This is a genomic window from Gracilimonas amylolytica (assembly GCF_002911695.1).
GTDB lineage: Bacteria > Bacteroidota > Rhodothermia > Balneolales > Balneolaceae > Gracilimonas > Gracilimonas amylolytica.
In genome coordinates, this window is sequence record NZ_PQBS01000012.1 from 1 (window position 1) to 57,671 (window position 57,671).

The 57,671-nt window shown below is 43.2% G+C and carries 52 protein-coding genes and 1 other RNA gene (1 of these 53 running past the window's edge); 18 read left to right on the plus strand and 35 right to left on the minus strand.

The annotated features are described in order from the left end of the window. Positions 1-20: 20 nt before the first annotated feature. The 13 genes from C3B73_RS04295 to C3B73_RS04355 all read right to left on the minus strand — a co-directional run bounded on the left by C3B73_RS04295 (position 21) and on the right by C3B73_RS04355 (position 19,504). Entirely contained in the window at positions 21-674 is a 654-nt protein-coding gene (locus tag C3B73_RS04295) for an IS1595 family transposase (protein WP_103663931.1), read from the minus strand. A 38-nt stretch (positions 675-712) separates the two neighbouring features. Beyond that, positions 713-1,417: a hypothetical protein gene (locus tag C3B73_RS13965; protein WP_198597272.1), complete on the minus strand. Its 705-nt coding sequence runs from the start codon at positions 1,415-1,417 to the stop codon at positions 713-715. Beyond that, positions 1,411-3,867, minus strand: coding sequence for a WD40/YVTN/BNR-like repeat-containing protein (locus tag C3B73_RS04300; RefSeq protein ID WP_198597273.1), 2,457 nt, complete (start codon positions 3,865-3,867; stop codon positions 1,411-1,413). Before C3B73_RS04300 ends, C3B73_RS13965 begins: the two co-directional genes overlap by 7 nt. A 20-nt stretch (positions 3,868-3,887) precedes the next feature. Then, on the minus strand, positions 3,888-5,489 hold the full coding sequence (locus C3B73_RS04305; RefSeq protein ID WP_103664454.1) for an amidohydrolase family protein: 1,602 nt from the start codon (positions 5,487-5,489) through the stop codon (positions 3,888-3,890). An 83-nt stretch (positions 5,490-5,572) separates the two neighbouring features. Next, the gene (locus C3B73_RS04310; RefSeq protein WP_232802991.1) at positions 5,573-7,156 is read right to left on the minus strand and encodes an amidohydrolase family protein; all 1,584 of its coding nucleotides are present in this window, start codon (positions 7,154-7,156) and stop codon (positions 5,573-5,575) included. Between the two features lie 93 nt (positions 7,157-7,249). After that, positions 7,250-8,848, minus strand: coding sequence for an amidohydrolase family protein (locus C3B73_RS04315; RefSeq protein ID WP_232802993.1), 1,599 nt, complete (start codon positions 8,846-8,848; stop codon positions 7,250-7,252). A 30-nt stretch (positions 8,849-8,878) separates the two neighbouring features. After that, on the minus strand, positions 8,879-10,156 hold the full coding sequence (locus C3B73_RS04320; RefSeq protein ID WP_157939425.1) for a RagB/SusD family nutrient uptake outer membrane protein: 1,278 nt from the start codon (positions 10,154-10,156) through the stop codon (positions 8,879-8,881). A gap of 46 nt (positions 10,157-10,202) precedes the next feature. Beyond that, entirely contained in the window at positions 10,203-13,400 is a 3,198-nt protein-coding gene (locus tag C3B73_RS04325) for a SusC/RagA family TonB-linked outer membrane protein (RefSeq protein ID WP_103664411.1), read from the minus strand. A gap of 116 nt (positions 13,401-13,516) precedes the next feature. Then, complete coding sequence (locus C3B73_RS04330) at positions 13,517-15,025, minus strand: S10 family peptidase (protein WP_103664412.1); 1,509 nt, start codon at positions 15,023-15,025, stop codon at positions 13,517-13,519. Positions 15,026-15,088: 63 nt separating this feature from the next. Continuing rightward, positions 15,089-15,940 (minus strand): proline dehydrogenase family protein, encoded by an 852-nt coding sequence (locus C3B73_RS04335; protein WP_103664413.1) that lies wholly within the window; start codon positions 15,938-15,940, stop codon positions 15,089-15,091. A gap of 451 nt (positions 15,941-16,391) precedes the next feature. Further along, a complete protein-coding gene (locus C3B73_RS04345; RefSeq protein WP_103664415.1) occupies positions 16,392-17,315 on the minus strand; it encodes an ATP-binding protein in 924 nt (307 codons plus the stop codon). Positions 17,316-17,693: 378 nt separating this feature from the next. Continuing rightward, positions 17,694-18,060: a transfer-messenger RNA gene (gene ssrA, locus C3B73_RS04350) on the minus strand. A 100-nt stretch (positions 18,061-18,160) separates the two neighbouring features. Then, positions 18,161-19,504 (minus strand): Y-family DNA polymerase, encoded by a 1,344-nt coding sequence (locus tag C3B73_RS04355; protein ID WP_103664416.1) that lies wholly within the window; start codon positions 19,502-19,504, stop codon positions 18,161-18,163. 71 nt (positions 19,505-19,575) lie between these two features. On the opposite strand from C3B73_RS04355, the gene C3B73_RS04360 reads away from it, so the two are divergent. After that, on the plus strand, positions 19,576-20,184 hold the full coding sequence (locus C3B73_RS04360; RefSeq protein ID WP_103664417.1) for a hypothetical protein: 609 nt from the start codon (positions 19,576-19,578) through the stop codon (positions 20,182-20,184). Positions 20,185-20,194: 10 nt separating this feature from the next. On the opposite strand, the gene C3B73_RS04365 is transcribed toward C3B73_RS04360, so the two are convergent. Then, positions 20,195-20,875, minus strand: coding sequence for an SOS response-associated peptidase (locus C3B73_RS04365; protein ID WP_103664418.1), 681 nt, complete (start codon positions 20,873-20,875; stop codon positions 20,195-20,197). Between the two features lie 136 nt (positions 20,876-21,011). Here C3B73_RS04365 and C3B73_RS04370 point away from each other — a divergent pair, with 136 nt between their 5' ends. The 3 genes from C3B73_RS04370 to C3B73_RS04380 are packed head-to-tail and all read left to right on the plus strand — an operon-like array spanning position 21,012 to position 24,858. Beyond that, the gene (locus C3B73_RS04370; RefSeq protein WP_103664419.1) at positions 21,012-23,279 is read left to right on the plus strand and encodes a TonB-dependent receptor; all 2,268 of its coding nucleotides are present in this window, start codon (positions 21,012-21,014) and stop codon (positions 23,277-23,279) included. A gap of 3 nt (positions 23,280-23,282) precedes the next feature. Further along, a complete protein-coding gene (locus tag C3B73_RS04375) occupies positions 23,283-24,188 on the plus strand; it encodes a DUF4249 family protein (protein WP_103664420.1) in 906 nt (301 codons plus the stop codon). Position 24,189: 1 nt separating this feature from the next. Then, entirely contained in the window at positions 24,190-24,858 is a 669-nt protein-coding gene (locus tag C3B73_RS04380) for a DUF4159 domain-containing protein (protein ID WP_103664421.1), read from the plus strand. Positions 24,859-25,028: 170 nt separating this feature from the next. On the opposite strand, the gene dnaG is transcribed toward C3B73_RS04380, so the two are convergent. Then, entirely contained in the window at positions 25,029-27,044 is a 2,016-nt protein-coding gene (dnaG, locus tag C3B73_RS04385) for a DNA primase (protein WP_103664422.1), read from the minus strand. A gap of 229 nt (positions 27,045-27,273) precedes the next feature. On the opposite strand from dnaG, the gene C3B73_RS04390 reads away from it, so the two are divergent. The 4 genes from C3B73_RS04390 to C3B73_RS04405 all read left to right on the plus strand — a co-directional run bounded on the left by C3B73_RS04390 (position 27,274) and on the right by C3B73_RS04405 (position 31,703). Next, a complete protein-coding gene (locus C3B73_RS04390) occupies positions 27,274-30,174 on the plus strand; it encodes a glycoside hydrolase family 3 N-terminal domain-containing protein (RefSeq protein ID WP_103664423.1) in 2,901 nt (966 codons plus the stop codon). A gap of 11 nt (positions 30,175-30,185) precedes the next feature. Continuing rightward, positions 30,186-30,884 (plus strand): cytidine deaminase, encoded by a 699-nt coding sequence (locus C3B73_RS04395; RefSeq protein ID WP_103664424.1) that lies wholly within the window; start codon positions 30,186-30,188, stop codon positions 30,882-30,884. A gap of 250 nt (positions 30,885-31,134) precedes the next feature. Continuing rightward, positions 31,135-31,311 (plus strand): histone H1, encoded by a 177-nt coding sequence (locus C3B73_RS04400; protein WP_103664425.1) that lies wholly within the window; start codon positions 31,135-31,137, stop codon positions 31,309-31,311. A gap of 92 nt (positions 31,312-31,403) precedes the next feature. Further along, complete coding sequence (locus C3B73_RS04405; protein WP_103664426.1) at positions 31,404-31,703, plus strand: hypothetical protein; 300 nt, start codon at positions 31,404-31,406, stop codon at positions 31,701-31,703. Here C3B73_RS04405 and C3B73_RS04410 read toward each other — a convergent pair whose 3' ends face one another. From C3B73_RS04410 to alaS, 6 genes are all read right to left on the minus strand, one after another. Further along, positions 31,704-32,231: a hypothetical protein gene (locus tag C3B73_RS04410; RefSeq protein WP_103664427.1), complete on the minus strand. Its 528-nt coding sequence runs from the start codon at positions 32,229-32,231 to the stop codon at positions 31,704-31,706. A 56-nt stretch (positions 32,232-32,287) separates the two neighbouring features. Beyond that, positions 32,288-32,749 (minus strand): nuclear transport factor 2 family protein, encoded by a 462-nt coding sequence (locus C3B73_RS04415; protein ID WP_103664428.1) that lies wholly within the window; start codon positions 32,747-32,749, stop codon positions 32,288-32,290. A 284-nt stretch (positions 32,750-33,033) separates the two neighbouring features. Beyond that, complete coding sequence (locus tag C3B73_RS04420) at positions 33,034-34,296, minus strand: pyruvate dehydrogenase complex dihydrolipoamide acetyltransferase (protein WP_103664429.1); 1,263 nt, start codon at positions 34,294-34,296, stop codon at positions 33,034-33,036. 133 nt (positions 34,297-34,429) lie between these two features. Next, complete coding sequence (locus C3B73_RS04425; RefSeq protein ID WP_103664430.1) at positions 34,430-35,413, minus strand: pyruvate dehydrogenase complex E1 component subunit beta; 984 nt, start codon at positions 35,411-35,413, stop codon at positions 34,430-34,432. Positions 35,414-35,437: 24 nt separating this feature from the next. Then, on the minus strand, positions 35,438-36,538 hold the full coding sequence (gene pdhA / locus C3B73_RS04430; RefSeq protein WP_103664431.1) for a pyruvate dehydrogenase (acetyl-transferring) E1 component subunit alpha: 1,101 nt from the start codon (positions 36,536-36,538) through the stop codon (positions 35,438-35,440). Between the two features lie 290 nt (positions 36,539-36,828). Further along, positions 36,829-39,498, minus strand: a complete 2,670-nt coding sequence (gene alaS, locus C3B73_RS04435; RefSeq protein WP_103664432.1) for an alanine--tRNA ligase — start codon at positions 39,496-39,498, stop codon at positions 36,829-36,831. A gap of 366 nt (positions 39,499-39,864) precedes the next feature. Between alaS and C3B73_RS04440 the strand changes: the two genes are divergently transcribed. From C3B73_RS04440 to C3B73_RS04470, 7 genes are all read left to right on the plus strand, one after another. Next, a complete protein-coding gene (locus C3B73_RS04440) occupies positions 39,865-40,470 on the plus strand; it encodes a hypothetical protein (RefSeq protein ID WP_103664433.1) in 606 nt (201 codons plus the stop codon). Positions 40,471-40,476: 6 nt separating this feature from the next. After that, positions 40,477-40,776, plus strand: coding sequence for a winged helix-turn-helix domain-containing protein (locus C3B73_RS04445; protein WP_103664434.1), 300 nt, complete (start codon positions 40,477-40,479; stop codon positions 40,774-40,776). An 11-nt stretch (positions 40,777-40,787) separates the two neighbouring features. Further along, positions 40,788-40,967, plus strand: a complete 180-nt coding sequence (locus tag C3B73_RS04450; RefSeq protein ID WP_103664435.1) for a hypothetical protein — start codon at positions 40,788-40,790, stop codon at positions 40,965-40,967. Positions 40,968-41,026: 59 nt separating this feature from the next. After that, on the plus strand, positions 41,027-41,587 hold the full coding sequence (locus C3B73_RS04455; RefSeq protein WP_103664436.1) for a hypothetical protein: 561 nt from the start codon (positions 41,027-41,029) through the stop codon (positions 41,585-41,587). Positions 41,588-41,715: 128 nt separating this feature from the next. Then, positions 41,716-42,213 (plus strand): CIA30 family protein, encoded by a 498-nt coding sequence (locus C3B73_RS04460; protein WP_103664437.1) that lies wholly within the window; start codon positions 41,716-41,718, stop codon positions 42,211-42,213. Continuing rightward, a complete protein-coding gene (locus C3B73_RS04465) occupies positions 42,210-43,265 on the plus strand; it encodes a flavin monoamine oxidase family protein (protein WP_103664438.1) in 1,056 nt (351 codons plus the stop codon). The genes C3B73_RS04460 and C3B73_RS04465 overlap by 4 nt, the downstream gene beginning before the upstream one ends. A 94-nt stretch (positions 43,266-43,359) precedes the next feature. Next, positions 43,360-43,932: a DUF502 domain-containing protein gene (locus tag C3B73_RS04470; RefSeq protein ID WP_103664439.1), complete on the plus strand. Its 573-nt coding sequence runs from the start codon at positions 43,360-43,362 to the stop codon at positions 43,930-43,932. Between the two features lie 4 nt (positions 43,933-43,936). Here C3B73_RS04470 and C3B73_RS04475 read toward each other — a convergent pair whose 3' ends face one another. The 5 genes from C3B73_RS04475 to C3B73_RS04495 form a co-directional block, all read right to left on the minus strand. Beyond that, positions 43,937-44,860 (minus strand): FAD-binding oxidoreductase, encoded by a 924-nt coding sequence (locus C3B73_RS04475; RefSeq protein ID WP_103664440.1) that lies wholly within the window; start codon positions 44,858-44,860, stop codon positions 43,937-43,939. 77 nt (positions 44,861-44,937) lie between these two features. Continuing rightward, positions 44,938-45,504, minus strand: coding sequence for an outer membrane protein (locus C3B73_RS04480; RefSeq protein WP_103664441.1), 567 nt, complete (start codon positions 45,502-45,504; stop codon positions 44,938-44,940). Between the two features lie 68 nt (positions 45,505-45,572). Further along, positions 45,573-46,262: a hypothetical protein gene (locus tag C3B73_RS04485; RefSeq protein ID WP_103664442.1), complete on the minus strand. Its 690-nt coding sequence runs from the start codon at positions 46,260-46,262 to the stop codon at positions 45,573-45,575. Between the two features lie 63 nt (positions 46,263-46,325). After that, on the minus strand, positions 46,326-46,694 hold the full coding sequence (locus C3B73_RS04490; protein WP_103664443.1) for a response regulator: 369 nt from the start codon (positions 46,692-46,694) through the stop codon (positions 46,326-46,328). A gap of 48 nt (positions 46,695-46,742) precedes the next feature. Next, positions 46,743-47,627 carry a hypothetical protein gene (locus tag C3B73_RS04495; RefSeq protein ID WP_157939426.1) on the minus strand — a complete coding sequence of 295 codons (885 nt, stop codon included), beginning with the start codon at positions 47,625-47,627 and terminating at the stop codon, positions 46,743-46,745. Positions 47,628-47,791: 164 nt separating this feature from the next. On the opposite strand from C3B73_RS04495, the gene C3B73_RS04500 reads away from it, so the two are divergent. Further along, entirely contained in the window at positions 47,792-48,907 is a 1,116-nt protein-coding gene (locus C3B73_RS04500; RefSeq protein ID WP_103664445.1) for an FAD-dependent oxidoreductase, read from the plus strand. Here C3B73_RS04500 and C3B73_RS04505 read toward each other — a convergent pair. The 3 genes from C3B73_RS04505 to C3B73_RS04515 all read right to left on the minus strand — a co-directional run bounded on the left by C3B73_RS04505 (position 48,897) and on the right by C3B73_RS04515 (position 50,489). Then, entirely contained in the window at positions 48,897-49,286 is a 390-nt protein-coding gene (locus C3B73_RS04505) for a MerC domain-containing protein (RefSeq protein ID WP_103664446.1), read from the minus strand. The two genes, C3B73_RS04500 and C3B73_RS04505, sit on opposite strands and share 11 nt — an antisense overlap. Positions 49,287-49,429: 143 nt before the next feature. Continuing rightward, on the minus strand, positions 49,430-49,684 hold the full coding sequence (locus C3B73_RS04510; protein WP_103664447.1) for a TIGR03643 family protein: 255 nt from the start codon (positions 49,682-49,684) through the stop codon (positions 49,430-49,432). Between the two features lie 109 nt (positions 49,685-49,793). Then, complete coding sequence (locus C3B73_RS04515) at positions 49,794-50,489, minus strand: Bax inhibitor-1/YccA family protein (protein ID WP_103664448.1); 696 nt, start codon at positions 50,487-50,489, stop codon at positions 49,794-49,796. A gap of 196 nt (positions 50,490-50,685) precedes the next feature. Between C3B73_RS04515 and C3B73_RS04520 the strand changes: the two genes are divergently transcribed. After that, positions 50,686-50,892, plus strand: coding sequence for a YgaP family membrane protein (locus C3B73_RS04520; RefSeq protein WP_103664449.1), 207 nt, complete (start codon positions 50,686-50,688; stop codon positions 50,890-50,892). An 86-nt stretch (positions 50,893-50,978) separates the two neighbouring features. Here the strand turns inward: C3B73_RS04520 and C3B73_RS04525 are convergent, their stop codons facing one another. The 6 genes from C3B73_RS04525 to C3B73_RS04545 form a co-directional block, all read right to left on the minus strand. Then, entirely contained in the window at positions 50,979-53,120 is a 2,142-nt protein-coding gene (locus C3B73_RS04525; RefSeq protein ID WP_232802995.1) for a DUF5916 domain-containing protein, read from the minus strand. Between the two features lie 23 nt (positions 53,121-53,143). Next, a complete protein-coding gene (locus C3B73_RS14065) occupies positions 53,144-53,692 on the minus strand; it encodes a carbohydrate binding family 9 domain-containing protein (protein WP_232802996.1) in 549 nt (182 codons plus the stop codon). Between the two features lie 122 nt (positions 53,693-53,814). Next, the gene (locus C3B73_RS04530) at positions 53,815-54,612 is read right to left on the minus strand and encodes a DUF4097 family beta strand repeat-containing protein (protein WP_232802997.1); all 798 of its coding nucleotides are present in this window, start codon (positions 54,610-54,612) and stop codon (positions 53,815-53,817) included. A gap of 26 nt (positions 54,613-54,638) precedes the next feature. Beyond that, complete coding sequence (locus C3B73_RS04535) at positions 54,639-55,520, minus strand: DUF4097 family beta strand repeat-containing protein (RefSeq protein WP_157939427.1); 882 nt, start codon at positions 55,518-55,520, stop codon at positions 54,639-54,641. 11 nt (positions 55,521-55,531) lie between these two features. Next, on the minus strand, positions 55,532-56,323 hold the full coding sequence (locus tag C3B73_RS04540; RefSeq protein ID WP_103664452.1) for a HEAT repeat domain-containing protein: 792 nt from the start codon (positions 56,321-56,323) through the stop codon (positions 55,532-55,534). Then, positions 56,316-56,906: an RNA polymerase sigma factor gene (locus tag C3B73_RS04545; protein ID WP_232802998.1), complete on the minus strand. Its 591-nt coding sequence runs from the start codon at positions 56,904-56,906 to the stop codon at positions 56,316-56,318. Before C3B73_RS04545 ends, C3B73_RS04540 begins: the two co-directional genes overlap by 8 nt. 190 nt (positions 56,907-57,096) lie before the next feature. Between C3B73_RS04545 and C3B73_RS04550 the strand changes: the two genes are divergently transcribed. Continuing rightward, positions 57,097-57,671: the beginning of a Tex family protein gene (locus C3B73_RS04550; RefSeq protein WP_103664453.1), read on the plus strand. Its footprint extends 1,606 nt past the window's final position; 575 of the gene's 2,181 nt are visible here — the first part of the coding sequence; its start codon is at positions 57,097-57,099; its stop codon lies off the right edge, out of view.

Genomic DNA, 57,671 nt, shown 5'->3' on the forward strand with positions numbered 1-57,671 from the left:
GGGGCTGAAGTAGCTAAGGGTTAATGTTTGGTTTGCTTATACCATGATTTTAATTGCTTTAAGAGCTCTGCATGATTGCCTCCGTTGAAGCGCCACTCACATTCCTTTAAAAACCAGTAAAAATTATCTGCTTTGATGCCGTTAAATTTGCGCATATGACGCTTGGCTTGATTCCAGAAATTCTCTATTCCATTTATGTGATTCAGTTGATCTGCAAAGAGTTCACTGTGGTTAATTCGCATGTGGTGGAACTCAGAGATATCCAGGGCATTGTAGGAGCGAAAAGTATCGGTATAAACAATACTATCCGGCTGCACATTCTGTTGAATAATTGGTAGCAAGGTTTCTGTTTTAGCATTCGGAATAATAGCCGTGTACACTTTACCTCCACGCTTAAGTAATCCAAATACAGCTACTTTGCCGGTAGATCCACGGCCACGCTTACCTTTACGCTTGCCTCCAAAATAGCTTTCATCGGCTTCCACTTCCCCAGATAATTCATAACTGGGTAGTTTACTTGCAATGAGTTGACGTAGTCTCATAAAAAACCGTATAGCGGTGTTAGCTTGAACACCAATCAATTCCGAGGCTGCACGGGCCGTAGTACCTGCTACAAAATGTTCTATCAGCCGGCTTTGTTGGTGTGGGGTTAATCGACTTTTGCGTTCATACATAGTAACTAATTTAGCACCTTATTCAAGTCTTAGCTACTTCAGCCCCATTTGTTATATGCTTCTTTCGTAATTTCAAACTCGTTCTCAATTTTATCAAAAACTTCTACTTGTTGTTGGGTAGGTGCAAAATCAGCACCATTGTACATTATATCACTCCCCAAGGCACTAATCCGTCCATACAATTTCATAGGATTGCGAAAAGCATCTTCACGGGCACCAGTCAGGTTTATGTCATAAAGATTACTCTCAATTTCTGTTACACGATTGTTGAGTTCCTGAGCTTTACTGATTATTGACTCAACTTGTTTCTCATCTCGTGTATCCTTTAGTCTGGTTACAAGGTCTTCAAACTCTTTACGAATCCATTCTATTTCATTGATAATTACAACAACTTCATTCAACTGATCCCGTATTTCAAGGCCAAATACAACTTGTTTATTAATTTCCTCAACTGTTCCGACTGAGTGAGGATCCTTTCTAACTTCTAATTTTTTGGTTACTTCTTGGTCCGCAACACTCACTTTTACTGTATAAGTACCTGGAACAACTCTTGGCCCTAACTGACCTCTCCATAAGTCCAGGTCCCATGTAACTAATGGTCTCCAACCTTCCTGGCGAATTGGTACCCATGGTTTATCTGGAGGTGCAACCCTCAACTTAGGAACTATAGAAGGTTCATGACTTAGATCCCACCAAATTCTGTTAATTCCTTTATTCGCTTTTCCGTATAGCGTTCTTACCAACTCATTGTTACTATTATATATATATCAATTTTTGCCAACTCATTCTCATCTCCTTTTACAAAGTAATTGATAGATGCTCCATAGGGCGGATTTTCTCCACGAATATGACTTCTGCTATCAGTCTTAATTCCTTGAATACTGTAAAACCTATAAGCTGGCCTAAGATCAAAAAGGTGCAAATTTTGGTTCATCACAGTTGATGTCAAATTTCTTATTGGATTTATATCATCCATGATCCAAAAACCACGACCATAAGTACCTACAACAAGGTCATCAAAATGATCCTGAATGGTAAGCCAGTAAATGGGTGCTGATGGCATATTGTTTCTTAATGAATACCAGGCTTCTCCATCATTTGTCGAAAAATATACCTGATTATCTGTCCCTGAGTAAAGTACACCTTTTTTTTGGGGATCTTCCCTGATAACGTGTACGAAGCTGTGAACAGACTTAGGAATTCCATCACTGATCTTTTTCCAACTTCGACCATAATTTTCGGTTTTAAATATATAAGGATCAAAGTCAGCTTGTTGATGATTATCAACACTTATATAAGCAGTACCTGCATCAAATCTTGAAGGTTCTATGTTTGCAATAGTCCCCCATTCAGGCATACCTTGAATATTACCTGTAATATCCTGCCAACTACTTCCTCCATCACGGGTAATATGAACTTTACCGTCATTACTCCCTGTCCATATGAGACCTTTTTCTATTGGTGATTCAACAATTGAAAAAAGAGTATTCCCATCAAATGTCATTAGGTTATCTGTTGCTACACCACCTGAATTTTCCTGATGACTCTCCAGATCTTTTGTAAGGTCCGGGCTGATTACATCCCAACTTTGCCCACGATTTTCAGTTACATGTACATACTGACTTCCCACATATACTTTGTTATTATTATGCGGAGAAATATGAATGGGAAAAGTCCAGTGCCACCTGAATTTAAGGTCTTTTGGAGCCCACCCATATGCTGCTTCCGGCCATACTCTGACATTTCGGGAATGTTTGTTCCGTTCATCATAGATCTCAAGACCGCCGTCATAACAACCTGACCAAACTGTATATCCATCTACCGTATCTGGTATCGCAAACCCACTCTCACATCCTCCAACCGCTTCCCATAATCCCAAAGGGATAAAACCCATTCTACTGTTACTTGGGGCTTTGTAAGAGTATCCATCTTGACGATTGCCATAAACATGGTATGGAATCTCGTTGTCAACATGCACATGATACATTTGAGCAATAGGCAAGGTATGCTGATCAAAGGTACGCCCATGATTAAGTGTGACCCCCAATCCTCCATCGTGTGCTACCATAAAACGTTCAGGATTAGTGGGATCTATCCATATATCATGATTATCACCACCTCCACGTGGAGCATTGTCAACCAATGTTTTACCTCCATCTCTAGACATGCTAAACCGTACTGAAGCAAAATAGATCCGATTCTGATCTTTAGGGTCTACATCAAATCGGGTGTAATAAGGGGCTCTCTCATTGATCGTATGATTTCTAGTAACCAATTGCCAACTGTCACCACCGTCATCAGATTTGTAAAAACCGGGACTACTCTCTTCTGTAAGAACGTAAACTCTATCGGAGTTACTTGGTGCAACACGTACTGACACCTTACCAACGTGATGAGCTTCAGAGCCTGGTAATCCTTTACCAACTCCTGATAATTTCTCCCACGTATCACCTCCATCTTCTGATCGATAGACCCCACTATGCGGACCTCCACTATTTAATCCCCATGTATCAATCTGTAATTGCCAAAAAGCTGCAAATATTGTACTTGGATCATTAGGATCTATATCCATATCTGCACATCCAGTGTCTTCATTGACATGAAGAACCAACTCCCAGGATTCACCACCATCTTCACTCCTATATACCCCTCTTTCTTTCTGTGGTCCATAAGAATGACCTAAAGCACATGCGAAGACTACATCAGGATTTTGCGGATGAACTCTAATCTGACCTATACGCCCTGTTTGATCAAGTCCCATTTTTTTCCACGTACTACCAAAATCAGTAGATTTATAAATACCATCGCCCATAGCATGTGCCGGACGAATTAAAAACGTTTCACCAGTACCAGCCCACATCTCATTAGGTGCAGAGTTGGATACTGCTAAAGCAGAAATAGAAGAAGCAGTTTGTTCTTCAAACACAGGCTTCCAGTTTGTTCCATAATCCGTTGTTTTCCAAATACCACCTGATGCTGCTCCAACTAATATTGTTGAAGGATCACCAGGCACCCCAATTACAGCAATAGTTCTATTCCCATCAGGCCCCACATGCCTGTACTTCATCTGATTGTACACCTCTGATTTAATATTTTGTGCTTCAACCGAATTTGGTGAGGCTAATAACATCAATAAGGTGCATGTTAATACAGTTAATGTATGCAGGGGCTTAAAATGTTTAATCCGGGTCATTATGTGCAGTATTTGAAATATTATTCTTTAATACGAAATGGTTCATCAGCAATGTTTGATCCAATTCCTTTTTTGGATTCTTTAACCATTCTGGCTACTTCTTCCATTAATTTGTCGTTATTGATCACGATCCCGTCCTTTATGGTATGAATAATCCCTTTTGTTCTGTACATCTCGTTATCTTTATCTAAAGTTACCGCACCAAATGAGTATAGAAAACGAAGGTTATATAATGGGCTACCATCAACCAGGATCAGATCCGCTTCATATCCCGGACGAACCAAACCAGTTTTATCTTCAATTCTTAATGCTTTAGCACTGTTATGTGTAGCAGATTTTAAAACTTCAAGGGAATGCATTCCAGACTCTCGTAACAGCTGAAGTTCACGAATATTTGAAAAACCAGGGGTTGCCCAGATATAGTTATCATCGGTTCCGTAGGCTACAGTTCCCCCTTTTTTATTGAAAGCATAGATCAGATCACCCCAAAGATCATATGCTTCATACCATGTTTGCTCATCATCTGATGTCCAATCATAATGAAATGAACCATGATAAGCAGGATCAGGAAGATTCCACTCTATCAAAGACTGATGCGTGTATTTTTCATGCCATGGTAAGCTCTGAGCTCTAATTATATCACGATTAGCTTCATATACCACTTGGGTTGGTTGCATCATAACACCGTACGCCACTAAAGAGTCAGCAACTTCATTTAATAAGCGTTCTTTATCAGCTTCTTGCCAAACTCGTCCCGCTTCTATAAATCTGTGGTTTTCATTATCAAAATTGTAGTCTCTTGGGTAGTTTTGAACTGACCTGTCTAGTGATGACTCCCCATACCCATAATGGTGCAGTATAAAAGTAACTCCAAGGCGCGCTGCATCTACCGCATCGATCACTGCTGTGTAAGATGGTGGTATATGGACACCTGTAACACCACCGTTTTCCCAAACAGATTGTGTAGCGGCTTGAAATAGCTTTTGATTCCAGGCAATTCCATTTAAATATACCTGCCTCGCACCGTTTTCTGCCATTTCTTTCGCAATACGAGGAGCATTTTTTGGATCATTCAGATATATCTCATCATAATCTAATGTAGAACCCCATGACCATAATGGATACATTGTCGGAGCTAGTATTTCGTTTCTTTCTGCTCTTCTAGCTTCTTCCATTGCATATTCAACACCTCGATCAGATGCAGGACCAAGAGTTGTAACACCATGCGCTAATTTTAAATAATAAATATATTCTAATGGCATTGGTTCCTGCCGTAAATGTGCATGAAGATCAATTAAACCTGGCATTACATATTTTCCTTCAGCATCAATAACTCTGTCACCGGTAGGCCTGTTACTTTCTCCTCTTCTTTCTGCTGTCACCGGATCAAAAGGTATCATCTCAGTGATCATATTTTTTTCAATTACAATGTCATATGGCCCGACCGGAGGGCCACCATGCCCGGGTATGACCATGGCATTTTGAATAACCAATCTATCATACGGTCCTTCTGCAAGATCTCCGAATTTTTTTTGAGCTATTAAATCTGTTGAAATAGAATGGAATAATCCGATCAATAGAAATGTGATTAAAAAACCCGGAGTGTACTTTGTGATAACCATGATCATAATATTTAGTAAGAAATGAATAATAAGGGATCAGGTCCTATCAACACATTGAAAAGACCTGATCGTAGATTCTGTATTTAGTCAACTAAAAAAGGCGAGGTCATAATATTTTCAGAACTGACCCCTTCTTTCGACATTTTTACCATACGCTCAATCTCTTTCATTAATTGAGCATTTTCTATTACAACTCCATCTTTAATTGTGTGAATAATCCCTTTAGTTCTATACATATCGCCATTTTCATCGGTGTTAACAGCACCAAACGAATACATATTTCTTAGATTATATAGTGGACTTTCATCTACTATTACCAAATCAGCGATATACCCCGGTCTGACAAGACCAAGTTTTTCCTGTCTTAAAGTAACAGCACTATTATGGGTAGCTGCCTTTAGCACTTCTAAAGTATGCATACCGGTTTCCCGCATTAACTGTAATTCTCTGACATTAGAAAAGCCCGGTGTAGCCCAGATATAATTATCATCTGTGCCATAAGAAACATGCCCACCTCGCTTATTGAATTCATAGATCAAGTCACCCCAAAGGTCAAATGCATATGTCCAATAATATTCATCATCAGAAGTCCAATCATAATGGTAAGAACCATGATAAGCGGGATTTGGTAAATTCCAGTTGATCAGGGATTGATGAGTATACTTCTCATGCCATGGCAAACTTGAGGCTCTTAAGATGTCTCTATTTGCTTCATACACAACCCTAGTGGGCAGCATATGAACTCCATAGGCGAATAATGAGTCTGCCACTTCACCCAATAATCTTTCTTTGTTAGCTTCAGTCCAAACCTTTCCGGCATGTCGAAATCTTGCATTCTCATCATTATAATTGTAATCACGTGGGTAATCCTGAACGGATCTGTCAAGTGAAGACTCAGCATATGCATAATGATGCTCTATCATGGTTACCCCCAATCTAGCGGCATCTACGGCCTGTGTAACTGAAGTTGTATTGGGCGGTATATGATAAGTTGTAATTCCACCTGCATCAGTAACCGCTTGCGCCGCTGCACCTAATAATTCCTGATTCCAGCCCAAGCTTCCAACACTAACAACATGTGCCCCTTTCCGAAACATCTCTTCAGCAACACGTGTTGCATTATCAGGATTCTCGATAAATTCACGATCAAATCCTGTGTTAGACCCCCAACCCCAAATTGGAAACATTTTAGGAGCTAAAATTTCATTCTTTTCACTTTTCTCAGCTTCTTCCATAGCGTTATCTAAACCACGGTCTGGAGCTGGTACCATTGTTGTTACACCATGTGCTAATTTAGTATAATAAACATATTCAATTTCCATTGGGTCTTGACGTAAGTGCATGTGTAGATCAATCATCCCCGGCATCACGTACTTCCCATCTGCTTCTATTACCCTATCACCTGTTGGTCTGTTACTATCACCACGTCGTTCTGCGGTTACAGGATCAAAAGGGATCATATCAGTAATCATATTACCCTCAATTACAATATCATAAGGACCAACTGGAGGGCCACCATGTCCCGGAATAACCATTGCATTACGAATGACCAATTTATCATAAGGTCCTTCAGCCAGGTCATCGAATTGTTTTTGAGCCATCAAACCTGTGCTAATGCTCATTAATGTCATTATTGCTATCAGCGATACCATTTTGATTCGTTTCATATATACACCAAAATTAATTTTAAAAAGAAACCCCTGCAGTGAACAGGGGTTTATATGTTTCATACAAAGTTAGTTATATGTAATTAAGAGCGATTAGTATCGTTCTTTCTTGCCTAACTCAGCTTCCTGAGCATCAACCATATCACGTACATCCTTTAAAAGTTGTTTTGCATCGTAAACAATACCATCCTTAATTGTGTACTTAACACCACCAACTCGTACTACATCATCTACACCTTCTACCCTTATAGCTCCTGTGCCGTATAGTACTTTTAAGTTTTGCAGTGGGTTCTCCTCAACTATCACTAAGTCAGCGAGTTTACCTGGTCTAATTACTCCGAAAGGTGGCTCTTCATCAAGTTTTTTATAAAGCTCTTCGGCACCACTCATGGTTGCAGATCTAATAACCTCAAGCGGATGGAATCCAGCTTCTTGTAACAATTCCAGTTCTCGGATATAATCAAAACCATACAGCTTATAAATGAATCCTGCATCTGAGCCAGTAGTTACACGTCCTCCGGCATCTTTATAATCATCAAGGAATTGCATCCAACGCTGATAGAAGTTTTTCCATTGAACTTCATCTTCTGTGGTCCAATCAAACCAATATGACCCGTGTGCTACTCGATTTGGTTTATAGAATTCCCAGAGAGTTGGAAGGGTATAATCTTCATGCCAATCTGCATTCCGTGCACGCATCACGTCACGACTTGCTTCGTAAATTGTCATGGTAGGGTCCATGGTCAAGTCATGCTCAAGAAACAGGTCTATCAGAGCATTCCACTCTTCTCCACCCGGTTCAACTATCTTATTCCATTGACGAGCAACCTGACCAAATCTGTCCTGCTCATTCTGATAATTATAGTCATTGGGATATGGTTGTAGATCATGATCATCATACATTGACTCAAACAAACCATAGTAATGGGTCTGAGCTCCTAAACCTAGTTTTGTAGCATCAGCTGTGTTCATTCGAACAACACCAATTTGATCAAGGTGAGCAGTACTATTCAGGTTTAATTTTTCAGCTTCATCCAATAAAGCCTCCATAATTAACGGATCATGAGCACCGACTTTTAACCCATCAATTCCTTGATCCTTTGCCCATCTCACCCACTCCCGGGTTTCTTCGGGAGTATTAACAGGTTTATCCCATCCTGAACCTATACGGTGGTAACTATACATTCTTGGAGCAGTGATCTCATTTCTCTCACTTCTTCTTTTTTCACTTAGAGAAGATTCAAGATTATCAAACGGTACTCCACGTACAGTTGTAATTCCGTGGCCCATCCAAAGCTTATAGGTGTATTCTGCATTAGGAACTTTAGGTTTACCACCGGTATGTACGTGCATATCTATAAACCCGGGCATCACATACATTCCGGAAGCATCCAATTCTTTGGTTGCTCCGTCAGGGCGTCTGTCCTCATTTATAGGAACGCCCGGATATCCGACTCTATGTACAGAAACAATTTTGTTTCCTTCAATTACTATATCCACAGGACCCGTCATTGGTGCTCCAGTCCCATCGATCATATTTGCGCCCCTGATTATGAGACGCTCATAAGGTCCTTCACCCTCTGATCTATCCGGTGCAGGATCTGAGGGTTGTGCTATTGCTAATGAGGTTACCATTGAGAGCAGTAATACTCCCAACGTTAACATTTGTTTTTTTAGGTTTATCTTATTCATAATATTCTACTAAATGGTTTTATATTAAAATCACAGGTCAGGATTAGCTAATTGTTCATTTCTTGGAATTGGTAATAATGTTCCAGGGGTTGTGATAGCATCTTCATTTTGCAACCAATCAGGTGATGTAGATCCAAAACGATACATATCATTTAAGCGTCTTCCCTGGAGTAATAAATTTGCCCTCCTTTCATGCTCTATGAATTCTACGAAATCATCACCAGGTTGCATATCAGGTAATCCATCCAAACTTCTTACAGCATTAATCTCGTTACGAGCTGTAATATCATCCGTACCTACTAACTCCTCAGCAATGATCAAATGCATTTCCCGAGCAGATAACCATGTAAATGGAGAATAGTTTTCAGTGTAAGTCTGAGTGTCATTAAAATCATTAATGATCGCTTCAGCTCTTGGATCAGTATCACCGGTTATGATGTCATTGAACGGAGCAGTTAAAGTTATCTCACCGCGTGAGTTTACCTGACCAGCCATATAGTTTGTAATATTAGCCGCGTTATAATCAATGATGGCTTTATAATCTTGAGACATTAAAGCAAGCGCATCTTCCGCATCACTAATCGCTCCTGTACCTGATACTAAAGGGTTTGCAGGAATAGAACCTTTAGGATTTAACTTATTCCAAACACCTTTTGCATGTTTAGCTCGGGCTCGTAAACCTAATACCTGAGCTTGTAATTCATTGTTATTTAATGACTGCGCAATAGGTAAAGCACTGTCTAAAAATGAAATTGCTTGATCATACACTGAAGACATTTGATCCTCACCAATAGCTGGGGATGTTTCCGTACCATTTGAAAACACAAAATTATCGTATGAATCAGCAATTACTATTCTGGTTAGAGCTCCGTAAATGTAACTTTTAACCAAAATTGAACGATCTGATAATTCATCATTTGCATCAAACTCTTCAAGTTTTTCGATTGCAAAATCTGACATGTATCTCGCCTGACTTATTTCAGGATACCCAGCTACAAGTATTTCATTGGCATCAAATCCTACAAGTCCTTCACTATAAGTTTTATAAGATTCATAGGAACCAGTCCAATAGATCTCATCACTGATTGTAGTTGTCGCTGCAAAGGTCCAACCCATTCCTGACATCAATGCATTTAATTGGCCGTTTTTCAATCCCTCAGCAGAAGAAGGAAGGCTAACATCATCAACAGTTAAACTGTTCGGGTTTTCAACTTCCAATAGATTACAACTCCCCATAAATAGTAGGAGTGCTCCCAACATAAATAGGGAACCATATCTTGTTATTAAATTTGGTTTTGTATTTTTCATAACTGAAATAATTTGGGTGTGAAATTTCTTCGTTTTAATCTCATCATTAGAAATCAAATTTCAAGGTTAATGCATAAGTTCTCAGTAATGGAGTACCGTAGGTATCCATTCCTCCACCAAAGTTCTCTTGTAGAGATGCTCCTTGGCCTAAACTTGCTTCACCTGTTGCCAACGGATCAACTCCTCCATATTTAGACCATAGAGCTAAATTATTTCCAGAAAGAGTTAGAGATGCATTGTTTAAGCCAACTCTCTCTACAAGATCAGAAGGAATTCGATACGAAATACTAAGATTAGCCCATCGAATGTAATCAGCTTTTTCTATTTCATTCAAACCATCAAATGGTGAAAGTGAAACGTTATTATTTACCCATTCCTGTGCAGCATCAATTCGCTCTTGTGCAGTACTGGAAGGATTTTTAAGTACTGATTCCAGCGTTGCAGAACTGATCATATTACGTCCAATCGCCCCGTTAACTCTTCTAAATGCATCAGTCAAGTTATGGTGGTAATAGTTACCAAAAGCATATTGGAAACGACTGCTTACTGTAACGTTCTTTTTGATATTTGCGGTAAACCCAAAAGATCCTTCCCAATCGGGAGTTGGTTTTCCTAAATAATGATCTAGATACGTTGAGCCACCCGGTAGTGCTTCTCCGTTTGGACCTGCAACCATAATCGCAGAATTAAAAGTACCCGGATCAATAGGATTAGCAAAGAATGCCTCCAGCTCAGATTGACTATCAGGAACACCATCTTGATTACTATCAAATGGAAATGCTATCCCTGCAGGTAACATCGTACCGAAATATGATCCCGGTGCATATCCTTCTTTTATGAACATACGATCACGTATATAGGACGCATCGATCTTAATTGGAGGTTGTCCCCCAAGGGATTCTACCTTTTCACTTAAATAAGCTGCGTTAGCAAATATATTAAGAGTCAGGTTTTGGTTTTGAATAACGTTACTATTCAAACCGATCTCCCAACCATTAGCTGCAAGTCTACCGGCATTCGTAAGCTGAGCCGAGGTAAATCCTCCAGAAGGTGCGTATGTTCTGTCAATTAATGCATCTTTAACAATTCGGTCCCAATAAGTGGCTTCAACCCCTATTCTATCTTCAAAGAGACCTAACTCGAAACCAACTTCCCACTCAGTCGCAACTTCCGGTTTCAAGTCTTGATTACCGGGGTTACCAGGTAAAACTCCTGCTCCTTCAAAAGAGTTAACAGGAACAAATGTTGTAAATCGATCAAAAGCACCGGGCTGCTGACCGGATTGTCCCCAGGCTCCACGAATTCTAAAAGAGGAAACATTATTAATTTCAAAATTAAAAGCTGTAGCTGGAATAAATGAAGCTGAGAATTTTGGATATGTGGCATAATCGAAGTCATCTCCAAATGCACTACTTGCATCCATTCTTAGACCAGCAGTAAGATAAATCCACTCACCATAATCGATCTGTTCCTGTAAAAATGCTCCAGCATTAACTACTTCCTGAAAATAGGAATCTGAGGTTTGTGAAGCCGTTGCACCAAGAACCTCCAGTCCAGGTCCAGAAAACCCTGTTCCTGTCGAGCTTGCTGTATTTTGTGTTTCTTGATAGGCTTGAAACCCTGCAACAAAAGTTGAACGAATATCCTGATTGATATCTTTGATCCAATTCATTTTTGATTCAAAGGATTTAACCATTTGTTGTCTGGTACCAATCTGGATCTGGCCATCACCTGTAGGGGCTACGCCATCAACATTATATCCAAAAGGCATATAATTAGCACTTCTTTGATCTTTGTAATCTAGACCAATTGAAGCATCAATAGATAACCCTTCCATTGGAAAATAATCAGCCTTAAGTACAACCCGGCCTTGATTCGTTAAATCAGTAACAGTTGGGTAGGTCCCTTCACGGGTAGTAGCAAAGAGAGGGATTCCAAATGTGTCATACTGACTTGCCTGGCCAACTCTCTCAGGTTTTGCGTACCTAGAAGTACTTGTTGGAGTATAAATGGTGATTCCACTTTCATAAATACTAATATCTGAATTTGTATAAGACGTCTGAGCCCTTAATGTAAGCTTATCACTTGGCATGAAATTCAAATTACCAGTAAAGTATATTTTCTTATATACATCCGAAGCTTCTCCTACTTCACCGCCGTTAAAATCAGATGGCTGAGGATTAAACGGACCGTCTGTAAAAGTGTATCTCAAATTGGAAAAGTAAGTCATTGACTGTCCACCACCTTGAACTGACGCTGATACTTCTTGTCCAACACCGATATTATAAAGATCAATTAAGTTTATTGGTGTTTCAAAGGGTTCATAAAGGTCAACATCTAGTCCAAGGATATCACTGATATTTTGCTGCTCAGTTGCATTCTCAGCAAACCCTGCATTTTTCCTAAACCGATCAGGCATTTGATACAGGGTTGTTCCATATTCAATATCAAATTGAGGAGCCGATTCCTGACTTCCTTGTTTTGTAAATATTTGAATCACACCTGAACTTGCTTGTGAACCATACAATGTAGCAGCAGCAGGCCCCTTAAGGATCTCTACCCTTTCAATAGAATCAAAATTAATATTTGATAAACCAGAAGGAGATCCAAGACCACCAGCGCCGAAACCAGGGGCAAATCCTCCTCCTCCATTTACCCTTACACCATCCACATAAATCAAAGGTTGGTTTGTCATAGAAAGACTTGAAGTACCTCTGATACGTATTTTTGGTTCCTGATCAATAGCACCACTTTGGGCATTAATATTTACACCAGCAATTTTACCTGTCAAGGCATCTTGTATAGATGTGGTTGCTACGTTTTCAATTCCATCAAACTCAACCGAGGAGATAGTATGTCCCAGTGATTTTCGCTGTACCGTTCCACCAGTACCTGTCACAACCAATTCATCAAGATTTAGAGTAGAAGTAGATAAAACAAAATCCTGAACCAATGTTTGGCCAGCCTGTAAAGTTACTTCTACTACTTCAGTTCTAAATCCGACAAACCGAGCGGATACTTCGTGGGTACCTGCAGGAACTCCTGTTATTTGATAGTTTCCATCAATATCCGTTGATGAACCCAGGGTTCTTCCGTCTACTCTAAGTGTTACGTTTACACCTATCAAGATTTCACCCGATTGGTCAGTAACCTGTCCTTCAATTGTCCCATTTTGAGCAAAAGCCATTGCAGGCAAGCAAAACAGTACAATCATTGTTATGAAATGTGGTATCTGTATTTTCATGTTAATTGTGGTTTTTCGTTATGGTTAGTGGGTAAAAGTTATTATAGAGTGTTTGTCGAAACTAAACTGAACTACACTCTACTCCGTCTAATATCCTCTTCTAAAATTATGTTTTATCAATATTTTGCAGGAACACCTTCTTCTGGTAATGACTCCTGAATAAATTCTCTGATATGCTGATTTGATGTTTCCAGGTCCTCAGTTCTCAGGTACATCATATGTCCACTTCTATAGCCTTCAAACCTAAAACGGTCTTTCATTTTGCCACTTGGGTCAATGTTCCACATGGTATATTTGGCCGAAAAGTAATCAGTTGCTCCATCATAGTATCCGGCTTGCACCATTACTTTAAGATTTGGGTTTTCTGCCATTGCGCCACGCAACATTTCACCGGTTTCATTTCCATCTCTGTTCCATGGCCTTACAGGTCCTGAAACATAGTATTGAAGATCTGTTTTAAAGCCCAGTATATCCTGAACATAGTGATTGATAGCAGGTGTGAACGAATGCTTCCATGAAGAATATTCTGCAGGATAATCATATCTTTCTCCACCATCTGTCTTATCAATACCTGTGTAGCGAGAATCCAGTCTACCTATTGTGTAACCCTCATCTCTTAGTAACTCTTTCCAAAAAGCACTTGCTGGTACAGCTAAATTATAATCTTCAACAAAACCTTCTGAGAGTCCTGAATACTTAGCAACTTTCTGAACTATTTGATCTTTTCGATTTTGAGATATAAATCCCCCGTATGAAAGAGTCGGCAACAACTCTTCGATGGTAAACCTTTCAACTTCAGGTAATAGCTCTGTTAAATCTTTATTCTGAAGCTCAGGTGTAAGCTGTTTGTGATACCACGCTGCTGCAGTATAGTATGGCATTTTAAGTACCGAAGACCGAGGAGAAGGGCCTTCTGGTTCTAGTCCAAGCCCTGTAGGTGAAACTAAAATTACACCATTTAAAAACATCCAATGCCGTCCTTGTAGCTGACCGGCTAACCCTGAAACTCGAGGTGTTCCATAACTTTCACCAATCAGATACTTTGGAGATTTCCAACGCTCATTTCGTGAAATGAATGTATCTATCCAATCAGCCAGATATGCCAGATCTTCGTTAACACCGAAAAATTGTTCTGGCTCGCCATCATTTAGGATCCTTGAAAATCCGGTGTTCACTGGATTAACATATACAATATCAGCTACATCTATAATTGAATGTGGGTTATCTTCAACACCATAGGGCTGAATTGGATAGCCTTCATCACTTATTTTCAGTCTTTTTGGACTAGTATAGCCAAGATGCATCCATAATGACCCTGCTCCCGGGCCACCATTGAAAGAAATAAAAATAGGCCTGTTCTCATTGTTTCTTACATCAGTCCTTTCATAGTATGTATAAAATAAAGCAGCATCGGCTTCCCCATCCTCCCCGTATACAGGCTGAGTTCCAACTGTAACCCTGTAAGGCACTTTTTGTCCTTTCACTGTTACCTCATCCGTAGATATAATTGTAGTATCAGCAGGTAATGTCCTTTTTTGTGCTTTTACAGAAATAGAAGATGTTATTAATACAATTACGATAGCTAATAGCGTGCTATTTTTATAATTAATTATAGAAGTGTACATACTTTCTGATTTTGTTATGATGGTATAGTTGACGATTTGATAACTGAATATGTGATCGGTTAGTTAATTTTTAAACATTGTTGAAAGAATGAACCAAACATTTTCTTTGCGCTCCATTAGCCTTCGCTTGTAATAAGGAAACCACATAGTACCGTATGGTACATAAACCCTGGCATTGTACCCATCCCTGACAAAATCTTCCATGGTTTCTTGCCTAAGACCATACAACATCTGAAATTCAAACTTTTCTTTAGATATTCCAGTGTCTTGAGTATAACTTTTGACCCAATTAATGAGCTCATCATCATGTGTAGCTATTCTTGGGTAATTGGTTTTTTCAAATAGGATTTTGGTATAGTCTTTGAATTTAGCCCTGATTTCATCCATATCTTGAATTGCGACGTTTTTAGGTTCCTTATAAGCTCCTTTGCATAATCTTATATCAGCACCCAAATTCGCTAATTCGTTAATATCTTTTTCGGTACGATGGAGATAAGCCTGAATAACTATACCAACATGTGCGCCAAATTCACTGAATGCTTCCTTAAATAGTTGAATGGTAACATCTGTATAATCTGACCCCTCCATATCTATTCGAACAAACTGCTTATTCCTCTTGGCTACTTCCAGTAAACTAAATAGATTTTCTTTGCAGTATTCTCTATCAATATCTAATCCTAGCATAGTTAATTTGATAGATATACTACTATCTAACCCCGCATTATGTATCTCATCAATTAAATCAATATAACTTTGGACAGTAAGATCTGCCGTCTCTTTATCGCTAACATTTTCTCCCAGCAAGTCTAAAGTAACTTTGATCTGTTTTTTATTGAGTACCTCAACTTCAGGCTTTGCTTCAGAAAAGGATTCTCCAGCAACAAACTTCTTGGCTAGTACAAATGGAAGCTTCATAAAATATATTCCAACTAAATTTCTTTTAATTCGTTGCTATAGAATATGTAGAAACTAACTCATCAAAAAAATATGTTGATACAAAAAGAGTGTATATGGAAGCGCTTTTTACCACTCTTTACAAAATTTACGGTAAAAGAAATCGTTGAAAAAAAGTTAAACCCACCATTTAAGTTATTGTTAATAATTGACAAAATATACATTCATAAAATGTTCATAATTAGTATGTATGAACCACTCATATTCCCGTATGTGAAAATATATTTACAATATTTTTCGATTAATCTGTTGTATATAAAGTGATTCTGCATTTGATCACAATGTTTTTGAGCATTGATCTTGTTAATTAATCACAACACTATTCAGAAATTATTTCACATCACTCATTTAACATCTGATTCAAGATCCAAAAAAAACAACTCCAGAATTAAAACCTGACTATGTGGATGGGCTAAGTCAGCTCGCTCCCCACATTTTCAGGGATCGGTATTTTTACAGTGATCTTCGTTCCGGTATCTACTTCAGAGTCGATCCACATCTCTCCACCCAGCTGATCTATGACATGATAAGCCTTGGTCAGACCAAAGCCACCACCCATGGTCCGAACCATATCCTTTACGTTACTGGCACGGTATCCATAATCGACCACTTTCCCGATCTCATCCTTCGGAATACCGTGACCCGTATCTTCCACCACAAATTTGAACACCCCATCTTTTTGTGAAATACCAATGGTGATATCCCCTCCCGGCGGGGTATATTTTCGGGCATTTGCGATCAGGTCACGGATCACATCCTTGAGGATCAGCGGCAGGTAAATGGTATCATCCCCCTCACTGTTGATCGCAAAATTCACCAGATAATCTTTCTCTTCCTGCTCAGCAATGTTATAGATGATCTTATACCTGCCCTGACTATTCTTCTCCATCGCATAAAAGAATTCCTTGAAGTCATCTACAAAATTATCCACAGAAAAAGGGACCCAGGCATTGGGGTGCTCCCAACGCTGAACGATCTCCTTTAAACGCACTTCGAATATCTCAAATACGCTTTCCAGGATATTAGAATACTCAGAGACCTTGCTGCCATCCTTTAGAGCAGGCTGTTTTTCACTGAGTTCATCTAACGAACGGTTTACCAGATCCTCAAACTCGTTTAGTGAATTCAGATTAAACACGGTTTTGTCTTTAGAATGACTGGCATCCGCAAACGCCATGGCCCGGTCAATGGCTGCATCCAATAATTCAGGATAGTCACTTTCCATCTGAACCAGCTGTAACTGACTGCTTATAACCGAAATGATATTAACCACCGAGTGCATCTCAAGACTTTCGATCTCTTCTTCACTGGCTTTTATCTCTTTGGTGATCTTCATTTTCAGGCTGTTTTAAAGTGAGTCTAATGGTATCCGTATTCACCCTGAATTTCAAAGTATTTCCGAGTTAAAAATCGCAAATCGGTCTACCGGTTACTCGGTCTTTCTTATATCATGTATGTTTAACAGAACCTGCGAAGTTAATACCTCCACTTGAGGCAGACTAACCCTGCTCCATCGGAGCAGCACGTTTGTAACCACTATGTGCCCCCATTCTACCCTCGCGCCATAGGTGCGATATGTGACAGCTTGTCCTCGTTCCGGAACTCTGCTTCGTGGTGTAATGGTCACCGAATAGTTCACTGACATCCACTCAAAATGTAGCCAATAAAAAAGCCGAAGCGCTTTAAAGGCACTTCGGCTTAGATTTTAAATGTATGGTGGAGGTGCGGGGAGTCGAACCCCGGTCCGGGAAGGTAGACCTGTTAGCATCTACATGTGTAGGTACTGATTGACATTCGCCTGAAGCCGAGCCCAGTACCTAAGCGACTTCAAACTATTCTGTTAAAGTTTTACGTAAATGCGACAGAAAGCACATCTACGCTATCCTATCTTGTATGACGTCCGGGCTGGCAATGATAGGCACTTAACCAGCGGGACGGCTCAACAGTTTAAGCTGCTAAGCGGTATGAGTAATTATTGTCAATTACTTTTGATCCATAATGATTGTTATTACGAGAATCATTGGACAATCTCGACACGCAACCAACGGTGATACTCAACCCGTCGAATCCAGAACACCCCCAATACGTCAATGAACTAATTTTACTGCTTTAAATATACGAAATTTTACGGCCATCTCTTAACCCTGTTATAACATTATAACCCTTTGTTTTATTGTGCTGTCAGGCATTCCGGCTTAAAAAATGCGTATTCCCGGTCACCCGGTGCAGGGTGTTTCCGCGGGTGATATACTGCTGCCCGAACCGGTTCTTGATCTGGTCCATGGCCTTGATCCTCGCAGCCTTCTCTTCATCATCCTGAAAGAACACATTCAGCTGACTTGTCTTATCAATATCGTGCGTGCCCAACACGATATTGCGGATCTCCTGTCCGTTCCGGCACGCATGTTCTATAGAGGGCAGGATCGCATCCATACACGCCTGATACACATAATCATCGATATTGGTGTGAGCCGGTGTCACGAACCGGAAGCCCACGCCCGATTTACCCTGCTCATTGAAACCGAACACCCCCGAATAACTGCTGGCCCGGATACCATACGCCCGCATCCGGTAACAGACCTTCTGTACGGCTATGGCAAACTCCCCTTTGATGCGGTCCACATCCGTTGAACCTTCAGAAAACGTGTGGCCATAACTCACCCCCTGTTTGGGCTTATAGTCTTCAGAGATCTCCTCCATCACCCGGCCCTGATCCTGCCCTGTAATAGTTTCGTACAGCATCTTCCCAAAGTTCGCCCCGAACAGCCGAATAAAGGTCTGCTTATTGCCACGCTCAGCCACATCTCCGATGGTCTTGTAGCCTTCCGCCAGAATATGCTCATGCCGGCGGCGGCCCACCCCCCACACTTTCTTCAGCGGCAGCGGCCATATCTCATTCCGCTCATCCTCATCCGTCAGGATCAGCGTTCGGCCCTTGGGTTTATTCAGACTGCTTGAGAGCTTGGCATAGGTCTTGGACCGGGCTACCCCCACGGCTCCCACCAAACGCGTCGTCTCGTAGATCCGCTTCTGCAACCTCAATGCAAAATCATCGATCTCCCTGCGCGTGCGGTCTTTCAGAAAATCGATCTCCATGAAATACTCATCCATGGAATAGCGCTCCACCACCGGGGCAAACTCCTTGAAGATGAAATGCACCTGTTTGGAGATAGCCGTGTAGGCATCATAATCTACCTGAAGCATGCATACATAGGGACATATCTGGAACGCTTCAAAGGCACTGACTCCTGTGGTGATCCCCATCTTCCGGGCCTCATAACTGGCGGTGGCCACAATACCCTTCACCTGTCCGTTTTCCTTGCGCCACCCGCCTATGATCAGCGGTATCCCGTAGATATTCTTCCGCAGCTGCTCCACTTGTGCGTAAAAACAGGCGAAATCAAAATGCAGGTACAGCCGCTCTTTCCGCGAGGTATGCTGATGCTCAGGATATACCGTGTTGTACAGGGTGATCCGATGGAGATCCTGCTCTGGCTGATATGGATGTGACTTATGTTTCGACATTTTTCTGCTTTACATATTGATATGTATAAAATATGTGTATAGTTTAAAACGACCAAACCAAATCACTGGTCATGAACAAATTTCCACTGGTCGAAATGATCGCTTTTTTCAGCCGTTATTCGCAGGCTCAAAAGCCTGACTGGAGGAAACCATACGTGAAACATATGGCACGGGTACGCTCCTGCCACAGTAAGGTGGATGGCGGGGTTCGGAAGTCGTTCTACAGTGTGGAAACCAAAGAGGGACCTATACTGGAACTGGTTTTTAATGAGGAAGAGTTGCTGTGGTCGCTGGACCCCAACTCGGGAATGCAGGATTATGCCGTGGATCGCGTATTGGCACTGATACAACGGCATAAGCATTTGCCCTCACGGGCGCACCGCATTGTGCCTTACCGGTTTGAGATCATCCCCAGGTCACAAGTACAGCAGGATCAGCCGGGTATCGAACTGCCCCTGGTTCAGCGCATGCAGCCCTATCGGTTTCAGTCGGGTAAGATCAACTCGGCTCAGGTCACCGATATCCCCACCAAGCATATGGAAAATGTCATGATCACCAAACAGCTGCATTATGTGGTGGAAACCGATGTACAGCGTTTTTTCCATTTGGTGTACATCCTCGATGAAATGGACTGGCGCCTGATACAGGAAGTGGATGAAGAATTCTTTTTTGTGCGATAGTGATCTGTCGTTACCCAAACAGATCTGCTTTGGCAATGAGTCCCGGCTCATTATTCCGCACATTGCCCACCGCTTTGGAAACTATATGCTCCTGCAGGCCATCATCGGGAAAGGGTTGCAGAAATTCCTGCAGATACCCGGGATCATGCTGCGCCGGATCCAGCCATTTGCCAAATTCTGAGGGATGCAGGATCACCGGCATGCGGTCATGTATCTTCTCCATCACCTGATTGGGTGAGGTGGTGATGATGGAATAGGAGCGCCGGGCCGGACGGTTATCGGGTGCCAGGTCCGAATAAAGTCCTGCAAAGCCAAACAGTGGCTCCCCTTTTGGATAGATATAATGAGGCGTTTTATTCCCCTTCGTACCTGTCCACTCATAAAAACCGTTAGCCGGAATGATACACCGCCTCTCGGCAAAAGCTTTGGTCCACATCGGTTTTTTTGCCACCGAATCGTCCCGCGTGTTAATGGGCAAAAAGGGAGATTCCCCGGGTTTGGGTTGCCATCCCATAAAACCCCAGTGCATGGATTCCAGCATGCGTCTCCCACCCTCTCCGGCAAAAGCCACCGGCATTACGTTAGACGGAGCGATGTTATAACTTGGATGATATTCTCCATGCCTTTCCATTACACCCAAAAAGTGATCGATCTCATCAAGTTCATCGTAAAGAACGTATCTGCCACACATATCTTAGCTTTGGGAATTTTAAATTGGCAATAAATGTAACTATAGTTTTCATCCCTGAAAAGAAATACCATAGCAGTAACTTTCATCGGTATGTTTCGTTTAAGTCACAAACCTATTCATCATCAATAGATCATTCATGTACCGTATTTTTTTAACGCTTCTGGCGATAGGGATCTGGAGTAGCGTCGGGGTTTCTGCACAACAGGTGGCTTCCATCAGCGGTTACGTAACGGATTCTGAGACCGGCGAAACGCTGATCAGTGCGAATATGGGATTGCAGGGAACCCGTCTTGGGGCTTCCACTAATACGCTGGGCTATTATACGATCCCCAACATTCAGCCGGGCACCTATACATTGGTCGCAAGCTATATTGGCTATAAAAGCTACAGCCGTGAGATCACATTAGGGGCGGACGAAAATCTTCGTCTCGACATCAACCTCATTCCCGAAAGTATTGAGCTGGAGGAGATCGAGGTTCGCTCTCAGGCCGAACTGGAGGAGCAAAAGAATATCGGGACCGCACAGGTGGATACCGAGCTCATCAAGGAGCTGCCATCCGTGTTTGAGGCAGATGTATTCCGCTCCGTTCAGCTGCTGCCGGGTGTGAAAGCGGCCTCCGATTTTTCAAGCGGATTATATATCCGCGGGGGTAGTCCGGATCAAACCCTCATCCTGCTCGACCGCACCACGGTGTATAACCCAAGTCACTTTTTTGGGTTTTTCTCTACCTTCAACCCTGATGCCATCAAAGATGTGAGATTGTACAAAGGCGGTTATCCTGCTGAATATGGCGGGCGACTCGGTTCCGTGCTCTCCATCTATAACAAAGACGGTAACCGCAAGGAAATGGCCGGTTCAGCTACCGTTGGTCTGCTGGCTTCCCGCGCCAGTATCGAAGGTCCCTATAAAAAAGGTTCGTGGATGCTGGCCGTCCGCCGATCTACCCTGGAACCCCTGCTTGCCGGACTCCGTCAGTCTGTGGATAACATTCCTTCCAAGTTCTATTTCTATGATGTGAATGGGAAGATCAACTTTGACGCCAACGCCAATAATAAATTTTCCCTAGCTTTTTATGCCGGACAGGATCGGGTCAGCTTCCCCTTTACCGACGATGCCGTTTTTGAACTGGATTATGGCAATCAGACCCTCAGCAGTAACTGGACCCATATCTTCTCCGAAAAGTTGTTTTCCAATACGGTGATCACCGGTTCCCGGTATTTCAACTATCCCAATTTTGATCTGGCAGGCACTCCTTTCAAAAGAGAGAATAACATTTATGATTTTTCCCTGAAATCGGATCTTGAGTACCTCCCGAATAATGATCATCGGTTTAAAATGGGGTTCTGGGCAGGCATTTTCACCTTCAGGCTCAATGATATTTTTGATGAACGCACCACCTTTCAGAGCCGTATACAAAATCAGTATGCTTCCTTTTATGTGCAGGATGAATGGCGAGCCTCCGAGCGGTGGATCCTGACACCCGGTGTGCGCTTCAACTATTTTTCGGATGGAGAGTATATTCGGACGGAACCGAGGATGGCGATCGAATTCCGCCCAACCGATCGCATTCGTCTTCAGGGAGCTTACGGACGCTACAATCAATTCATTACCCTGATATCGAACGAAGCCTTTTCAGGGTTTGACGTGTGGCTGACTTCAGCCGAGGGGGTCTCTCCGGCCTATGGCGATCAGTTTGTACTTGGTGCCAAAACTATCCCATTTGAGGACTACGGACTGGATATCGAATTCTATTACCGCAGTATGAATGATCTGTTCGAGCTCGATCCTTTCCTGCCTGATGTAGGTGGACTCCCATATCAGGATGTATTCCGGTTCGGGGAAGGGTATGCGTATGGAACCGAGGTCTTTTTTGAAAAGCGAGCCGGAAGATTTACCGGTTTCCTGGGTTATACCCTTGCCTTTACCTGGCGAAAATTTCCGGGTTTCAATGCCGAGATCTCGAATCAGGAACAAACCGCACGGTTCTATCCTACCAAATACGACCGCCGGCACGATATTAACGCAGTAGGAAATTATCAGCTGAGCGACCGCTGGAAGTTTACCGCTTCGTTCAATTTTGCGACCGGACAATCTTATACTAAAGTGCTCGGGCGCTATGTGCAGTACGATTTGCCGTGGACCAATGAAGACCGTAATGCCTTTACCGTCGGGAAAGTGAATGCCTCGAGGCTACCAAACTATCACCGGCTGGATATCTCATTTTCCAGAATGGGACGGTTCTTCGATCTCGGAGATTCCGAACTCCAGCTTCAGCTCATCAATGTGTATTCGAGGCGTAATACCTGGTTCTACAACTTTGATTTCAATGAGAACCCAATTGATGTCAATGCCGTCAATATGTTGCCCATTTTACCCTCCATTTCATACACCGTCAATTTTTAGATCATGAAGCATTTTCTGTTCATATTGTTAGCTTTTGTCCTGCTCGTTTCTGCCTGTGATCCTTATGCACAGGATGAGTATGAGGAATATTATGTGGTGGAGTCTTACCTGGTAGCCAATGCCTTGCTGCCCGAAGTTCGCCTTTCTACCACCGTTCCGGCTGATGCCTTTTATGATTTTGAGGAAGCCGCTGTGAATGATGCCAATATTGAAATTCAGTTGCTGGAATCGGGAGCTGAAAGTAGTGTTGAGCAGAGTTGGTCGTATCGCTACGATGCCCCGGGGATCTATGTGCCAGAAGTTGATCATAACGTGATACCCGGTAGAACCTATAAGCTTGATATCACACTTCCCGCAACTTCTGAGAAGATCACTTCCACCACTACCGTGCCCGAGGCCTTTCAGATCATAGGGGCAGTGCCTGACTCCATCTTCTATCAAGCCACCGATCAGCTTGAGTTTACCCTGAGCGCCAGTTCGTATCCGGGGCGGCAAAACATCTATGTATTCAATGCCGTGAGTTTGAGGCCTTTTTCTGCTAACCTCACTCCCTTTTATTCAGAGTTGATCGCTGAGAGTGATGAACCCGAACAGGATCTTGAAGAGCTGGCCAATAATAGTTCAGGGATCATCAACGAAAGTGGTTTTGAGTTTAATCCCGATGGCAGCGCCACGGTGCAGTACCCATGGATCGGTATTGCATTTTTTGAGGATAACCTGATCGTGGCCAATACCATCGACGATAATGTGTACGATTTCATCCGGTCTCAGGAAACCCAGCTTGGTGGCTCCACCCTTTCGCCGGGTGAGATACAGAATATCATTTACAATATTGAAGGTGGAATTGGTGTGTTTGGAGCCTTAGCTTCCGATACGGTTCAAGTGTACATCAAACGACCCGGTTCCTGATATGATCTTTAGAATTGTACTGATTTTTTTAGCAGCCTGCTTTCTGGCTGAACCGATCGCTGCCCAGACCTCGGGGGAGTTCGAGATCGCCCGGGCAAAATACCGCGGTGGCGGAGATTGGTATAATGATCCTTCTGCACTCGAAAATCTCATTCGGTTCACAAAGAATAACCTTCCCATACCCATCTCAGAATCCTACAGTGATGTGGACCTTGGCAGTGCTGATCTGCATAACTACCCTTTTGTATTTCTGACCGGCCATGGTAACATCACCCTGAATAACGCCGAAATCCGAAATGTCAGGGAATACCTTGAGAATGGGGGCTTTTTATACATTGACGATGACTACGGACTTGATGAATACCTGCAACCGGTGCTGCAACAGATCTTTCCCGAAGAGGAACTCGTAGAATTACCGTTCAATTTCCCGATCTTTGATCAGGTTTACTCTTTTCAGAATGGGACTCCAAAAATTCACGAACACGATGGAAAGGCGCCTCAAACCTTTGGGATCTTCTATGAAGGCCGGCTCGTTCTGTTATATACCTATGAAGCTAATCTTGGGGATGGATGGACCGATGCAGAAGTTCACAATGTGCCTCAAAGCCTGAGAGAACAGGCACTTCAAATGGGAGCCAATATTCTCGTATACGCTCTTACCAACAACTGAAAACCCAGGCCGAACCCTTGTTTTTGAAGCGGATTGATATAGTAACAAGTCTTGAATTTTAACAGGTAATGGATTCCCATCTACACGGGAATAACAAAAATTTGACCCGTCAGCTTAGTTAAAAGGAAGCTTCCCTGTACCACTTCATCACTTTATCACTTCATCACTGCCTACTTCTCACCCTTCATCTTGTAGGTAAAAACCTTCTCATTGACCTCATTACTGACGCCTTTTTCCGGATCGGGATACAAGTCATCAGGATCGGAGGTCTCGCGGCGGGTCAGTTTCGACTTCACGTCTTTTTGACGCTCCATCAATTTCAGTTTTTCATCCCCCTCGGCTTCCCCTATCCGGTCGGCCAGTTCATTCAATTTTCTTCGGTAAAAGCTAATTTGAGAGGCTCTGATCGAACTTTTCGCTGTCTTATAAGGGTTTTTATCCTTCTCATACTTCAGGCCGATCTTTTCCTCATGGCGGTCACTGGCGGAATGTTGTTCCAATAGCACATCTCCCACCAATCTGGGAAAGGGTTCCTTTTCACCGGTATAGGTGTTCACCGAAAAGTCTTCTTCGTTCTTATACCGCTCAATGATGTCGTTGTAGAACATCCGGAGCTCGTCATCCTCAAAAAGCTTGGCATTGGTGAAGGAGCAGATATACTCCACCATATTTCGACCATAAGAGATCATCAGGCGGATGAGTTCTTTTTCGAAATGTGGTTTTTTCTTTGATATCGTTTTTGACCGTGCATCACTTTTCGATGGAGCCGACCGAAGTTCTCCAATGGGCGGAGCATCATCAAATGGTGCATCCTGATTCTGAATGCGTTGCCGGACTTCCTCTCTCCTCTCAGAACGTTTTTCCTCCCAGCGCTTGTCATTCATTACGCGTTCAAGCTGGTCATAGAGATCCGATTCCTTGACCTTCTGAAATTTCTGGATCTTCTGATGCAGGTACTGCACATATACCTGCCGCTGAATGGAATCCCTGATACTGGCTATGGATTCCAGGATCTCAGTAATGACTTTGGGAACTTCCGTTGGCTTATCCAACCGGCCTTCTTCTCCGGCTTTCAGCAAGAGGAAATCCACAAAATCTCCGGCTTCTTCATTCTTCAGGTCATCAAAAGACTCCTTACCGAATTGCTTTACAAACGAATCGGGATCCTGCCCATCGGGCAGCTCAAGAAGCTGAACTTCCATCCCCTCAGCCAGGGCAATGTTGATCCCTCGCTTCATGGCATTCTGCCCCGCATCATCAGAATCGTAGATCATCACGATCCGGTCTCCATAGCGGTGCAGGATCTTCATTTGTCCGGGTGTCAGCGACGTTCCACTGCTCGCCACCACATTTCCGATCCCATTTTCCATCAGGGTGATTACATCGGTGTAACCCTCAACCAGCAGGACTTCCTTGTGTTTCCGGATCTCATTCCTCGCAAAATTAACGCCGTACACCACTTCACTTTTGTTGTACACTTTGGTCTGCGAGGAATTGATGTACTTGGCAGTCTTTTCATTTCCCAAGACCCGCCCCGCAAAAGCGATCACCTTTCCGGTTGGATTGAAGATCGGGAACATGAGCCGCCCCCTGAACGTGTCGTAATAACCGTCACCACGATTACTGTGTTTTATGAGATCAGCTTCCAGCAGGTAATTTTCGTCGATACCGGCATTTTTAGCCGCCTTTATGAGCTCTTCACCCCCGGCGGGAGCGTAACCCAGGCCGTATTTCTTAAACACTTCCCGATTGTATCCTCTGTCCTCCAGGTAAGACCGGGCTTTTTCAGCTTCCGGATTTTCGATCAAATTTCGATAGAAAAACACACCCGCAAATTTAAGGGCATGTAGCATACCTTCTCTGAGCTGAGTGGTTTCGGTAGGTTCCTCATTTTCTTCTTCCGGAATGAAGACTCCGTAGCGTTCAGCCAGTTGCCTCACCGCTTCCGTAAATCCGATCCCCTCCTGATCCATCACAAACTTGAAGACGTCACCCGATTCTCCGCAACCAAAGCATTTAAAGATCTGGAGTCGCGGGGTCACGTTAAAGGAAGGCGTTTTTTCATCATGATAAGGACACAGTCCTACAAAACCACTGCCCGACCGCTTCAGCTTTACATAGTCTTGCACTACTTCTACAATGTCTGCAGCCGCCCGTACTTCTTCTTTTTTCTCGTCACTTATCATACTTAATAATGAGCATTTAATGGCTCGGAATAAAGTAAAATTATGAATTCGTAGCGATTATTTCTGAAACTCATCAGCCACTTGTGATATGAGGTTTTTGAGCGGGCTAACTTTCCCGAATTCATTTAACTATTCTTAAAATAATCAATTGGTTTAGACTGTTACTAACATGTACATTTCACGGAGAGATATTTATATCTAAGAATCCAGATAATATTGCAGACGTTTTATGAAGGTTATTGTTAAGATCATTTCCCTTTGTGCATTCCTTGCACTGTCAATGAGTTTTCCGCTTACCGCCCAAAGCCTGACCGAATTCCTTTTCGGGCAGAGAGTGAGTAAAACTGTGGCAGATCCGGGACTTGATGTCAGCTCTGAAGCGTATCTCGATTCCGTGATCGCCAACACCCCGCTTAAGCAAAAGATCGGACAGCTGTTTTTTATTCCGGCCGAAGGCCGGTTCACCAATCGTGATTCCAGGAGTTTCAAACAGCTTGAGGAGTTGGTCGAAGATTATCATGTAGGCGGCATTATTTTTATGCGGGGTGATATATACGGACAGGCTGTATTGACCAACAAATTACAGCGAATGGCGAAGTTTCCCCTGTGGATCTCTCAGGATATGGAATTCGGGGCTGCTATGCGTATTTCAGGCACCACCCGGTTCACCCCGGCCATGGGGGTAGCCGCGACCGGTAACAAGCGCAACGCCTTTATGATGGGTAAGATCACCGCCCTGGAGGCCAAAACCCTTGGGGTTCATCAGGTGTATGCCCCGGTACTTGATGTGAACAACAATCCGGATAACCCGGTCATCAATGTTCGGTCGTTTTCGGCCGACCCTCAAATGGTAGCTGAGTTTGGAACCGCCTTTATGCAGGGTGTTCAAAGTGAGGGATTGATCTCTACCGCAAAACATTTTCCCGGCCATGGCGACACCGACACCGATTCTCATACCGACCTCCCTGTGGTCAATCACTCTTATGAGCGGCTCGATTCACTGGAACTGATTCCCTTCAAAGCGGCCATTGATGGAGGCATCAACAGCATCATGAGTGCCCATATTGCCTTTCCGGAACTCAATGGCGGTACCTACACTCCGGCCACTTTAAGTCCCTTTGTTCTGGAAGAGATCCTAAGCGACTCCCTCAATTTTGATGGTATGGTAGTGACTGACGGACTTGAAATGAACGGTATTTCCTCAAAATACTCTCCCGGACGAGCGGTGGTAAAAGCCCTGAATGCAGGGGCAGATATCATGCTCATCAGTCCGGATGTATTCACCGCCATCAACGAAGTAGAGCAGGCCGTCAGGGATGGTGAGATCACTGAAGAGCGCATTGACCGATCGTTCCGGAAGCTGATGCTTTGGAAACAGCAATATGGTTTGTTCAATAAGACCAATGAAGTGGATATCTCATCGCTTGATCTCAAGATCAACACGGCTTTTCACCGGGCAGAAGCTGACCGTATCGCCCGGGAATCCGTTACACTGCTTAAAAATGAGAAGGACCTGATCCCTTTACTCCCGTCAAAATATCCTGAGATCATGGTTATTTCAGTAGCCGATGACAGTGATGGTAACACCGGTTCATCCTTCGCCCGGCAGCTCAGGGATTACCATCCAAGTGTATCTTTCCACGTATATGATAAACGAACGAGCGAAAAAGATAAGCGCGACATGCTTCAAAAGGCCAAAGACGTGGACCTGGTGATCATCAGCTCATTTGTCTATTTACGATTTGCCCAGTCCATTCATCTTTCCGACGAACAAATTTCATTTTTGAACCAGGTCCTGAGAACCAACAAACCTTCGATTCTGGTATCTTTTGGGAATCCATATGTCCTTTCTGACCTTAAGTCTGCTGATGCCCACCTTTTGGGCTGGTACAACTCATCTCAGCAGATCAGCGGTTTGGTCCCTGCCCTTTTTGGTGCTTCAAAGATCCATGCCCGTTTACCGATCGATATCCCCGGACTTTACAATATAGGTGATGGGCTGGATGTACCTCATACAACACTCAGGTTTGGCTCTCCTGAGGAAGTGGGACTGGATCACAACAAATTATTTGAGATCGATAAAATTGTGAATGAAGCAGTACGCGATTCGGTATTTCCCGGAGCCGTGGTGGCCGTGGTCAAAGATGGCGTACTTGCTTATAACGAAGCCTACGGGTATCAAACCTACGATAAGACCAACGCCATCATGAATACGGATGTGTACGATCTGGCGTCTATCACCAAGGTAATGGCCACTACCGCCTCAACCATGAAACTGGTCGATGAGGGGAAATTAAGCCTGGATGATAAGGTCTCGAAGTTCATTCCTGAGTTCAAAACTCCTGAAAAAGGATCTATCACCATTCGTGATATCCTGTTGCACCAAACCGGTCTTCCCCCATTTCGTGTGTACGTGGACTCTCTGAAAACACGAAGTGAGATCATTGAAGCTATCAAGAATGAACCGCTGACTTATGAAACGGGGACGCAGTACGTGTACAGTGATCTTGGAATGATCCTGTTGGGTGAAATCATCCATGAAGTGTCAGGTCAGCCGCTGGACCGGTACTCACGCAGTGAATTCTATTTCCCAATGAATATGTACAGCACTTTTTTCAATCCGGATAAAAACAGCCGGTGGTTAACACGCAGGATCCCACCAACTGAAATTGATACGGTCTATGACCGTGGCTTAGTTAAGGCTAAGGTGCATGACGAACGTGCATTCTACCTTGATGGCGTAGCCGGTCATGCAGGCTTATTTTCTTCCGCCATCGATGTAGCCAAATTTAGTACCATGCTTTTGAACGATGGAACCTACGCAGGGCAACAGTATTTGAAACCTGAAACAGTTCGGCAGTTTACTTCCAAACAATCTGAACTCAGTGGCCGCGGACTCGGTTTTGACCGTAAGAGCCCATCCGGATTTACAACCGCCGGAAGTTCGGCCAGTGAGGATACGTTTGGGCATCTAGGTTTTACAGGCACCAGTTTCTGGATCGACCGTGAGAAGAACATGGCTGTTATCCTACTCACCAACCGTACATATCCCAACCGATCCTACGGAAGTACTATAAGCAGGATCAGAGCCCGCGTGGCTGATGCGGCTTATTCCGCGATAATGAATTGAATTGATATTTTATGTCAGATACTCCTATTGAACATTCCTACGTCCCCTATTCTCACGCACCAAGAACCTGTGTGATTGAAAGCAAATCGGGTAAATTCTACTCCGGTGTCAGAATTGAGAATATATCTTATCCTCTGACCATTCCTGCCGTTCAGGCGGCATGTGCGATCTGCCTCAGTGAGGGAGACATTCCTTCTAAATTATACCTTAACGATCACGATTATGAGCAGCTGGATTTCTGGCAAAAGGAATTTGATCTTGAATTGATCTACAGAGCCGAATTACCTACGGATAATGCAGAAGATCTCTTTAAAACAGATCCTCAAATCGATGCTTCCGTGAAGCTTAAGGGATTGCTTCAACGAGCGGTGGTTCCAAATTCTGATTTTCCCGTGTCAGCTCTTTTATTTACACAGAATGGTTATTTCGAAGGGGTGAATATTGAAGTAAGTGATTGGACCCGGGGACTTTGTGCCGAACGCGTTACCTTCGCGAAAGCTATTACGGCCGGCATAACGGAATTTGAAAGGCTCGAGATTCATACCCGTAAGGGACAGGTTAGCAGTCCGTGTGGCGCATGCCGACAGGTCATTACAGAATTTATGCCGATCAACAAGCTGATCCTTCATCATGCTGACCATACAACCTCAGAACATTTTATGAATGACCTGTTGCCTTTTAATTTCACCTCAGACTCACTCAGAAAATAAATTGGCACGGGAATTTCCCGTTGACTTAACCCTTTTAGTCCCAATAATTTTCGATAAATCCTGGGATTTCGTTATAACTTCACTCAGATTTCGATAAAAAAAGGTGAAATGTTCTGATAAAAGGATAAAAAGTTCATTTTTAGACAAAAAACTGCACTTTTAATTTGACTCAATACCCCCGATTGAATAGCTTCAACGCACTTTCTGAAAACAGAAAATTTTAACCAATAATAATTTAACGGAGCTATTAATGAGCAGAGTTGAAGAAATCAAAAATCTCGTAGAAGAAACCGCAGTTGAAATGGAAAAATTCTACGACAAAGGCAACAAAGCTGCCGGTACACGTGCACGCAAAGGCCTTCAGGATCTAAAAAAATTGGCCCAGGAAATTCGCCTTGAGATCCAGGACATCAAAAATAAAGGCTAATTTTTTTTACAGCTCTATTTTTGCAAAAAGCCGCTTGAACGAGCGGCTTTTTTATTTTGTATATTATAGTGAACTAATTAAGTAACACGCTTATGTACAAAGACTTAGCCGACGCCGTCGAATCTCTCAAAGAGAATGGTTATGATCATACATTCGAAATGAAAGATCATTGCATCACCTGCCATGAATTACAGGCAGAGTATGACCCCAAAGATCTCAGTATAGTAGAATCTCACAGTTTTGATGTCGGAACGGATCCCGGAAGTGAATCTACGGTTCATGCCATTAGATCAAAGGATGGTATTAAGGGAACACTCATCCTTTCTTTCGGCATGCATGTAGATCCTGATAAGGCAGAACTGATTGATAAGCTGCTTAGCTCCGGAAACTGATCAATTTCCGCTATAACGTTCGGGAATCGGATTATCTTCAGATTCATGAGCCCAGTATATGGTAACCACCCACCAGCGCTCACCATCATTAAAGAGCTGAATACTGTTGATCCCCTTGTTGAACGGTTCAGCATCTGACTCACTGCGTTTTGAGCCATAGGTGCTCATCACATGTACGATACGCCCGTAATGCTGCTCCTCCCTGTGTAACTCGTACTCATAGAACCCATTCTCGACAAAGTATGGATCGGTATTGGTAATAAACTCTTCCGGCCTTAAGACCTGATAGCCATTTTTCCCTTCTTCTCCACTCGACGTTGGAATAAGCCTTGAACCCGGCAGCATTAAATTCCTGAACCGATCCCAGTCTCTCGGCTCACCTTTCTCTCCTGAAATGGAAGCGTACAGAGCTTCGATCAGGTTATCAATGGTTTGAACATCCCGCTGACGTTGTTCCTCAGTTACCTGGGCTGTGGCTATTTGAACTCCAAATACCATAACTACAAGCAGTGTGATTAGATTTCTCATGTAAGTAAATAATTTCAGTGATGTGTAAGTAACATTAGTTGTCCTATGGTTGGAAATTAGTTGCAATTATCTCTGCGCCTGGTATCCACAATATGAAAGATCTTCCAGTCATCATCGGTCTTGACCAACTGAAATGAGTTCACCCCACAATGGGAAAACTCTTCGCCTACATAGAACTCATAGGGTGTCCAGGCTGAGGCAAGATCACCGTCTATTTTAATTTCATACCCCTTCAGTTTTTCATTTAATACTCCGGGTTCAGCCTCATTGATCCTAATGAGAAACTGGCTCAAATCTCCGCCCGCAACACTCACACTGCCATCTTCATGGGTTCTGATGGTCTGCATGATGGCATCCCTTTTAAAAGCTGAAGCGACAACACTGCTGTCACTTTCTGACATTCCCACAAAAAGCCGGTCTATGGTTTCCTGTACGTCGATCTCTTGCGAAGTCTGTGCATTTGCAAATTGGAGCATACCACTTATAAGCACTATGCCCGATAGTAATAGAAGTCTCATTCTCATAAGATATTTTCTTGGTTAATGGTTGAGCCTCAATTACGTAAAAAAACCTGAGAAGTTTTAAGAAGATGTAATTGAATTTTAAAATCAGAATGAGACGGTTTTTGTTTAAGGCTAGATCTTAGACATTCACCATATTGTAATTGGCAATACCTGATAACTAATAACCGGTAATCATCCGCCCAATCCGTGTTCCATTCAATTGCTTCAACTAGATACAAAAAAAAGCCCCGCATTTTATTCAAATGCGGGGCTTTTAATAACTTTGATTGCAGTATTTTTTACAGCAACATCGAAAGTGGATTTTCCAGCAGATTCTTAACGGTATTCAGGAATTCTGCGGCTTTGGCTCCATCCACGATACGGTGGTCGGAGGATAGCGTCACTTTCATACGCTTGCCGGGAACCACTTCTCCATTCTCCACCACCGGTACGTCACGGATAGCTCCAACGGCTAAGATACATGCATTCGGTGGGTTGATGATGGCGGTGAACTCCTCAATGCCAAACATCCCCAGGTTACTGATGGTGAAAGTACTGCCTTCCATTTGCTCAGGCTGTAACTTGCGGTCACGCGCCAGTCCTGCCAATTCTCTTGTCTCGGATGAGATCTGTAACAGGCCTTTTTTGTCAGAATGACGGATAACCGGGGTCATCAATCCTTCGTCAATAGCCACAGCAACCGCTACATGCACATCTCCGTGCTCTTTGATCACATCGCCGTGCCATGAGCTGTTCACAGCCTGATGACGCGTTAAAGCGATGGAGCAAGCTTTAACTACAATATCATTGAAGCTGATCTTCACATCATTGGCTTCATTCATTGACTTGCGTGCTGCAATAGCCGCTTTCATGTCAATATCGATAGTTTCATAGAAATGCGGGTTCGTAAACTTGCTTTCTGATAAGCGACGGGCAATGGTCTTTCTCATCTGAGAGACCTTAACTTCCTTACTCTCCAGGCTTTCAAATCCTTGAGTAGAAGCAACTGCTGCCGCAGGCTGTGCACTTTCCTTATAATTTTCAATATCGGCTTTGATGATCCGCCCATTTGGCCCGGATCCATCAACCCTTGAAAGCTCAATGCCTTTATCTTCTGCCATTTTTCTGGCAAGCGGCGACGCCTTGATGCGTCCATCATCAGAACTCGAGGATGAGTCTCCTGAATCTGATCTTGGAGAGGTCAGGGTTGTACTGCCACCTGATGTTGACGACTCTTCTTTTTCTTCTGAGGAAGAATCCTTGGCTTCAGCCTTACCGGAACCTGAAGAACCGGCTCCTTCAAGGATATCGGAAATATCTTCTCCTTCCTCACCCAGAACGGCCATCAGTCCCCCTAAAGGAACTGCATCACCGGCATCCACAAGAATTTTAAGTACCGTTCCTTCGTCAAAGGCTTCCACTTCCATGGTGGCCTTATCGGTTTCTACCTCGGCTATTATATCACCGGCCTCTACCTTATCTCCTTCTTCTACATTCCACGAAGCGATCACCCCTTCTTCCATGGTATCGCTAAGCTTCGGCATTTCTATCTTAATCGCCATAATCTTTTATCTAAACTGTTGAGTAAGTAATTTCTAATTCTGTTCTTCTGATAATTTATTGGTGAAAAGGCAAAACGCAAAAGTGAAAAGTATATCTCCAAAGCTTTTCACTTTTGACCATTCACTTTTCACCTTAATTCCTGTAAGTAACCTGATTGACAGCATCGATCACATTCTTCGGACTTGGTAACCAGGCGTCCAGAAGGTTCTTGGCGAACGGTGCATTCACATCAGGAAGTGTAACTCGCTGAACCGGAGCATCCAAATAATCGAATGCTTCACGCTGAATTAAAAATCCGATCTCGGCTGCAAATCCGGCAAACGGATGCGCTTCATCCACTACCACACAACGATTGGTCTTTTTAATTGATTCCACGATCAGTGGCAGGTCAAGTGGTTTCACGGTTCTTGGATCGATGATCTCCACATCCACTCCGTCTTTCTCAAGCTGCGCGGCTGCCTGCTTGGCCACATGATACATTTTACCATGAGCTACAACGGTCACGTCGCTTCCCTCACGTTTTACTTTTCCTTTCCCGATCGGGATGATGTAGTCCTCTTCTTCTGATACCTCACCTTTCATTCCATACATCTGCTCAGATTCCATAAACAATACCGGATTGTCATCACGGATAGCAGACTTAAGAAGTCCTTTGGCATCATCAGGTTCTGATGTATAGATCACCTTAAGGCCGGGAAAATGGGCATACATGGAGTCGAATGCCACGGAGTGTGTGGCTCCTAACTGACCCGCTGATGCATTTGCTCCACGGAATACGATCGGCATGGTAATTTGTCCACCGGTCATGTAGCCTGCTTTTGATGCGTGGTTAATGATCTGATCGGCAGCCAGAACCGCAAAGTTAAAGGTCATGAATTCCACAATGGGACGAAGTCCGTTCATTGCGGCACCCACTCCGATTCCGGAAAACCCAAGCTCTGAGATCGGGGTATCGATCACGCGCTTGTAACCGTATTTATCTAAAAGTCCTTCTGTTACCTTGTAAGCACCGTTATACTCGGCAACTTCTTCACCCATAATGAAGACTTTCTCTTCACGGGCCATTTCCTCGTCAATTGCCTCACGTATTGCTTCTCTGAATTGTAATTCTGCCATTACTCTATCTCTGTGTCTTTAAAATTAGTTGTGGAAATATGGTTCTTCTTCGGCGAACATGTCGTCATACAGTTCGGACTCATCTGGGAAATCTGAGTTATCCGCAAATTCAACGGCATCGAGTACTTCCTGTTCTACCTTGTCCTCTATTTCCTGAATTTCCTCGTCTTTCATGATCTTATTGTCTTTCAAATAAGTCTTAAGACGCTCAATAGGATCTATTTTTTGATATTCGTCCAGTTCCTCTTTGGTTCGGTATTTCTGAGGATCTGACATGGAATGACCCCGGTAACGATACGTTCTGATCTCAAGGAAATAGGGTTCTGAGTTTTCTCGAACTTCTTCTGAAACCTCTTTCATAGCTTCGTACACGGAAAATACATCCATTCCGTTCACTACTTTACTCTTCATTCCATAAGCTTTGGCACGATCAACGATCTCAGTCACTGTGTGGCGACGTGCAGCCGTACCCATTGAGTAACCATTGTTTTCTACCGCAAAAATAGCCGGCAGTCCCCAAAGGTTTGCAATATTGAAAGTCTCGTGAAGTGCTCCCTGGTCAACGGCTCCATCCCCAAAGAATGTAGCTGAAATTCGGCCGTTCTGGTTGTATTTGTTGGCAAATGCGAGTCCGCCACCAATAGGAATGTGACCACCTACAATACCGTAACCGCCCCAGAAATGGTTTTCAGTTTTGGCAAAGTGCATGGAACCGCCTTTACCTTTGGAACATCCTGTCTTTTTACCAAAAAGCTCAGCCATTCCTTCGTTAGCTGTGATACCACGGCATAATCCCCAGCCGTGATCACGATAAGCAGTAATGATATCATCATCATCATTCAGTGCAAACACCGTACCGGTGGATACGGCTTCCTGACCAATATAAAGGTGAAGAAAACCTCCAAATTTTCCTTTTTGATATTGCTGCATGGCACGTTCTTCAAAACGTCGCTGAAGATACATTTGCTCATACATGGCTTTGAGGTTATCCTCAGTTAAGCCTAATGATTTATGCTTTTTCTTTGTGGGTTTTGGAAGATCGACACCTTTTTGAACGGCACCGTCTTTTTCAGTTCCTCTACCCCGCGGGGCAAAGTTTATATCGTCTTTTTTCTTTTTAGCCATAATATGTTTTCTTGATCATTCTTTGCATCAAAGGGGTGCAAATATATCCATTATTTATGAAGATTTTGTGATTTGATGCCAGTAGTTAAAATTGGTGTCTATCAAGGATAATTAAATTGTCATCCCGAGTGCTGTAAAATATTATAGGTTTATAGTAACTAACACGAGGGATCTCAAATTCTACCACTTGCAAGAATGTTATCTTGGAGATCCTTCGCGGATTACAACTTCATTCAATTCAAACTTCCTTGCGCTCAGGATGACAACTTTTAAAGCTATTTTAAACTCATTTACTGAATAGATTCCTCGATCAATTCATTCACTTTTTCGAGGGCTTCAGTTAGCTTTTCGGGTTGACGTCCTCCGGCCGTTGCCAGGTTAGGCTGACCGCCTCCACCTCCGCCAACAAGTCTTCCGAGCTGACCAACCAATGCGCCGGCCTTCAAACCTTTATCCTTGATAAGGTCTTCCGTCAGGGCCACCATCAGGTACACTTTGCCTTCTTCCTCATCTTTACTGCCAAGCACAATGGCCGTATTCTTCTTTGTTTTCTGTATGCCATCGTAACCGAGTTGTTTAAGGGCATCCATATCAGCACCTGCGATCTCACCTTTCACCAGGTTAATACCTGATCCAAGTGAGCCGGCATCCCGGATCAATTCATCCAGCTTGGCACCGGTATTCTGCATTTGCACTTTTTCCAGCTCTTTTTCGAGCGCTTTCTTTTCCTCGATCAGCTTCAATACATCGGCAGCCAGATCCTGAGTTTGTCCGATCGCTCCTTTTACCTGCTGCAATAACTTCTTTTCATCACGGAGCACTTTATCCGCCTGAGTTCCACAGACGGCCTCGATCCGGCGAATACCCGCAGCCACAGAGGTTTCCTGTGTAAAGCGAAAATAACCGATCTCACCGGTAGCTCCCACATGCGTACCACCGCACAATTCTACAGAATAATCTTCATCAAATGTGATCACCCGAACGGATTCACCATATTTTTCACCAAACAACATCATGGCGCCGCGTTCTTTAGCTTCATTTATAGGCACATTGCGTTCTTCCTGCAGCGGGATGTTATCCTGTATCTTCTCGTTTACCAACTGCTCCACTTCGTCCAGTTGCTCGTCGGTCATGGCTTCGAAATGAGAAAAGTCAAAACGCAGATGATGTTCATCCACCAGCGAGCCTTTCTGAGCCACATGATCCCCGAGAATTCCGCGCAGTGCAGCATGAACCAGGTGCGTGGCTGAGTGATGTTTCTGAATTTCTATTCTTCGATCCAGGTCAATAGATGCGATCCATGTTCCGGATAAGTCTTCAGGTAGTGTCTCTACGTAATGTATGAACTGTCCATTGTTCTTTTGAACATCCACCACTTTGATATAATCGTCTCCATTGGTTATCAATCCGGTATCAGCTACCTGACCACCGCTTTCTGCATAAAACGGAGTTTTAGACAGTTGAAGGGCAAATCGCTCACCTTCTTTTCTGTAAGCAAGAATCTCGACTTCCGCTTCAGCATCATCATAACCAACAAACTCAAAATCATCCGATTCGTTGATCACATTCCAGGATCTGGAATCACTCTGATCCACTGAGAACTTACCGGCTGCACGGGCACGTTCTTTCTGAGCTTTCATGTGCCTATTGAATTCCTCAACGTCCACTTCCACTCCCCGTTCCCGAGCCATCAGCTCGGTCAGGTCAATAGGAAATCCATAGGTATCGTGAAGTTTGAATGCTTCCTCACCTGAAAGTTTCTTTTTCCCTTCCACCATTTCATTGAATAGCTCAATTCCCTGACCCAATGTTTTAAGAAAGCTCTTTTCTTCCGAACGGATCACATTCACAATGTAATCTTTCTGAGCTTTGATCTCCGGGAACACGTCCTTGAATTGCTCAGCTAATACATCCACCAGTTTATTGAAGAATGGCTCTTTGAAGTTAAGTACATCCCATCCGTAGCGAATAGCCCGACGCAAAATTCGGCGGATCACAAAACCTCGCCCTTCATTTCCGGGAGAAGCTCCATCCGCAATGGAGAAGGTCACCGCACGAATATGATCTGCGATCACCCTCATAGCGATGTCTTTTTCTTCATTTTCTCCATAGGTCAAACCGGCCATCTCAGCGATCTCATTGATCACCGGAGTGAAGACATCCGTATCGTAGTTGGAGGTTTTATTTTGCAGCACGGCACAAATGCGCTCAAAACCCATTCCGGTATCCACGTGCTGAGCAGGTAATTTTTCGAGTGAAGTATCCGGCTTACGGTTGAATTGAATGAATACCAGGTTCCAGATTTCCATCACCCGGGGGTCGTCCATATTCACAAGATCACGACCGGGTTTTTCTTTACGCTCTTCATCAGAACGAAGGTCGATGTGAACCTCTGAACAAGGTCCGCACGGACCGGTTTCCCCCATTTCCCAGAAGTTGTCTTTTTTGCTGCACTTCAGGATGTGGTCGTGGTTGATGTTCGTTTCACTTTTCCATAATTCAACGGCTTCGTCATCTGCCGGCAGACCATCGGCTTCATCCCCTTCAAAGACCGTAGCGTAAAGGCGGTCGGGGTCGAGTCCCCATTTGTCCACCAATAATTCCCACGCCCAGCCAATAGCCTCTTTTTTGAAATAATCACCAAATGACCAGTTACCCAGCATCTCAAAAAGGGTGTGGTGATAGGTGTCGTGCCCCACTTCTTCGAGATCATTATGCTTACCGCTAACACGGATACATTTTTGGGTATCAGCTGCACGCTTCCAAAGCTTGCCATCATGTTTTAGGGCATCTTCCTCACCCAGAAAAATGGATTTGAACTGATTCATTCCTGCATTGGTGAACAACAAAGTGGGGTCATTTTTGGGAACTACAGGAGCACTGTCAACAATAGCGTGATCTTTTTCAGCAAAGAAATCGAAAAATTCCTGACGGATCTGAGCGGAAGTCTTGTGAGACATTAATTTTGATGTGTGAGTGTTGAATTTTACAGAGCCTTAAAGATAGGAAAAATATGGTTTGAACTCATGTTTGGTTTGCGATTCGTTGATCGTTATTCGCAAATCGGTTCAACGAAAATAAATGGGCTGGATTTGCGATGGACCGATGGACCGATGGACCGAATTATCGTTTAATAATTTAACCTCGTTCCCAACGACCCCGTTGGGAATGCAACTATGGACCACCAGGTCCAAATGTGTTGAAACTAGCGCCAAGCCCAATGTTTGGTTAACGATCTCTGCAAAAAACCAACCGGGCAAAAATTTTTTTCTGCCTTATTGCAAAACATAAAACTCAATTGTACTTTTAAATAAAAAGTACTTTTTATGAAAGACCAACAAGATTACATTCAGGATATTGCTGAGATCCGTTCCATGATGGAGCGATCTTCCAAATTTTTGTCCCTTTCAGGATGGGCAGGCATCATAGCCGGTATGGCCGCTTTAGCAGGTGCAGGTATTGCTCATTTTGCCATGGAATTCAGGCCGGATGAGATCTTATACCCATACCCTGATCTCACAACACTAATATGGCTGTCACTTGGTGTTTTGGTTGTTGCTTTGGTAGGTGCCATTTTTGATTCCTACCGGAAAGCTGGTAAACGAGATGAAAAAGCCTGGAACCCCACTTCCCGTAAAATGCTTTCGAGCATGTCGGTTCCGCTCTTTGCCGGAGGGTTTCTTATCGTGATCCTTATCTCCAGAAGTTTACTTGGGTTGATCGCTCCGCTGACCCTTTTGTTCTATGGACTCTCATTATTTAATGCCGGATTCTATACCGTGAAAGAAGTAAGGATCATGGGATTGTTCCAGATGTTACTCGGTCTTCTGAATCTGACTTACATAGAATTTGGACTCCTATTCTGGGCATTAGGCTTTGGCCTTGTACACATCCTTTATGGAATTTTCATGCATTTAAGGTACGAGCGGTGATACGTTGTGAAAATCTCATTCGACGATCTACATAAAGCATTTGAGAGTCGCGTCAGGTTGGGCATTATGTCAGCCCTGGCTGTTAACGACGCTCTTGATTTCACGGCACTAAAGGAATTTCTGAACGTGACAGATGGAAATCTGGCCACTCATATCAAAAAGTTAGAGAAGGAAGATTTTGTGGAGGTGCAGAAATCCTTTATAGATAACAAACCCAATACCCGATATTCCATGACACCCGAAGGCAGAAAGGCTTTCAATGACTACCTGAATGTGATGGAACAGATCATTAACACTCAAAAATAAACTAAACGATCATGGACCGATCAAAATCACAACTCACCATCTCACTTTTGATCATACTCCTGGGGCTTGCCCTCATGACTTACATGATCATTGTGGAAGATGAACCGGGAGCCTTGCCTCTGGCACTTATTATTGGTGGAGCCATCTGGTTTGGCCTGATCCGCTATAAAACGAACAATACCAAAAACTAAAAATTTTAACCCTTCACTTTGCATTTCAAAGTGCACCGTATTAAAAAAGGAACCTTATCATGACAACTGAAAATAACTTTACCCGACACTTACTTTACATCGCCTTTACGACCATTTGCCTGCTCTTGATCCCTTTCATCTCAATGCAATTCAGTACCGAAGTCAACTGGACCTTCACTGACTTCCTCTTTGCCGGAACCCTTATCTTTGGAACCGGACTAACTTTTAAGGTCGTAACACGAAACACCTCTTCAAATCTTTTCAAGATCGCATCAGCCAGTGCTTTGGGAAGTGGTTTGTTTCTGATCTGGGTAAATGGTGCCGTAGGGATCATCGGCTCAGAAAATAACGACTTCAACGCACTATATTTTTTGGTGATCTTTGTGGGTATCATTGGATTATTTGCCTCACGATTAAAAGCCTTCAGGTTATCACTTACCCTGTTTGCAATGGCTGCCACTCAGCTAATTCTAACTGTTGCCGCATTAATTACAGGTATGCATGAACTCCCATACAGCTCAGTCCCGGAGATCGTTGCCGTGAATGGGTTCTTTATCACGTGGTATATGGTGTCAGCATTTTTGTTCAAATATGCGAATGAAAAGTCATCTGAAGAATAGTACTGAAGGCCGGATATAAAGAAAGGAACGATTTCAAAACCTCATGCTTTAGTTGCACAGATATCAGCCGGTATATCTTATCAAATGAAACGGCTGTGAACGACCCCTTAAATTCAGTGATCCAATCTATGAATAAGCCAACGATCTTCAACTTTCAAAACCAAGCCGACCTCAGTCATTGGCACATTGTTGATGATTTGGTGATGGGTGGCCGATCCAACGGTTCCATTGGTATCTCACCTGAAGGACATGGAATTTATTCCGGAGAGATATCCACTGAAAATAATGGCGGCTTTTCTTCCGTGCGATATGAGTTTGAACCGATTTCCGTAGATGCTAACGATGTCATTCAAATTCGTCTTAAAGGTGATGGGAATTTATACCAATTCAGAATAAAACATAGGGTCATCGACAAGGCTTCTTACAAAGCTTCATTCGAAACTACCGGGAAATGGCAGAATATTGAGATCCGTCTTGGTGACCTCTACCCAACCTTTCGTGGCAGAAAACTGGACCGCCCTAATTTTGATCATGATTCGATTGAAGAAATTCGGTTCCTTTTCAGCTGTAAAAAGCCGGTTACTTTTGAACTGCTCATTGATAGCATAAACCTGATCAAAGCATGAAACAAGCATATGTGCTCATCATTGGAGCCGGGCTGACCGGTTTGACGCTGGCTTACTTACTCAGAAACACTGACAGTGAAGTGGTAGTGGTTGAGGCCCGAAACCGACTAGGTGGCCGAATACACACCGTTGGCGGTGACGGTCAGAACACCATAGAGATGGGAGCCACATGGCTGGGGCCGGCTCATACAAAACTCAAGGAACTCCTCGATGCCTTGAATATTGAAATTTTTGAACAAAAACTTGGAGATAAAGCCATCTATGAGCCAAGTTCAATGGGCCCCCACCAACTCGTAACTCTGCCTTCAGATCAGGAATCCAGTTACCGCATCCGGGGCGGTACCATGAAGGTAATACACACTCTGGTTTCATACTTAAGTGACGGTCAATTGTACCTGAATGAACCGGTCCAAAAGATCAAGAAATCGGATGAAGGTCTTCGGGTAATAAGTCGAAACCTGGAATTTAAAGCCAAACAGGTAGTTTCTACCCTGCCACCTAAGCTGCTTGCTGAATCCATTCAAACAGAACCTTCGTTACCGGATGAACTGACATCCATCATGCAACAAACACATACCTGGATGGGTGAGTCTATAAAATTTGGTTTTTCATACCCAACCCCTTTCTGGCTAGATGAATCACTCAGTGGTACGGTTTTCAGTAATGTTGGTCCGGTACCGGAAATGTATGACCATACCAATTTTGAAGGCGACCAATTTGCCTTAAAGGGGTTTCTGAATGGAAGCTATTTCTCGGTTTCCGGAGAAGAAAGAAAGACCATGATCCTGAATCAATTGCGTAAATATTATGGTTCTCAGGTAGATTCATACATGAAATACTACGAACTGGTATGGGCAAATGAACCATTCACTTATCGCCCCTACGATCAGCATGTGTTACCACATCAAAATAATGGGCACAAGGTGTATCAAAACTCGGTCTTTGATGGTAAGTTTCATTTAGCAGGAGCTGAAACTTCTCCTGTCTCGCCCGGTTATATGGACGGTGCCGTACGCAGTGCCTTTATGACATTTGAACGGTTAATGGGTTAAGACCTCATTTTCTCCTAAAAATATAGCTCATCTATACCCAACATCTTTGGGTATTTCCTGTTAGATTTTATAAAAACAATCATAAGATCTGACCATGAAAACGATTTTAAATTATTTCTTCAGAGGTATTCTCATCATTCTGCCGGTTGCAGTAACCATCTATCTGGCATATTCTACCATCATCTGGATGAATTCTCTTTTTAATGATCTGCTTTTTAGCTGGTTCAAATACGAAGTACCCGGGCTTGGCATTATTACCGGATTTACCCTAACCACCATTTTTGGTTACCTGATGTCCAGAACCTTTGCCAGGCCGATCGTTTTTCTGTTTGAGAAACTGATGACCAAAACTCCGTTTATCAACATCGTATATAACTCGCTTAAAGACCTGACCGAAGCTTTTGTAGGTGAGCGAAAAAAATTCACAAAACCTGTGGTGGTAGAATTCAGTGAACCGGTTGGGATGAAACGATTCGGGTTCATTACTGAAGATTCCCTCTCCCACTTTGGCCTGGAAGATGAAGTAGCTGTGTATTGCCCTCATTCTTACAACGTTTCTGGAAATCTGTATATAGTGCCCAGAGATAAAGTAACACCGATCAAGACAGATCCAACGAACTTTATGCGGTTTGTGGTTTCAGGCGGAGTAACTAAAATTCACGCCTGATAATCTAATATACTTCTTCGAAGCAACGGGCGCCGGGTTTTACCTTTCGGCGCATGTCTTCCCAATCCCATTCATCAGGATCCATATCCACGTAATCTCCTTTTACGAGCAGATATTCCGGGTATCCTTTTTTAGCCAGTTTCCTGTAAATACCGGCCTCCATCCCTTTTATCCCACAAATGTAGATTAGGGTGTTTTCCTGACTGAAGATAGGATCCAGAACTTCTGATTCATCCTCAATGGCCGTTTGAACATAATATTTGGTTCCATCGGGACGGCGATCCTCACGGGAAATTTTTGCGATGTAATGAAAATTGTCGTGTTTTTTCTCCATCTCCATGAAGTAATCCGGATAGATCAGGTCTGTACGATAGGCCGCCCCAAACACCAATGCGATCTCCCCATTGTAACCGGATTCCAGCATTTCCATGATCATCCCTCTGAACGGAGCTATTCCGGTGCCTGTAGCAAAGAACACATAATTGAAATTGCCGGGGTTTTCCGGCAGCAAAAACCGTTTACCACTTGGACCTGTTGCTTTTACTTTATCACCGGGCTTCAGGTCAGCAAGGTAATTCGAACAAATACCCGTGTATAACGAGCCATCGATCTCCTCAATTGTTCGTTTCACAGTGGTTGAGATCAAATGGGATTTCCCACCTTCTCCGGCAGTTGGTGATGATACAGAATACAACCTAAGTTTATGAGGTTTTCCACGCTCATCCTCACCCGGAGCCAGAATGCCGATCGACTGCCCTACCCTGACTCTGCCTTCGAGGTCGGTTCCGGATACATCAAAAGTTACGTGACGGACAAAATTCGGGCTGCTTTCTTTAGTGCAGATATAGTTCTCAACCACGGTTATTTCTGTTGGATCTTTAGGAGAGTAGATATTCAGTTCAACTTCAGGTAAGGTGATTTCCGCCATGCTTGCGTTCAATAATTAGGTTAAAATAAAAAAGCCCGTATCCTCTTCAGATACGGGCTCAAAATAGATGTTCTCACTTAGAAATAAAATGTAAGTCCGGCCGAAATAACGTTTCCACTGAACTCCTTATCAGTGATATCGTCACTGCCATCCAAAAACAGGTATCGGTAATCAATGTTGAACGCTGCTGATTCCGAGATGGCTACATCAGCCCCAAATCCTAAGTGATACCCGAATTTAACTTCTGAGTCATCACCGGGATTGATAAATCCCCCGTCATAGTCATAAAACGTATAATAGGCTCCCAGTCCGGCTAAACCATAGGGAGAAAAATTTTGGGCCAACGGAGCAAAAAGCATCAGTGATCCGGTTATTGGCACCTGTTTCACCGACAATTCACCACCGGTGGTTGTGTAGGTTTGTTCACCTCTGTACTCCAGTGAGAACTCACCTCCCAAATACTTCCCCTTTGAGCGAGACTGAATACCAATGAACATGGTTCCGTCATCCGCATCAGGAGCTTTGTAATATCCAATTTTGGGACCGAATCCTGATCCGTCCTCTATCAGATATTGCTGTGCATGAGATAGTGAGAAAAGGCTTGTAACGGCCATTAAAACAACGATTGTAACAAACTTCTTCATTAACATAGAGTTTAATTCAAGTTCATTACTTTATACCGTTCAGAAATGAATTGTTCCGAATTGTAATATCACTGATTGCTGATCCGGTATCGGATCAACTCATCTACACTAAGCCTGGCACCGTTCTCATTCATCAGGTTTTCAGCTTGTTGATGTGTCACTCCAATGCTTCTCATTCTGATAAGGTTTTCTTTGGTAAGCTCTTCCATTGTATAGCCCAGATCCATCATATTACTGGTGAAAAATGCGGTAACATCTGCATTTCTGAGATCAATGAGGTCCTGTATGCTTAATTCATATTCCAGTTCTTTCATCATGCGCGCAAAGGTACCGCTGACATCCGCATTTTGAAGAGCAATCAATTCATCAAGTGTCACTTCTGTGTAGCCTACATCTCTTATCTGAGAGGTGTAGGTAGCTGTCACGCCTTCGGCTCTCAGGTCGATCAATTGTTCCTGAGTCAATGCTCCATATCCCATTTCCTCCATCCAGGCGCCCATTCGGTTCAGCAGGTCTTCATCCGGCTGGTTGAGTTCCTGAACAAACGATTCGATAGGGTTTACATCAAAGGTTGGCATGTTGATCTTGGAACCCGCATAGAACAGAAGAGTTGCAACAAACGCAAACAGCAGTATATAGTTCGCTATCTTTGAACCGGACGAATGTTCGGGGACTGAAGCATCACTCCCAAATTCCAACCCTGAGCCATCTTCCAGGTCTTCAAGGTCATTTCGAAGGTTTTTAAACTTTGTACTCATAGAATTGCCCATTTTGTGTTAAGGGAACCTACGTTAAAAGTTTAAAAAAGATACGTTAGAAATTTATTCCACCAGGTCAAGTGATCGGGTCAGCTCTCCAATAGTAAACGGTTTTGAGATCAGGTCCACACAATCTGTGGCCTTTGCCCTGTCATAATTTACTTTATCAGAGTTTCCGGTCAGGTAGATGACTGCCGTATCGATCTTTTCCTTGATACGAGTAACCGCCTCAATACCATCTATATCACCTTTCAATCTGATATCCATAAGAATGATATCCGGCTCGTGTTCCTCGGCCAGCTTGATCGCATCTTCACCTGAAGCGGCTTTTCCAACCAGGTCGTGTCCTAATTTTTTGATCATATTCTCGACTACAAGCGAAATGATCATATCATCTTCTACGATAAGAATCTTTTTTACTGGTTCTGCCAATGTATTATTTCCTTAAAAAACTTGAGATTAATCTTGTTTACCCTAACACTAAAGAGAAGGCTGGTCGCTAAATGTTACACTTTTATTTTTCTGACCCGAGAAAAATGTTTGATCCTCTGAAGTTCTGCTCATCAGATTCACTAAAATTCCCTCTTCAATGTCTACATAGGCTATCCATCCGGGAAATATTTCATTCACTCCATATTGGATGGGAATAGCCCAGCAGGTGCGTATTTCAAGTTCATTTCCGTTATCTATTTCACGGGGATAATGAACCTTTGATGGTATTTCCTGAAAGTCCTGTGCCTGCACAATGTATGTGGTATCCTGTCCGGTATATGGTTCCATATCGATCTCCATACCCGTCATTTCTTCCTGCACATCTACATAGCCAAAATTGATAAAATCCGGAGTCTTGAAGTCAGGGTACCAGTTACCCCAGATCCGATTCACCCCAAGGGCATCTAAAAAAACGACGATCTCCGTACCCAGTACCTCTGCAGAATCCACATATTGATTTTCAAATGTGAGGCTCCACTCAATATTTGCACTGTATTCATCGACCTCTCCACAATTTATACATCCCGGTTGTGGAGACATAGATCTTAGCTTTAACTGACTGGGATCCTGAACCCCGGTGAATTCCCTGTTTACATATAAAACACGCATTGCAGCACTAAGTAAGGTATCAGTGTTGGTCATTTCAATGCGAATAACATCACGGAACCTACGCTCACAGGGGTTTTGACCATTCACAAACAAAATCTCACTGAACCCTGTAAAGCCAAATTCGTTCAATGTTGAGCACAACCGACCGTTATTCAATTCTTGATAGTCTTCATTCAAAGCTTCCAGTTCGCCTAACTCCACCTTGGAGTAAACGGTTGGGTATTCAAGGGCTTCATCACTGATGGTAAGCATATCGCAGGCCATGAATGAGAGGGATCCTGCCGCCAGTAATAAGATTATAATGAGTCTTTGCACGCCTTCAGTACCTGATTGATGATGACCTAAAGTACCAAAATACGGACGCTCATACAACTTTCACGACCCTATATTCAATAAGTCTTTAAAATGAAAAGATCCTATATTTTACTATGCTCAACAATAAAAATATATGTGTGCTTGGGGCAGGTGTCAGTGGTTTAAGCACGGCTTCCTTTTTGTCAGATTCAGGATATCCTGTCCATATTATAACGAAAGATGATCCACGAACAGCCACTCTTCACCCGGAATTCTCAAGTCTTTTCCCGGCCGCTTCGATCATTCCCCATACTGTCAACTCAAATAAGCTCAGGGATCTCTTCAGGTTGAGCAAAGATCGGTTCGGGAAATTACACGACAAACAGTTTCCGGGGGTAACAATTAACCGGCACTATGAACTTTACTCACACCCCAGATCCGTTCCGGCTTATGCCAAAACCATGGACCATTTTGAGGTGTTTGATGATTTTAAACACGAATTTCATCCCGATCATCCGGAGTATCCTGCAGTAGCCGGGTGGCGATATTCGGCTTACTTTGCCGATTGGCCACTCTACTTTTCCGCACTGATCCGAAACACACTGGAAAAGATCGAGGGTTTTGAGATCAAAACTCTTTCACCTGATGACATTAGGGAACTGCCATATGATATCATCATAAACTGCACGGAGATCGGCAGCCTGAATCTGTTTGAAGATTCCTCAGAACAGATCCTGCACCGTGGACATCTTTTAAACCTACCGGGTATACCTGCAATTCGGGATCCGCAGGGAAAGGTGGTCTCCTATAATTTTTCACCCGGGAAAGAGGTGTATCGAAGTGAGAATGGCATAGAGCAGGATGTGTACTGCTATTCCCGACAGGATGGACTGGTACTTGGAGGTAGCCGGCAGAAGGGTACTTTGGATAGCCATGGAAAGTGGGTAGGCGAAGAATCTCAGGATCCGGTCATAGCAGTTGATAACCTGAAGTTACCTGCCCAGATTCTGGAATTACATTCAGCCATACTGAACCACTCTTTTGAATGTAAGCTTCCTCCAAAATCGAAAATGCGATCAAAGGTTGGGTACCGGTTCACCCGTTCCCATGAGAATGGATTGAGATTGGAAACAGAAGAAACTGGTGACAAGTTGGTGATACATAATTATGGTCACGGAGGTGCAGGTGTGACCCTAAGCTGGGGATGTGCTCACCGGGTTACAGAACTTTTAAAGGAAGCTACGAACTGAAACCCATTTTTTTCTTGTAGTTCAGCCAGTGGCCACGTATCAGTAACAAACTGCCAATGAGAGTCACCCCGGCTTCACCATAATCGCCCAGAGTGTCATTAAACAGCCAGGCAAAAAAGATGATCGTCAACCCCACAAACAGATAGCCGGAAATTGATTTAAGGTCTTTCCGGTTCTTAACAGATAATATAACAGCGGGTGCAATGGCCAGAAAAAACACCAGGTGAGTGTACTCATGGAATTCATCGAGTGCCGGCCAAAGTGGAATGAGTGATACAAAAACCGGAACCAGTAAACAATGAATAGCACATAATCCGGAAAGTCCTATACCCAGACGGTCCCAGAAACCTTTGTTGTCATTTTGGTGATTGTTACTCATCAGCTTTGAGCAGTCGGATTATCTTTTTTTAAACAGACCCCAAAGGTAAAAAAATTTAATAACAGCTATGAGAATTTAATCATCAAAAAAATTGATGACGGCATTATAGTTCTCTTTAGAAAATCACAACAAACCAATCGATTTCAGTATTTTTTGGGACTCATAAACCGATCTACCTCGCTTTTTCTTTTCATTCGGTGTTTAGTGTTTCGGCCGCTTACCATTTTCCTCCACATTTTAAAACTGGATCCTTTCAATTCAGAACGCATCAGCTCTATGGACTCTTCTTCATTCAGACCGAACTGAAATTCAATGGCTTCAAAGGGAGTACGGTCTTCCCATGCCATTTCTATGATCCGGCTTTTATCAGCTTCGGTTAGTTTGTTAGAAGTTTTCATAGTGATTGATTTATCACCCATACAAATTACAATCAAAATTCAATCCATAAAAAAAGCTCCTGCTTAAAAAAACAGGAGCTTGAGTAAATAAAATATCACTTAATGTAAACTATCTCCGATCTCCAAAAATGCGCAGCATGAATATAAACATGTTAATGAAATCAAGGTACAGAGCCAGAGCACCCATGATCGCACCCTTACTTCCCTCCTCTGATTCCACATCCATCTCAAGACTCATGCGTTTGATCTTCTGAGTATCGTAGGCTGTAAGTCCCACAAATACCAGTACACCAATGTAGGTAACCGCCCAGTACAGGATCTCACTGTGCCAGAAAATATTGACTACGCTGGCAATAATGATACCGATCAATCCCATAAACAGAATGTTACCCCAGCTGGAAAGGTCCGTTTTTGTGAAGTATCCATAGGCACTCATCACTCCAAAGGTTCCGGCAGTCACAAAAAAGGTGGAAGCAATTGAAGCCTGAGTATAGATAAGAAACAGGACAGAAAAAGTGAGTCCATTCAAGGCCGAGTACAATAAAAACAAGGTAATAGCCCGTGTGGCATTCATACTCTCAATGGCACTTGAAAGCCATATCACCAATCCAAGTTCCGCTAAAATAATACCAAAGAACAGGATCTGATTACTTGCGATCGCATTTACCAGCGACTCCGTACTCGCTACCCTTAGGGCTACAAAGCCTGTTATAGCCAATGCAAGAGCCATCCAGCCATACACTTTATTAATAAAGGTAGCCTGAATCGATTTTACCTGTTCTGCTGTTAACTGATGTGTATTCATTATTTCTTAATGATAAATAATTAGTTTAAAATTGAGCGTATTCGAGTAAAATTTACTAAACCGCTGCAAAACGTATTTATTGCATGGATAAAATACTAAAATTCATCGGCGTTTGTGTACTGTGTATTCTGATAATTACCGGTTTGGTCTATTTATTTGAATGGCTCTTTTAATTCTAAAATAAGATGAGGTTACTATGAAAAAGAACATGGGCTCTACTGACAAGATCATTCGATTTATTCTCGCAGCAATTTTTGTAATACTCTACTTTACAGGAACCGTAACCGGAACCCTGGGTATTGTATTGCTGGTACTGGCCGGTGTATTTGTATTGACAAGTCTGATCAGCTTCTGTCCGCTTTATGCTCCTTTTGGGTTAAGTACCTGCAAAACGGACGCCTAAACACAGCATCTGAATTTGATCATATTAAAAAAGGGCATGCTTACTACATGCCCTTTTGTTTGTTCTTTATTTTTCAAACGGATCCATCAGCTTCCAAACCAATAACTCAGCTTAATGAGGAAAACATTGGTTGGCTTGGCATCAAAGATGTCATTCAGCTGATCGCCAAGATCAAAAGCACCGATCTTTGAATAATCCTCTCGCTGTTGCTGCCATACAAAATAGAGGGTTGAACCGGGCGTGTATTCCCACCTGAAAACGGCATTACCCTGAAGTGACCTGAAATTGAAATCCGGGTCAGAAAAAGTAAATGGGGATGAACTTCTACCTCCATCAGGATTAACCGTGTAGTTTCCATTTTGTTCAGAAATAGTACCCAGATCTTCTCCATATACATCATAATTGTAGGTATAGGGTTCGGCTACCTCCTTGAATCGTGAAAAATCACCGGTGGATACAAACGGCCTGATGTAGGTCTGAAGACTCATAGTTGGGCTAAAGGTCCAGTTCAAGCGCAGGTTAGCACTTACCGTGTGTTGTTCTATGTCTGAAAACACGTATCGGCTTCCGTAAGTATGGGTTGCATTACCATCCTCAACCGCGGTTATATACTGATCGATATCCACCTGATTTCTGTACTCCGGACCAAAACTAAGCTGAATATTACTGGTAGGACGGTATCTTACATTGAACCAAATGGCATTGTCATATTCTCCGGCTATTTCTCTGCGCAGATTACCTCCCACATTGAAACTGATATCCTTGCTGCGATCGGTGTTGATGTTTGCGATCAGATTCCAATCTTTAGGGCGTTCCAAAACCGGTCCACCACGGCTTATGCGGTCGTAATATTGCTTGAAATTATACCCGAAGTTGTAGTTGAATGACCACTGATTATTGAACGAGATATAACCGCCATTCAGAACACTGTTTCTAATCTGATCGCCATCGTAATTCCAGCCGGAGTCATACCCTGCAAAGAACTCATAATACCTGACATATTTTGGATCGATCTCACGATATACTAATACTCCACCAACCCATTTCAGGTCTGCTCTTGTCTGAAATCCAAGATCATTGATCTCGTAACCCGGTGAGGATTGAGAGTAGGTCAAAGCTGCCAGCCAGTTATCATCGCCCCCCTGCTTTTTGATGCTCATCTCAGTTGAAAATCCCTGTAAAGAGGTTTTTGCCGGATCCACGGAAAGCACATCGGAATCAATTCTGTTAAAATACCTTACCGGAGACTGTTGCGTTCTTGCTATCGCTTCACTGCTGCCATGAACGCTGCTCATTGAAAAAGCTCCACTCGCCACCCAGTTCTGGTCAGCGAATTGGTGCTCGTAATCCAGGCCACCCACGTAGGCAGAACTGTGCAGGAAGTCTTCAAAATAGCGGCCATTCAGTGATCGATTCACGGCCGTGGCAAATCCACCTAAATAGGTATTTCCTTTGTTGAAATCCTTCTTAGCCCGGCCTACCAGATAGTTGGTGGCCGGTTCAACAGCCAGTGTTCCGTCATTCCCATTTTGTGAGGTAAATTCTGCATTCTCCTGAAGCGTGTAGGCATCCATCAAACCGATGGACCAACCATTTTTGGTCTTTCCGCTTAATTTTGCGGCCGTTGCAATAGTCGTAAGGTCAGGCATTGTACTGTACTCAGAATCCACTCCTGCCCGATTTGGCGACCCTTGTGGAGAACGACCGATCCTTCTGGAGTAAAATGGGGTCGGTGAGTTATATCTAATAAAGGTTTTGGTTTCACCAAACTGAAAGATATCCCTGCCCTCTAAAAAGAACGGTCGACGTTCGGAATAGAAATTCTCATTGGCAGTTAAATTGATGACCGCGGGATCTGCCTCTACCTGACCAAAATCAGGGTTGATCGTTGCAGAAAGTGTCAAGTCGGAAGTAATACCGTATTTAACGTCGGCTCCAACCCTTCCCGAGAGATCATTTCGCTGATAATAGGGATCTGAGGTTGTTTGATCAGGGATACGCGTAAAATCAGCTGACACATAAGGCATGACCTCAAGTCGTCTGGGTTCTGAAAGTTGTTTGATGCCTTTCAGGTCACCAAAATTTGATACGATCCCAGAGGCATTCTGTGAAGTAGGTTTCCAGAATATTTCTTCACCGGTTCTTGCTATACTGCGCTGAAAATTAATTCCCCAGGTCTGCTCATCAGCTTTTGAGTTAAATCTGAGCTGAGATAAAGGGATCTTCATCTCAGCTGACCAGCCATAATCGGTTAATTGAGCTTTTGCTTCCCAAACGGCATCCCAGTATCATCTTCATTGGTATCGTTAATGATCATGAAATCTCTTTGCACACCCCGTGGATTCACCGCAAAAATGAAGGCTGTTCGCTTATCGTTATAACTGTCAAACCCGACGGTAACCCAATCACTCATTTCAGTTCCATCACGTCTAAAGAGCGGTGCCACTATGGAATCCCGTGCAGAATCAAATGCTTTGATACCCACATAGATATGTGAATTTGTGTACAGGATCCGGCCTTCCGTACGCTGTGTGGCGGTTGCCCCGTCATTGGGAGACCTCTGGGTGAATTGTGTGGCGGTTGGGATCTCGTTCCATACACTTTCATTGACCAATCCATCCAGTTGAAGATCACTGTGATCTGATAATTTAAAAGCGGTTAGCGATGGTGAAGCCACTCTGCCTGAGCGGACATTTTGCTCATTTAATGCATCTATTACTTTATTACTTTGATAAGAATTCTGGGCGTTAGCTCCGGCTGCCAGACACAGCAATCCCAGGGTTAGACATACGAATCTCATAGTTTTTTATTTAATTGATAAGGAGTCCTATCCCCGCAACACGTTATGTAGCTTTATGTTACGGCCCCTAAGTTTGGTTTATGTCTTACACGAGCAGCTCAAAGAATGGTTACATTCTTTTTTTATTTTTTTCGGATAGATATATCTCCATGCAATGTCTTAAACAAAAATTCGGGACCACCGCCATTCACTTTACCAATGATCCATCTGTTGATCGCGATCTTAAAACCTTCGTCACTTTCTGATTCCGACCTGCTGCCTTCTCTATCAATATCCATATCAAAGTTGGTGTAAACATCTCCCCATTCCGTTTTCATTTTAGCTGTAAATCGGGCATCGGCCGGAAAAGCGATCTCCATGTCTCCATTTACCCCGGTAAAAGACATGGGGGAACCGGGTGTCACCTCGTTAAAATCCACATTCATATCCCCGTTCACAGAATTTACAAGCACGGTTCCGCTGATATCTCCCAGTTCGATATCGCCATTAACGGCACTGATCTCAAGTTCTCCTTCCACTCCAAAGACCTTCACATCTCCCTGCACCGTACTTAGTTTGATAGAAAAATTTCGGGGGACAAAAACGGTCATTTCAAGATCATTGGTTGGAAATGGTCCGGTAGAGATCTCTACTTCGTTGTTATCCTCAACCACTTCCAGGCCCATTCCCCCTCCGGAAATGCGTTTCATTCCGTTTTTCATGGGCTCACTGTTTTCTTCCTCAATTCCATCACCGGTATAGTTAATAACCACATTTTGCTGGTCATGACTTCTGACGGTGATCTCATCTGAAAACATGGCACTGATGCTTAGCTTACCCGGGTTTCCCGGATCACTTAACGGTACCTCGATCGTGTTTTGAGCCAGTAACGGAACTGATAGAATACTGATGATTAAGACTGTAAATAAATGGATCTTCATACTTCTCATGGTTTTTTAAAATTTGGTTACAGTTGTTTGATGTATGCGTTTCCGTTGAGTAATCGAAGCAGCATATTTGGTCCGCCTTGTCCGAACTGAATGGTATCAGAACTCCCAATGCTGAACCGGCTCATCCCATCCTTTTTACCTGACCGATCCGAACGATAACTTCTGTCGTCGAAATCGGTATATAGTTCACCGTGTAAACTTTTAAAGGTTACATGTGCTGAAAAATTTTTAGAAGCCAAAACCTCAATTTTTCCATTTACGGTATGAAGCTCCACATCACCCGATGGATTATCCCTGAATTCCGCTATCACATTACCATTCACTGTTTCAGCATTGATCATCCCACCTGTTACATTCCTAATGATCACACTGCCGTTGATATTTGCGGCATCCACACCGTGGCTCATATTCTCCACAACCACCTCGCCGGCATTGATGGTTGAGATCTCTGACATCAGGTAACGAGGCACTTTCATCTGCAGATTGAACTCAAACCCCTGAATATTCTCATCCCAATAATTGTCTTTGTTTGACCGATAGCTAAGGTCATTCTCTTCTATTTCGACCTCCAGCCCGGGATGACGCACAAATACAAATAAATGACCGTTAGTGGATATTTTATCCAGGTAAAAATCATCCGGATCAAAGCTGCGTCTCACATTGGGTTTCCCGGTTACGATCTTTTTACCGGTGATCTGGATCTCATCCCCGTCATAGCCCTCCACATTCAGATCCCCGTTTATATTGTTGAAATGAAACATCGTTTCACGGGTCAATTCAGAAGCCGGGATCCTCATCTCCACCTCTTCTTCCACCCTTTCACTGATGACATTAGTCTGAGCCATCACACTCAAACTTAACACGCCAAATAAAAATGGTAGCAAGTAAATTCTTTTCATGATCTTATTCCTCACATTAATACAGCTATACTGCTTTGTAATTTTTGTTGAACGTTGTAATCGAGTTCACGTTCCTGTAAAACTTTTTCGAATTCCCGCGCTGAGGACCTCACCTCAAGTTCCGTCATAGCGTCCGCTAGTTCTATTAAAACGATCGGCGATTCCTGTGTGGCTATCGAACGAACCAGTCCCTGCCTCACCCGTTCATTATCTCCCCAGCGCTTCAAGGCTTCAATTGTTTGCACCCTCACATTTACACTTGGATCATTATTCAGGGTAAAAAGTAACGCATTGATGGCCTCCAGATCGGCATTGGGTAATTCCGAACTGATGTTTACCGCCTTTAACCGGTCTGCAGCTGATGAACCTTCCAGCATGTTAACCATCATCATTTCTTTCAGTGATTGCATTTCCTGACTCAGCTTTTCGATCTCGTTGCTATCCTCGTTCATCCAGGAACCTATAAAACCACCGATGATCAACAATGCCATTGCGTATGCCATTTTAGGAACCGAAAGTTGGGAGATCATCTTTCGTAATGACTCATAGATTCTTTCAAACATACCCGCATGAGTATTTTTTTGAGTCTCCTGCTCCAGCATCGCATAGAAACGAGTACTTGTGGCCTCATCCGGTTTAGGGTCTGACAGGTCTCCAAGACCCTCATAGGTTGCTTCTATGGTCCTGAATTCCATAAAATCGATCTTACCTTCGGCCAATAATATTTCCAGTTCTTCTTTTCCGGCTGCGTCCAACTCCCCGGCAAGGTAGTCAGCTATCAGTTGTTCATACTTCTTATTCATAATTGTATTCCTTTTCGAAGGATAATGCGATATCCTTCAATTCTTTCATGGCCCTAAACATTTTTACTTTGATCGCCCCTTCGGTTGATTCAAAGATCTCTGCGATCTCTTTGTACCGCAACCCCTCATACCTGCTCAAAATGATCACTTCCCGGTAATCTTCAGGTAATGCATAAAGGGCTTCTTCAAGTATCTCTTTCTTCTCTTTTACTTGATGAACCGGTGCCGTCGTTTCCTCCGGCATCTCGAGCCTGTCCTCATCCAACTGAACCGGATTTCCAATTCTTTCGGATCTCCTGTGATGATCATTGAATTGATTGCGGGCAATGCTAAACAACCAGGTCGAGAATTTTCCTTCACCGGTATAACTCTGCCGGTACTTTAGCAGCCGTTCAAACACAGACTGTACCAAATCCTCGGAGGTATTCTTATCCCTGCACATTCTGTAAAAATAGCGATAAAGTCCACGGTGATACCGCTCAAACAGCAAACCCAGCTTATCGAGCTCACCTTTCTTCACCTTTAACATCAATGCTTTATCAGAGTTTGAATTCACCGCTGATCCCGGGTTTAGTGTTTTCACCCTTATACACTGATCTTATGCAGAAAGGTTACACTTTTTTCTGAACCGGTTATAGATCTTCGTAATTAGTTTACTCTTATAGTAGCTGACTTATTCACCGATCCATCAAAAATTCCTCATTTATAATTCATTATTTCCCTATACCCTTCTTATTTTCACCGTCCGAAATTTTCAGAACCAAATATCATCAATGAGCGATACCAAGATTTTTAGTTTTTTAGCATCTCAACTCAATTTCAGCAGCAAACAGATCAGCACCGTAGCCAAATTCCTGGATGAAGGTGCTACCGTTCCATTCCTGGCGCGGTATCGAAAGGAGGCCACAGACGGACTTGATGAAGAACAGATCCGTGCCATTCGTGACGGAATTGAAACCCAGCGTACCCTGGAGGCTCGTAAAGAAACCATCCTTAAATCCATTAAGGAACAGGATAAGCTGACCGAAGAACTTGAGAAGCAGATCCTAAACTGTACCGATCTGAAAACGCTTGAGGATATTTACCTTCCTTATAAACAAAAGCGCAAAACCAGGGGCGACAAAGCCAAGGAAAAAGGACTCGAGCCACTGGCAAAACTCATATGGGAGCAGGAGATCACGTCCGGTGACCCAATCGAATATGCTAAGGAGTACATCAACCCTGAAAAGGAAGTAGAATCTGTGGAAGACGCCTTTGACGGGGCCACTGATATTGTTGCGGAATGGATCAATGAAAGCCTGGAAGTACGGGAGATGCTCCGGGATGTATTTTCGAAGCACGCCAATAT

Excerpts from the sequence above, each read along its gene's own strand:
- C3B73_RS04295 (WP_103663931.1), bottom strand. The coding sequence starts at position 674 with ATGTATGAACGCAAAAGTCGATTAACCCCACACCAACAAAGCCGGCTG.
- C3B73_RS04300 (WP_198597273.1), bottom strand. The coding sequence starts at position 3,867 with ATGACCCGGATTAAACATTTTAAGCCCCTGCATACATTAACTGTATTA.
- C3B73_RS04305 (WP_103664454.1), bottom strand. The coding sequence starts at position 5,489 with ATGGTTATCACAAAGTACACTCCGGGTTTTTTAATCACATTTCTATTG.
- C3B73_RS04310 (WP_232802991.1), bottom strand. The coding sequence starts at position 7,156 with ATGAAACGAATCAAAATGGTATCGCTGATAGCAATAATGACATTAATG.
- C3B73_RS04315 (WP_232802993.1), bottom strand. The coding sequence starts at position 8,848 with ATGAATAAGATAAACCTAAAAAAACAAATGTTAACGTTGGGAGTATTA.
- C3B73_RS04320 (WP_157939425.1), bottom strand. The coding sequence starts at position 10,156 with ATGAAAAATACAAAACCAAATTTAATAACAAGATATGGTTCCCTATTT.
- C3B73_RS04325 (WP_103664411.1), bottom strand. The coding sequence starts at position 13,400 with ATGAAAATACAGATACCACATTTCATAACAATGATTGTACTGTTTTGC.
- C3B73_RS04330 (WP_103664412.1), bottom strand. The coding sequence starts at position 15,025 with ATGTACACTTCTATAATTAATTATAAAAATAGCACGCTATTAGCTATC.
- C3B73_RS04335 (WP_103664413.1), bottom strand. The coding sequence starts at position 15,940 with ATGAAGCTTCCATTTGTACTAGCCAAGAAGTTTGTTGCTGGAGAATCC.
- C3B73_RS04345 (WP_103664415.1), bottom strand. The coding sequence starts at position 17,315 with ATGAAGATCACCAAAGAGATAAAAGCCAGTGAAGAAGAGATCGAAAGT.
- C3B73_RS04355 (WP_103664416.1), bottom strand. The coding sequence starts at position 19,504 with ATGTCGAAACATAAGTCACATCCATATCAGCCAGAGCAGGATCTCCAT.
- C3B73_RS04360 (WP_103664417.1), top strand. The coding sequence starts at position 19,576 with ATGAACAAATTTCCACTGGTCGAAATGATCGCTTTTTTCAGCCGTTAT.
- C3B73_RS04365 (WP_103664418.1), bottom strand. The coding sequence starts at position 20,875 with ATGTGTGGCAGATACGTTCTTTACGATGAACTTGATGAGATCGATCAC.
- C3B73_RS04370 (WP_103664419.1), top strand. The coding sequence starts at position 21,012 with ATGTACCGTATTTTTTTAACGCTTCTGGCGATAGGGATCTGGAGTAGC.
- C3B73_RS04375 (WP_103664420.1), top strand. The coding sequence starts at position 23,283 with ATGAAGCATTTTCTGTTCATATTGTTAGCTTTTGTCCTGCTCGTTTCT.
- C3B73_RS04380 (WP_103664421.1), top strand. The coding sequence starts at position 24,190 with ATGATCTTTAGAATTGTACTGATTTTTTTAGCAGCCTGCTTTCTGGCT.
- dnaG (WP_103664422.1), bottom strand. The coding sequence starts at position 27,044 with ATGATAAGTGACGAGAAAAAAGAAGAAGTACGGGCGGCTGCAGACATT.
- C3B73_RS04390 (WP_103664423.1), top strand. The coding sequence starts at position 27,274 with ATGAAGGTTATTGTTAAGATCATTTCCCTTTGTGCATTCCTTGCACTG.
- C3B73_RS04395 (WP_103664424.1), top strand. The coding sequence starts at position 30,186 with ATGTCAGATACTCCTATTGAACATTCCTACGTCCCCTATTCTCACGCA.
- C3B73_RS04400 (WP_103664425.1), top strand. The coding sequence starts at position 31,135 with ATGAGCAGAGTTGAAGAAATCAAAAATCTCGTAGAAGAAACCGCAGTT.
- C3B73_RS04405 (WP_103664426.1), top strand. The coding sequence starts at position 31,404 with ATGTACAAAGACTTAGCCGACGCCGTCGAATCTCTCAAAGAGAATGGT.
- C3B73_RS04410 (WP_103664427.1), bottom strand. The coding sequence starts at position 32,231 with ATGAGAAATCTAATCACACTGCTTGTAGTTATGGTATTTGGAGTTCAA.
- C3B73_RS04415 (WP_103664428.1), bottom strand. The coding sequence starts at position 32,749 with ATGAGACTTCTATTACTATCGGGCATAGTGCTTATAAGTGGTATGCTC.
- C3B73_RS04420 (WP_103664429.1), bottom strand. The coding sequence starts at position 34,296 with ATGGCGATTAAGATAGAAATGCCGAAGCTTAGCGATACCATGGAAGAA.
- C3B73_RS04425 (WP_103664430.1), bottom strand. The coding sequence starts at position 35,413 with ATGGCAGAATTACAATTCAGAGAAGCAATACGTGAGGCAATTGACGAG.
- pdhA (WP_103664431.1), bottom strand. The coding sequence starts at position 36,538 with ATGGCTAAAAAGAAAAAAGACGATATAAACTTTGCCCCGCGGGGTAGA.
- alaS (WP_103664432.1), bottom strand. The coding sequence starts at position 39,498 with ATGTCTCACAAGACTTCCGCTCAGATCCGTCAGGAATTTTTCGATTTC.
- C3B73_RS04440 (WP_103664433.1), top strand. The coding sequence starts at position 39,865 with ATGAAAGACCAACAAGATTACATTCAGGATATTGCTGAGATCCGTTCC.
- C3B73_RS04450 (WP_103664435.1), top strand. The coding sequence starts at position 40,788 with ATGGACCGATCAAAATCACAACTCACCATCTCACTTTTGATCATACTC.
- C3B73_RS04455 (WP_103664436.1), top strand. The coding sequence starts at position 41,027 with ATGACAACTGAAAATAACTTTACCCGACACTTACTTTACATCGCCTTT.
- C3B73_RS04460 (WP_103664437.1), top strand. The coding sequence starts at position 41,716 with ATGAATAAGCCAACGATCTTCAACTTTCAAAACCAAGCCGACCTCAGT.
- C3B73_RS04465 (WP_103664438.1), top strand. The coding sequence starts at position 42,210 with ATGAAACAAGCATATGTGCTCATCATTGGAGCCGGGCTGACCGGTTTG.
- C3B73_RS04470 (WP_103664439.1), top strand. The coding sequence starts at position 43,360 with ATGAAAACGATTTTAAATTATTTCTTCAGAGGTATTCTCATCATTCTG.
- C3B73_RS04475 (WP_103664440.1), bottom strand. The coding sequence starts at position 44,860 with ATGGCGGAAATCACCTTACCTGAAGTTGAACTGAATATCTACTCTCCT.
- C3B73_RS04480 (WP_103664441.1), bottom strand. The coding sequence starts at position 45,504 with ATGAAGAAGTTTGTTACAATCGTTGTTTTAATGGCCGTTACAAGCCTT.
- C3B73_RS04485 (WP_103664442.1), bottom strand. The coding sequence starts at position 46,262 with ATGAGTACAAAGTTTAAAAACCTTCGAAATGACCTTGAAGACCTGGAA.
- C3B73_RS04495 (WP_157939426.1), bottom strand. The coding sequence starts at position 47,627 with ATGGCCTGCGATATGCTTACCATCAGTGATGAAGCCCTTGAATACCCA.
- C3B73_RS04500 (WP_103664445.1), top strand. The coding sequence starts at position 47,792 with ATGCTCAACAATAAAAATATATGTGTGCTTGGGGCAGGTGTCAGTGGT.
- C3B73_RS04505 (WP_103664446.1), bottom strand. The coding sequence starts at position 49,286 with ATGAGTAACAATCACCAAAATGACAACAAAGGTTTCTGGGACCGTCTG.
- C3B73_RS04510 (WP_103664447.1), bottom strand. The coding sequence starts at position 49,684 with ATGAAAACTTCTAACAAACTAACCGAAGCTGATAAAAGCCGGATCATA.
- C3B73_RS04515 (WP_103664448.1), bottom strand. The coding sequence starts at position 50,489 with ATGAATACACATCAGTTAACAGCAGAACAGGTAAAATCGATTCAGGCT.
- C3B73_RS04520 (WP_103664449.1), top strand. The coding sequence starts at position 50,686 with ATGAAAAAGAACATGGGCTCTACTGACAAGATCATTCGATTTATTCTC.
- C3B73_RS04525 (WP_232802995.1), bottom strand. The coding sequence starts at position 53,120 with ATGAAGATCCCTTTATCTCAGCTCAGATTTAACTCAAAAGCTGATGAG.
- C3B73_RS14065 (WP_232802996.1), bottom strand. The coding sequence starts at position 53,692 with ATGAGATTCGTATGTCTAACCCTGGGATTGCTGTGTCTGGCAGCCGGA.
- C3B73_RS04530 (WP_232802997.1), bottom strand. The coding sequence starts at position 54,612 with ATGAAGATCCATTTATTTACAGTCTTAATCATCAGTATTCTATCAGTT.
- C3B73_RS04535 (WP_157939427.1), bottom strand. The coding sequence starts at position 55,520 with ATGAAAAGAATTTACTTGCTACCATTTTTATTTGGCGTGTTAAGTTTG.
- C3B73_RS04540 (WP_103664452.1), bottom strand. The coding sequence starts at position 56,323 with ATGAATAAGAAGTATGAACAACTGATAGCTGACTACCTTGCCGGGGAG.